Consider the following 57216-nt stretch of genomic DNA (forward strand, 5'->3'; position numbering starts at 1 on the left):
GCCGCTGCTCGACATCGCCGCGGAGCAGCACGCGGCGTGGCCTGTGCGGCTGTTCGCCTCGTGAGCAACCGGGGCTCCGCCCCGGACCCCGGTCCTCAAACGCCGGACGGGCTGAACCGCTGCCCGGAACCGGGCTGGATGTCTCGCCGGACCGGCGGAATCTCCGGCCCGTCCGGCGATTGAGGACAACCGCGCGCAGCGCGGTCCCACCAGCGAAACCTCCGGAGGAAACATGCACCTGGACCACCCCGACGCCTTCCCCCACCGCCACACCTACAGCGCGGCCGACCCCCACCGCCCCGACGGCACCCGCCGTGCCCTGCGTATCGGTCTCGGCGGTCCCGTCGGGTCCGGGAAGACCGCGACCGTGGCCGCGCTGTGCCGGCTGCTGCGCGACGAGCTGTCCATCGCCGTCGTCACCAACGACATCTACACCCGCGAGGACGCCGAATTCCTGCTGCGGCACGCCGTGCTGCCGCCCGAGCGGATCACCGCCGTCGAGACCGGGGCCTGCCCGCACACCGCGATCCGTGACGACATCTCCGCCAACCTCGAAGCCGTCGAGGACCTGGAGGACGCGGTCGGGCCGCTCGACCTCGTCCTCGTGGAGTCCGGCGGCGACAACCTCACCGCCACCTTCTCCAAGGGCCTCGTCGACGCGCAGATCTTCGTCATCGACGTGGCCGGCGGCGACGACATCCCCCGCAAGGGCGGCCCCGGGGTGACCACCGCGGACCTCCTCGTCGTCAACAAGACCGACCTCGCGCCCTACGTCGGCGCCGATCTGGAGGGCATGGCCCGCGACGCCAAGGCCCAACGCGGCGACCTCCCCGTCGTCTTCACCTCCCTCGTCGCCGAGGGCGGCGTACGGCCGGTGTCCGACTGGGTGCGCGAGCGGCTGGCCGGCTGGGCCGCGGTCGCGCCGTGACGTCCGCCGTCGCAGGTCCCGCGGTGGACGCCGGGCTGCGGGCCGCGGCGCACATCGTCGCGGCTCCGGACGGCCGGGGCGGCACGGGACTGCCCGTGCTCGACGGCGCGGGGCCGTTCGCGCTGCGCCGGCTGCGGCCGCAGGGGCCGGAGGCCCATGTGCGGCTCGTGGGCGCCATGAGCGCACCCCTCGGCGGTGATCTGCTCGGCCTCACCGTGGAGGTGGCGGACGGCGCTGCCCTGCGGTTCTCGACCACCGCCGCCACCATCGCCCTGCCCGGGCGCACCGGGGCCCCCGCCGCGTACGACACCCGGATCCACGTCGGTGAGGGCGCCACCCTGCGCTGGCTCCCCGAACAGCTGATCTCCGCCCGGGGCAGCGATCTGCGGAGCACCACCCGTATCGAACTCGCCCCGACGGCCCGGCTGGTGCTGCGCGAGGAACAGGTGCTCGGCCGCGTGGGCGAGGACCCGGGACGGCTGGCCTCCCGGCTGACCGTGCGCCGCGCCGGCCGCCCGCTGTTCGACCAGGAGCTGACGTACGGGCCGGGGGCGCCCGGTTGGGACGGGGGCGCCGTGCTGGGCGGGCACCGGGCCGTCGGGCAACTCCTCGTCGTGGACCCGGCCTTCGAGGAGCACCCCGTGCCGCCCCGCCTCCTCGGTACGACCGCCGCGCTCACCCCGCTCGCCGGACCCGCCGTCGTGGTGAGCGCGGTGGCCCCGGACGCCCTACGGCTACGAAGGCTGCTGGACGCGGGAGTTACGACCGTCTTCGACGGAGATGGCGGGGTACGGGCGTTTTGGTGAGTCGGGGGTCGTCGGCGACACATGTGCCACCCCGGGTTTCGTCATCCTTACAGATTAGTAAAGAACGTCCGTACGACCTGTCCATTGTGGCAATGGAGGCGAAAGGATCCCCCTGCAGCTCCGTGATCATCGTCGCGCGTACGCGGCGCATCAGCAGGGGGAAAACCACGTGAGACCTACAGCAATATTCGGTGCGGCCGGCACCGCGGTGACGGCCGCTCTCGTCGCCGGGCTCCTGGCCGCACCGGCGGCCGACGCCGGCGAGCGCGTGCCGGGCGGCGCGGCCGAGGCGAAGGGCGTGCAGATCGCCGCCGCCAAGGCGGCGAAGAAGGGCATCAAGTGGCAGGACTGTCCTGCCGCCTGGGGCCTGGAGAAGCCGATCCAGTGCGGCTTCGTGACCGTCCCCGTCGACTACACCAAGCCGAACGGCCGCACCATCGAGATCGCGGTGGACCGGGTCCGTTCCACCGGTAAGGCGAGCGAGCGCCAGGGCTCCCTCCTCTACAACCCGGGCGGCCCCGGCGGCTCCGGCATGAAGTTCCCGCGGCGGGTCACGACCAAGAACCCGCTGTGGACGAAGACGTCGAAGGCGTACGACTTCGTCGGCTTCGACCCGCGCGGCGTGGGCCACTCCGCCCCGATCTCCTGCATTGACCCGCAGAAGTTCGTGGCGGCGCCCAAGGCCGACCCGGTGCCCGACAGCGAGGCCGACAAGCGCGTCCAGCGCAAGAAGGCCAAGGAGTACGCCGACGGCTGCCACGAGCGCAGCGGCGCGCTGCTCCCGCACCTCACCACGATGAACACCGCCCGTGACGTGGACGTCGTCCGCGCCGCCCTCGGTGAGAAGAAGCTCAACTTCCTGGGCATCTCCTACGGCACCTACCTCGGCGCCGTCTACGGCACGCTCTTCCCGAGCCACGTCCGCCGCATGGTCGTCGACAGCGTCGTCAACCCCGCGCAGGACAACATCTGGTACGAGGCCAACCTCGAGCAGGACGTCGCCTTCGAGGGCCGCTTCAAGGACTGGGCGAAGTGGGTCGCCAAGCACGACGGCGTCTACCACCTCGGCAACACCCAGGCCAAGGTCCTCAAGCAGTGGGAGAAGCTCCGCGCCTCCGCCAAGAAGAAGCCCATCGGCGGGGTCGTCGGCCCGGCCGAGCTGATCAGCTTCTTCCAGGACGCGGCGTACTACGACTCCGCGTGGGTCCCGGTCGCCGAGACCTGGAGCAAGTACCTCGCCGGTGACGAGAAGGCACTGGTCGAGGCGGCGGGTCCGGACCTGTCCGACACCGTCGGCAACGCCGCCAAGGAGAACGGCAACGCCGTCTACACCGCCGTCGAGTGCGCCGACGCCAAGTGGCCCACCAGCTGGAAGAAGTGGGACCGGGACAACACCCGTATCCACCAGCAGGCCCCGTTCATGACCTGGGCGAACGCCTGGATGAACCTGCCCTGCGCCACCTGGAAGTCCCCGCAGGGCAACCCCCTCGAGGTCGCCACCCACAAGGGTCTGCCCCAGACGCTCATCGTCCAGAGCACCCGTGACGCCGCCACGCCGTACGTGGGCGCGGTCGAGCTGCACAAGCGCTTCAAGGGCTCGCGTCTGATCACCGAGAAGGGCGCCGGCTCGCACGGCGTCGTCGGCCTGGTCAACCCGTGCATCAACGACCGGGTGGACGCCTACCTCGTCGACGGCAAGCTCGACGCCAAGGACGTGACGTGCGCCCCGCACGCCACCCCCGAGCCGCCGAAGGCCGCCGCCGCGAAGTAAGGCGACGACAGCAGCGAGACCGGGCCCCGGTCTCCCCTCAGGACGAGGGGAGACCGGGGCCCGGCTCGTTTCCCGCGCCCGTCAACGCTCCGGCGCGGCGAAGACCCTCGCGAAGGCCGCCCTGGTCGGGGAGTCGGCGGTGCGGTCCAGGACGCCGAAGACGACGTGCTCGAAGCGCCCCGCGAAGCGGCCCTCACCCGTCAGATGGCCGTGGAACGCCGCCGCGACCTGTGCCGGGTCGTTGCGGAAGACCCCGCAGCCCCAGGCGCCGAGCACCAGCCGGCGGTAGCCGTGCGCCGCCGCCACCTCCAGCACCCGCCCGGCCCGGGTGGCCAGCGCGGCCGGGACGCGTGCCGTGCGCTCCGGCTCCCGGCGGGCGATCACTCCCGCGTTGGGGGCGGGGGAGGTCAGGAAGCCCGCGGTGAAGGGGGTCTCCAGGAGCGCGCCCCGGTCGTCGCGGAACACCGGCACACCGGGGGAGTGGATGACGCGGTGGCTGTAGAAGGGGCTCGGATCGGCACGGTGCGCGGCGTAGAACTCCGGCACCTCGCGCAGGCACGTGTAGAGCGCCGACCCGCGGCACAGCGCCTCCTCCTGGGCCTGCGCGCCATTGAGGTAGCCGCCCCCGGGGTTGCGGGCGGAGGCGAAGTTGAGCACCGCGACCGTGCCCTCGGCCGCCACCCGGCGCGCGGCGTCCAGGCTGCCCTCGGCGGTCACCTCGAACACCGTCGCCCCCACCCCCGTCCCCGCCCCGGCGCCCGGCTCCGGCACGGGCACCGGTTCCGGCCCGTACAGCCGGGTTCCCCGTACCGCCCGGCCGATCGCCGCCGCGAGGTCGACGGTCCGGCCGGCCGGGGTGGTGTAGCCACCGGTCGCGACGATCTCCTCGGTCTCCTTGGCGATGCCGCGCAGCCGGGCGCTCATATGCGATTCCTTGTCATGGTTCCCTTGTGATGATCATTACGGAGCGCCGAGAGTACGGGGCGCGTCGTTTCTCGGCCACGCCTTTTCCCGGCGGTCCGGGAGAGGGCCGGGGGCCGGACGCCGTGACGCGCCGCCGACCGGGTGATCACGCGCCGCCACATGGCCTACCGGCCGGTGCGGCCGCTTGCCGTGCGGGGCCCGGGCGGGTGGCCTGGGTGGGGGCACCCCCGCGCCCGCGCCCCAGGAGGCACAGATGTCCGTACGTACCACCGTGGTCGTGGCGACGGCCGCCGCGCTGACCGTCCTCCCCATGGCCCCGGCAGGCGCCGACGAGCCGGGTCAGGGGCGGCTCTTCCTGACCGTCTCCGGCGTCCAGGACACCTGGATCCGCGGCCTCCAGCTGGCCTGCCCGGGTCCGGGCCACCACCCCCATGCGGGCGAGGCCTGCGCGAGCCTGGCGCGGGCGCACGGCGACCCCGGCGCGCTGACCGGCGACCGTCACCTGTGCACGCGCGAGTACGACCCGGTCACCGCCAGCGCCGACGGCACCTGGCACGGCCGCGTCGTCAACTGGCGCAAGACCTTCCCCAACGCCTGCGCCCTGGAGTCCGCGACCGGACGCGTCTTCCAGTTCTGAGGTCGTCCGCTCCTCACGACCCCCGTGCCACCAGTGCCCCCAGGGTCACCAGCATCAGCACCACCCAGGTGAACCACAGCCAGCCGTTGCTGCCGAGGGTCACCGAATAGGCGGTCACCACGACCAGACCGCCCACCGTCAGCCCCGCCATCGTCTTCGTCGATCCGGGCATGCCCCGCACCTCCTCACGGCGGCCCCGACGTCGACCGGAGGCGTAAACGCGCGGACCGCGGCCAGGAGACCATCGTCTCCCGGCCGCGGTCCGTACCGCCATACCGCTGTCGCCGCCGGCTCACTGCCCCCGCGTCCGGAGCGAGGCCAGATACGCGTTGTAGGCCGCCAGCTCCTTGTCACCGTCCCGGTCCGCCGTCCGGTCCGAGCGCCGTGCCTGCCGCTGGTCGGAGCGGTACCACTGGTACACCAACGCGATCAGCACCACGACCGAGGGGATCTCGCTGAACGCCCAGGCGATGCCGCCGCCCGCCTGCTGGTCCGACAGCGGGTCGATGCCCAGCGAGGCCGGCGGGTGCATGTACGTGCCGATCATCGGCTCCGAGGCCATCATCAGCGCGATGCCGAAGAACGCGTGGAACGGCATGCCGGCGAACAGCTCCAGCATCCGCATCACATATCCCGGCCGGTGCGGGCCCGGGTCGACGCCCATGATCGGCCAGAAGAACACCAGACCCACGGCGAGGAAGTGCACCATCATCGCGATGTGCCCGGTCCTGCTCTCCATCAGGAAGTCGAAGAGCGGGGTGAAGTACAGGGCGTACAGGCTCGCGATGAACAGCGGGATCGTGAACGCCGGGTGCGTGATGATCCGCATGTAGCGGCTGTGCAGCAGCGCGACCAGCCACTCGCGCGGCCCCTTGCGCCCGCGCCCCGCCGTCGGCAGCGCCCGCAGGGCCAGCGTCACCGGGGCGCCGAGCAGGATCAGGATCGGCGAGAGCATGCTGATGACCATGTGCTGCACCATGTGCACGCTGAACATGACCATGCCGTACTCGTTGAGCTTGGTGCACATCACCAGCGCGACCGTCAGCACGCCGAGCACGAAGGCGACCGTACGGCCGACCGGCCACGCGTCACCGCGCCGCCGCAGCCGCACCACGGCCCAGCCGTACAGGCCCAGCCCCAGCAAGCAGCTGATCATGAAGAACGGATCGCCGCTGAACTCCAGACCCCGTCCCAGGGTGAACGGCGGCAGATCCATCATCATGCCGTGCCCGCTGTGATCCATCCGCTCTCTCCCATTTCGCACCAATGCGCCGGGACCAGAGTAGAGCCGCCCCCGGCCGGGACTTCGGCCGGGGGCGGCTCCGCGGGAACGCCCCGGGAACGGTCGGGAAAGGCGTGCGGGTCAGCTCACAGCACGCACTCGACCTCGGCGTACCGCTCCTGCGGCACGGTCTTCAGATGCTCGACGGCGGCCGCCAGCGGCACCAGCGTGATGTCCGTACCGCGCAGGGCGGTCATCATCCCGAACGCGCCCCGGTGCACCGCCTCCACCGCGTGCCAGCCGAACCGCGTCGCCAGCACCCGGTCGTACGCCGTGGGCGTACCGCCGCGCTGGACATGGCCGAGGATCACCGGACGGGCCTCCTTGCCCAGGCGCCCCTCCAGCTCGACGGCCAGCTGCCGGGCCACACCGGCGAACCGCTCGTGGCCGTAGACGTCCGTGGCGCCGATGTCGAAGTCCATCGTGCCCTCGCGCGGCTTGGCGCCCTCCGCGACCACCACGATCGCGAACCGCTTGCCCGCGTCGAAGCGCTGCCCGACCACCTTCGTCAGCTCGTCGATGTCGAAGGGGCGCTCCGGCACGACGATGGCGTGCGCGCCCGCGGCCATGCCCGAGTGCAGGGCGATCCACCCGGTGTGGCGTCCCATCACCTCGACGATCAGCACCCGCTGATGCGACTCGGCGGTGGTCTTGAGCCGGTCCAGGGCCTCCGTGGCCACGCCCACGGCCGTGTCGAAGCCGAAGGTCACATCGGTCGACGCGATGTCGTTGTCGATGGTCTTGGGGACGCCCACGATGGGCAGTCCGGCGTCCGAGAGCAGCCGGGCCGCTTTCAGCGTGCCCTCGCCGCCGATCGGGATGACGGCGTCCAGGCCGAGATCGGCCACATGGCCCTTGGCCTGCTCGACGCCGTCGCGCAACTGGGCGGGCTGTACCCGGGAGGAGCCGAGGATCGTGCCGCCGAGGGCCAGGATGCCGCCCACCGCGTCCAGGTCCAGCTTGCGGTAGTCCGCTTCCAGCAGACCGCGCCAGCCGTCGTGGAAGCCGATGACCTCGTCGCCGTGGTCGACGACGGCTCGGTGCACGACGGACCGGATGACGGCGTTGAGTCCGGGGCAGTCGCCGCCGGAGGTGAGTACACCAATGCGCATGACAGGGAACCTTCGCAACAAGGGCCTTGAGGCCGGACCCCGTCGTCCGGCTGGATCCCCGTCACCCTACTAGCGAGGGGTGACGGGGGCCGCGACCATCCATCATGCGGGCGCCGTGCGGGCCCTCGCGGGGCCCGCACGACCGTCGCACCGTTACGCGGGCTGGCTGGCCGCCGCGATCCGCTCGGCACGCAGCGCGTCGTACCACCGGTCGTCGACCGGCGGCAGGGCGTTGACGTCCAGGGCCAGCTTGATCAGCAGGTCCGCGATGTGCGGGTTGCGGGCCATGACCGGGCCGTGCATGTACGTACCGAAGACCGTCTCGTTGTACGCGCCCTCGGTGCCGTCACCCGTGCCGTTGCCCTGGCCGAACTGCACCCGGGCGAAGGGGCGGGCGGTCGGGCCGAGGTGGGTGACGCCCTGGTGGTTCTCGAAACCGGTCAGGGGCGGCAGACCCAGCGGCGCGTCGATGTCGGCCAGCACGTCGCCGACGCACCGCTCGCCCTCGCCGCGGGTGCTGACGACGTCCAGCAGACCCAGGCCCTGCTCACGCTGGCCGAGGTCGTTGATGAACTCGTGGCCCAGGATCTGGTAGCCGGCGCAGACCGAGAAGACGATCGCGCCGTTGGCGACGGCCCGGTTCAGACCGCCGTCGCGGCGCAGCCGCTCGGCCGCCAGCCGCTGCGGCCGGTCCTCACCGCCACCGATCAGATAGATGTCCCCGGACGTCGGGATGGGCTGGTCGGACCGCACGTCCACGCGCTGGACGTCGAGGCGGCGCTGCAGCGCGCGCCGCTCCAGGACCAGGGCGTTGCCCTGGTCGCCGTAGGTGCTGAGCAGGTCGGGGTAGACCCACACCAAACGCAGACTGTTCTGGCTCATGCTCACAATCCTCAGTCTTGAGTGGGGTCAGTTGCCGACGCGGCGGCGGACGTCCTGGAACGCGGTGTAGTTGGCGATCAGCTCGATCCGGCCGGGCGGAGCCGCCGCCACCGCCTCGTCGACGCTCTCGCAGACCCGGAAGTCCAGGCCCGCGACCTCCAGTCGCACCGCGAGGTCCAGCTTGCGGTCACCGATCACGAAGATCGGGTGCCCCGCGAGCCGGGGGTAGTCCACGTCCCACAGCCAGGAGGTGTCCGTGCCGTCGGCACCCCGCGCGTTCACCGACAGGATCACCGGTGCGGGCGGGCCGTCGATCAGCGAGAACGTCTCCAGCCAGCCGGCCGGGTTCTTCGCCAGCAGCAGCCGGATCTCGCGGTTCATGTAGGTGACCACGTCGAACCGGCCCGCGACCGCCTGCACCTGGTACATCCGCTCCAGGGCCACCTGCGGCGGCACCCCGAAGGTGGCCGCCACGGCCGCCGAGGTCGTGGCGTTCGCCTTGTTGGCCCGGCCGGGCAGCTGAAGGTGGATCGGCCACGCGCTGCCGTGCGGGTCGAGGACGTAGTCGCCCGACAGCGCCCAGCTCGGGGTCGGGCGGCGGAAGCCGCACTCGCCGCAGAACCAGTCGTCGCCCGGGCGCTGCATCACGCCGCCGCACGACGGGCACGACCAGGCGTCGTCCTTCCACTCCTGGCCGGCCGCCACCCACACCACGTTCGGTGAGGAGGAGGCGGCCCATACGATCAGCGGGTCGTCGGCGTTGGCGATCACCACGGCCTTCGTGCCGGCCAGCCCCTCGCGCCACTTCTCGGCGAGCATCCGCGTCTCCGCGGCGCGGTCGAGCTGGTCGCGCGAGAGGTTCAGCAGCGCTATGGCCTTGGGCGAGACGTCCCGGGCGACTCCCGCCAGGTACTTCTCGTCCACCTCGATCACGCCGTAGCGCGCGTCCGAGCCGCCGGCCAGGGCGGAGGTGATGCCCGCGGGCATGTTCGCGCCCAGCGCGTTCGACACCACCGGGCCGCTGGCCCGCAGTGCCTCGGCGATCAGCCGGGTCGTGGTCGTCTTGCCGTTGGTCGCCGACACCAGGACCACGTCCAGGTGGGTCGCCAGCCGCGCCAGCAGATCGGGGTCGAGCTTGAGCGCGACCTTTCCACCGATCACTGATCCGCTGCCGCGGCCCGCGGCTCGCGACACCGCCGCAGCAGCCTTGCCCGCCGTCACGGCCAGCTTGGCCCGCGGCGACAGCGGCCCCGTGTTGCCTGCCATCGTCCTAGATCCTCCTTGCATCCGGCGCCGCGCCTGTCCCTGGTCCGCCGGTGGAACGCCCCCTCCGCGCCGAATCGCCAGCCGGGAGGCTTCGGTCGTGGTGCAGCCTATCGAGATCCGGCCGTGGGCCCGAACCCGCCGTCCATGGAACGTAGGCTGGGGGGATGCGAAAAGGTCTCATCCCCGGCAGCTCCGGACACGTACGACCCATGCGGCTGCTTGGCGATCAAGGCCTGCGCACCCCCTGCGAGGAGGTCACGGACTTCGGCGCCGACCTCGCGAAACTCATCGAGGACATGTACGCGACGATGTACGCGGCCCGGGGTGTGGGCCTCGCCGCGAACCAGATCGGCGTCCCCTTGCGCGTCTTCGTCTACGACTGCCCGGACGACGAGGACCGCCGCCACCTCGGCCACCTCGTCAATCCGCGGCTGGTCACGGCCGACGGCGACATCTACCCCGGTCCCGAGGGCTGTCTCTCGCTGCCCGGCCTCGAAACCGGCACCCCGCGCTTCGACCACGCCGTCGTGGAGGGCTTCACCGCGGACGGCTCGCCCACGCGGGTCAGCGGCACCGGCTTCTTCGCCCGCTGCCTGCAGCACGAGTGCGACCACCTCGACGGCGGGCTCTACATCGACCACGTGACCGGGCTGCGCCGCCGCCGCGCGCTGCGGGCCGCGCGGCGCGCGCCGTGGTGGGAGCCGGGGACGGCGGAATCGGCCTGGAACGCGTCGGCGAACACGTCCATCGGTACCGGGTCCGTCCGTCCCGGCCGCCCCGGATCCGTACGCGCCGAGGCGTAGGCCCCCTGGGCCCGGGGGTGTCCGCTCGGGCGTACGACGACCTTGCGGACACACCCCGGGGCTCAGAAGCCGGGGCCGTCCGAGCGGTCGCCCGCCACGGCCAGCCGGCCCCACAGCAGATCCGTGAGGTGCCGCACCAGTTGCGCGCGCGGGAACGGCTGCTCGCGCAGCCACCAGTCGCCGGCGGCGTGCATCATGCCGACGATCCCGTGCCCCCAGGTGCGCGCGAGGTCCTCACCGCCCGGCCCGAGGTCGACCCGCTCGGCGATCACCCGGGCCAACTCCTCGCCCATCCGCCGCAGCAGGGGGGCGGAGTGCCGCCCCACGTCGAAGCCCTGGTCCGAGGACTGTCCCTCGTCGGCCGGGTGCATCAGGAACCGGTACACCTGGGGGCGGGCCTCGATCGCCGCGAGATAGGCGTCGAGCGTCGACTCGACCCGCTCGCGGCGGGCCACCGGCGCGTCCAGCGCCGAGCGCAGCCCGTCCAGCAGCCCGTCCGTGTGCCGTACGGCCAGGGCCCGGTAGAGCCCTCCCTTGTCCCCGAAGTGGCGGTAGAGGATCGGCTTCGTGATCCCCGCCTCGGCCGCGATGGCGTTCATCGACGCCCCCGGACCGTCCCGCAGCACCACCCGGTCCGCAGCCTCCAGCAATTCCCTGCGCCGCTGCTCCGCCGCCCGCTGCTGATCGTCCCGCTGAGTGGTTTCCATATGACGTGCCTCCCCGCCCCCGTGCTTCTGTAACGCCTGCGCAACGTAACACCCGCACCACGCAGCGGATCCGACGGGCAAGGGAGTTGACAAGGCTACTGACGGGTAACAGACTCGCGTTACCGGGAGTAATGATCGCTCTGGAGGGGCCGTGGCGGAGTTCACGATGGAGCTGAACGAGGACCAAGTGGGCGTCCGCGACTGGATCCACGGCTTCGCGGCCGAGGTGATGCGCCCGGCCGCCGCCGAGTGGGACGAGCGCGAGGAGACCCCGTGGCCGGTCATCCGGGAAGCGGCGAAGATCGGCCTGTATTCGCTGGATTTCTACGCACAGCAGTTCCTCGACCCCACGGGCCTCGGCATCCCCGTGACCCTGGAGGAGCTCTTCTGGGGTGACGCGGGACTCGGTCTCGCGATCGCCGGTACGGGGCTCGCCGCGATCGGCGTCTTCACCAACGGCACCGACGAGCAGATCGGCACCTGGGTGCCGCAGATGTACGGCGACGCGAACGACGTGAAGCTCGCCGCCTTCTGCTCCTCCGAGCCCGACGCGGGCTCGGACGTCGCCGCCATGCGCACCCGGGCCGTCTTCGACGAGGCCAAGGACGAATGGGTGCTGACCGGTACCAAGACCTGGGCGACCAACGGCGGCATAGCCGACGTCCACGTCGTCGTCGCGGTGGTCGACCCCGCGCTCGGTTCCCGCGGCCACGCCTCCTTCATCGTCCCGCCGAACACCCCGGGGCTGTCCCAGGGGCAGAAGTTCAAGAAGCACGGCATCCGCGCGTCCCACACCGCCGAGGTCGTCCTCGACGGCGTCCGTGTCCCCGGCCACTGTCTGCTGGGCGGAAAGGAAAAGCTCGACGAGCGCCTGGCCCGGGCCCGCGAGCGCGCCGCGAAGGGCGGCGACCGCGGCCGGAACGCCGCGATGGCCACCTTCGAGGCCTCCCGCCCGGCGGTCGGCGCCCAGGCCGTGGGCATCGCCCGCGCCGCCTACGAGGTCGCCCTCGACTACGCCCGTACCCGCGTCCAGTTCGGCCGCCCGATCATCGACAACCAGGGCGTCGCCTTCCAGCTCGCCGACATGCGCACCCGGATCGACGCGGCCCGCCTCCTGGTCTGGCGCGCCTCCTGGATGGCCGCCACGGGCAAGCCCTTCACCTCGGCGGAGGGTTCGATGTCGAAGCTCTTCGCGGGGGAGACGGCGAAGACTGTCACGGCACAGGCCATGCAGATCCTGGGCGGGAACGGCTATACGCGGGAGTACCCGGTGGAGCGGATGCACCGCGATGCCGCCATTTACACCATTTTCGAAGGGACCAGCGAGATCCAGCGGCTGGTGATCGCCCGGGCCGTCTCCGGGGTGCCGATCCGGTGAGCGAGGGCCCCAAGGGCCGGGAAACAAAAGACGTTGCGCCCTCGGCGTCCGTCGTTACAGTGGTACCCGTCCAGGTGCGACAGGTGATCGTTACTTCTCCTTCCCAGAGAGAGACCCGGGTTCGAATCCCGGCCGGTGTGTTCGGACACCGGTAGCTCAGCGGCCCAGAGCGCTTCGTCACGATCGCCGCCTTGATCTCTGGACACTTCGACTCGATACGCACCTCCCGGTGCGCAGGGTCCGGTTCCTTCTTGTGGTGAAAGCGCCGGCCCCGTCCTTGAACTCGGGAGGCACGGCAGCGGGGCCCGGCGGGATACCGCCGGGCCCCGCTGCCTCAGGCCTCCCCTCCGCCGTGGGGGGATTTTTCATGGCACGCTTCAACACCCGCACCACCCGCCCCGCCGCGACGTCGCCGATCGTCAGCGAACAAAGCCCCTCCACACGCACCTACGAAGGGGCCGCGGGGTACGCCCGCTCGGCGAAGAGCGAGCTCTTCCTCCTCGCCGTCGGCAACCTCGTCGGCACCGACACCTTCTACGAGAAGGCCGACGAGCGGGACGACCGCTACGCCCGGCTCGTCCGCGAGCTGGCCATGGCGGACCCCGAGTGGACCGTGGACTTCCTGCGCTGGCTGCGGGGGCCGGGCAACATGCGCACCGCCGCCCTCGTCGGCGCCGCCGAGTTCACCGCCGAGCGGATCAGCCGGCAGGCCCCGGGGTATTCGCGGCAGGCGGTCGACGCGGTGCTCCAGCGGGCGGACGAGCCGGGCGAGTTGCTCGGCTACTGGACGAGCCGGTACGGGCGGAACCTGCCCAAGCCCGTCAAGCGCGGCACGGCCGACGCCGTCCGGCGCCTGTACACCGAGCGTGCCCTGCTCAAGTACGACACGGACTCCAAGGGGTACCGCTTCGGCGACGTCCTCAACCTCGTGCACCCCGCGCCCGCCGCCGACAAGCCCTGGCAGGGCGAGCTGTTCCGGCACGCCCTCGACCGCCGCAAGGGCCGCGACGAGGCGATCCCCGAGTCGCTGACGACGCTGCGCAAGCGCTCCGAGCTGATGGCCGTGCCGGTGGCGAGCCGGCGGGAGCTGCTGTCGGCCGCGGGGGAGGGGAACCCCCTCGAAGGCGCGGGCATGACGTGGGAGGCCCTCGCGGGCTGGCTGCAGGGGCCGATGGACGCCGCCGCGTGGGAGTCCGTCATCCCCTCCATGGGGCTCATGGCCCTCGTCCGCAACCTCCGTAACTTCGACGAGGCCGGGGTCGGCGACGAGGTCGCGGAGCGGATCGTGGCGCGGCTGCGCGACCCGGAGCAGATCGCGCGGTCCCGGATGCTGCCCTTCCGGTTCTGGGCGGCGTACAAGCACACGGAGTCCCTGCGCTGGGCCCACGGCCTGGAGCGGGCCCTCGACGCCTCGCTCGCCAACCTGCCCGCCCTGTCCGGCCGGACGCTGATCCTCGTCGACCGGTCGCCGTCGATGTTCCCCGGCGCCTGGTACTCCACGCCGAACCGGTCCGACATCACGCTCGCCGAGCAGGCCGCCGTCTTCGGGGCCGGGCTCGCGCTGCGGGCCGAGAAGCCGACGCTGGTCGAGTTCGGGATGCGCAGCGCGGAGGTGCGGGTGCCGAAGGGCGGCAGCATGCTCCGGCTCGTCGGGGAGTTCGGCCGGATCGACGGTACGGACATCCCGACGGCCGTGAAGAAGCACTACGACCGGCACGACCGGGTGGTCGTGGTGACGGACGAGCAGACCCGCCCCGGCTGGCTGCCGTCGAACTGCGCGAACCACGGCGGGCTGCCCGAGACCCTGATCGACGATCTGATCCCCGGTCATGTGCCGGTCTACATGTGGAACATGGCGGGCTACCGCCCCGGGGCCATGCCGTCGGGCAGCGGCAACCGGCATGCGCTCGGCGGTCTCACCGACGCCGCGTTCCGGATGATCCCGCTGCTGGAGGCCGGGCGGCACGCGCGCTGGCCGTGGGAGGACGGGGTGCGGGGCGCCTGAAGGGCGTCCGCATCGCGTCCGGATCCCGCTCCCCGGGCAGGCGCCGCGGGAAGAACCGCGGGCTCCTCGGTGCTGTCGCAGGAGGCGCGCGCGGAGCCGCGCGCGCCTTCGACACCGCCGAAGGGGCAGACGATGGCCGATCAGGCGCACGGCGCGGGCAGCGGCAAGGGGCACACGATCGAGGTCAGAGCGGGCGCCGCACACGTCCGCGTGGTGCGGGACGGGCAGGTGCTGGCGGAGAGCCGACGGCCCGTCCTGCTCTTCGAGACCGGGCTGCCGGTGCGCTACTACCTCCCCGAGGAGGACGTCCGCACCGAGCTGCTGACGGCCTCGGACACCCATACGTACTGCCCGTTCAAGGGCACGGCGTCGTACTGGTCGCTGCCCGGCGGGGGGAAGGACGCCGTGTGGGCGTATCCGGACCCCAAGCCGAAGGTCGCTGAGATCAAGGGGATGTTCTGCTTCTACGACGTCGAGATCGTGCGGAACTGAACGGGACCGGTCGGCGTGAGTACCTCCGGACGTCAAAATCTCATCAAGACCGGTCCGAAGCGCGCAGGGGCTGCCGGGGCGGAATGCGGCAGGCTACAGGAGTCGCATGGAGGCCGGATGTCATGTCCGGGGGCGACGTGCATTTTCGGTTCAATCGGCCCTGTGTCGTGCGGCTGTTCGACGGCAGCCGGACGTGCGGGCACGCCCTGTAGGCAGCCGGGGACAGACCGTCCAACGTTGGCCATTGATAGTCGCCATTCTGGCTGAAATGTGGTGGGTGACCATGACCCGTCCTGTTACCGTCGATTCCGATCTTGATCGTGCAAGTCGGTTCATCAGAGCTGTTCTTCTGTCACATCGGATCACCAGAGGTCGAGTGTGGCTTCACGAAAGAGAGAACGCGTGGCGGTCAGCAGCGGCATAGGTCACGGCGCCACCCGGCTCCTGGTCGGCCGATCCACCGAGCTGAACGACTTGGAACGGCACGCCGCGAAAGCACGCGGCGGCGCCGCACGGGCGGTCCTCGTCCGCGGCCCCGCCGGGATCGGCCGGACCAGCCTGCTGTCCTCCCTCACCGAACGGCTGCGCTCCAACGGCATGGCCGTCCGCTCCTTCACCGGCCGCGAGACCGCCGTACGGCCCGAGCCGTACCGGGCCGCGCACGAACTGTTCGGGGCGGCACCCACCCCGGCACCCGCCCGCACCGCGCCCCGCACCCGGGGCACGGCGCCCGCCGCGGCCGCCGCCTGCCTCGCCTACGCCGCCCAGCGACGGCTCTACGGACACGCCGTGGCCCTGCTGGCCACAGGCCCCCTCGCGCTCGTCCTGGACGACGCGCAGTGGTGCGACGAGGCCTCCTTGAAGTGCGTGGACTTCGTGCTCCGCCGGTCGGCCGACCGACCGCTGCTCGTCCTGTTCGCCCAGCGCACCGAATGCGGCGGGCCCGGCGCGCCGATGCTCGGCGAGATCCTCGCCCAGGACCGCTGCGACCTGCTGGAACTGGGCCCGTTGGGAGAGGACGAGACCGCCCGCCTGGTCACCCGCGCCCTGGCGGGCCCGCCCGACGAGCGCTTCGTGCGACGCTGCGCGGAACTCTCCGGGGGCAACCCGCACCTCCTCCACCGGCTGCTCGCCGGGCTGCGCGAGGCCGGTGTCCGCCCCGACACCGCCGGCCTGCACCAACTCGAGGTGGTGGGCCAGCGCGTCGTCGCCGCCGCGGTCCCGGCCTACCTGGCCGGCCAGCCCCGCCACCTACGGCAGGTGGCCCGGGCCCTGGCCATCCTCGGCCGTGACGACGCCGAACCCCTCAGCGCCCTCTCCGGGGTGTCCCTCAAGCGCCTGGCGTCCGCGCTCGACGCCCTGCGGCGCAACGACGTCATCGCACCCGGCACGACCGGTGCCATGTGCGACGCGGTGCGCTCGGCGGTGCTCGACGGCCTCGCGGCCCCGAAGCTGGAGTGGCTGCGCGCCCGCGCGGCCCGGGTGCTCAACGACGCCGGGCGCCCCGCCTGGGAGGTCGCCGACCAACTGGTCCTGCTCAAGGAACTGACCGAGCCGTGGATGCTCGCCGTGCTCCGCGACGCCGCCGCCGAGGCACCGGCGCGCACCACCTCCCAGGCATCGGTGCGCTACCTCCAGCGGGCCCTGGCCGCCGAACTCACCGAGGGCCAGCGCAAGGACGTACGGATCGAACTGGCCAGGGCCTCGGCGCAGGTGGCACCCGCCATGGCGCTGTGGCACCTGCGCCAGGCCCTCGGTGACACGACCACCGCCCGGGACCGCGCGCCCATCGCCGTGGAATACGGGATGACGGCCCTCGGCAGCCGCAGCGCTCCCGAGGCGATCCGCATGCTGGGCCGCACCCTCGACGCGCTGACCGCCGAACTGGGCGACGACCCCACCCCGGCCGACCGGGAGCTGCTCACCTCGGTGACCTCCGCCCTGCTGGTCACCGCCGTGAACGAGAAGGGCGAGATGGCCGCGGTCCGCGAGCGGACCGGCACCCGGCCCACCGCACCGGAGGGGGACAGCCCGGCCGAGCGGCAACTGCTCTCCGCCCTCAGCGGCTTCGCCGCGCTCGACGGCCGGCCCGCCCACGAGGCGGCGGCGCTGGCCCGGCGCTCACTGCGGGTCGAGGAATCCGTACCCGGCGGCTGGTGGGTGCTCGGCTCCTCCCTGGTCCTCGCCCTCGCCGACGAGGTCGACGAGGCCCTGGCGGGCCTGGACCGCTCGCTGACCGGCAGCCGCGCACGCTACGAACCGTGGATGCACCTCGGCGCCCTCGCCGGACGGTCCCTCGTCCGGCACGGGGTGGGCGACGTGGCCGCGGCCGCCGCGGACGCCCGGGCCGCCGTCGAATTCGCGGAACAGGGCGAGCGGGCCCCCGGCGCCCCCCTCGCGTACATCGCCCTCGGTACCGTACTGCTCTCCCAGGGCCGCACCGAGCGGGCCGAGGCCGCGTTCGACCGCGCCGCCCGGCCCGGCCTGGAGCGGCACATCTGGGAGTGGCACCACTACCTCTACGCCAAGGGCCGCGCCCGACGGGAGCGGGGCGACCTCGACGGCGCGCTGGAGGCATGGCTGCGCTGCGGACGGAGCCTGGAGGAGGCCGGGGTGACCAACCCCGTCCTCGCGCCCTGGTGGCTGCCCGCCACCCACACGCTCGTCGGCCAGGGCCGCACCCGCGAAGCCGCCGACCTCGTCGCCCGGACCGAACCGTGGGTGCGGCGCTGGGGCACCCCCCGCGCGCAGGGGCTCGGCCTGCTGGCCGCGGGGATCGTCGCCGAGGGTCGGGCCCGGCTGGACCTGCTCGCCGAGGCCGTGGACGTCCTCGCCGGCTCCCCGGCCCGGCTGGAGCACGCCAAGGCCGCGTACCAGCTCGGCTGCGAACTGCTGCGTCACGACGACGCCCGGGGCGCGCGCCGCCACCTGCGGAAGGCGATCGAACTCGCCACCCGCTGCGGCTATCCGATGCTCAGTGAGCGGGCGCGCAGGCTGCTCGTCACCGCGGGCGGCCGGATGCCGCAGCTCGCGTCCAGCCCCGTCGACTCCCTCACCGACAGCGAACGCAAGATCGCCGTGCTGGCCAAGGGCGGCGTCAGCAACAGGGAGATCGCCGAGGCGCTGTTCGTCACCCCCCGCACGGTGGAGATGCACCTGACCAACGTCTACCGGAAGCTCGACGTGCGCGGCCGCGCCGATCTGCCCGCGCAACTCGCCGCGTACGGCCCGCCGCCGGGGCGGCGCCCGCGGCGGCCGGGCCGGTAGGAGGTCGGCGGTGGTGAGACAGATGTCGTACTCGCGGGACGAGAAGCCGGAGCGCCGGCCGCCCGCGGCCGGCTCCGCCGAAGCGTCGGCGCGGCTCGTCGAGGGGGAACCCGTCGAGGGGGAACTCGTCGAGCGGGAACTCGGCGAGTGGGAACTCGTCGAGCGGGAGGAGGAGCAGAAGCTCCTGACCGGTCTGCTGAGGGGCCTGCGCTCCGGGCGGTCGGCGGCGGTCGAGGTCCGCGGCGCCCCGGGCAGCGGCCGCAGCGCCCTGCTGTGCCGGGCCGCGGAACTGGCCGACCGGACCGGGGTCAAGGTGGCCACGGCCCAGGCGTCGTGGGAGGAGTCCGGGCTCCGCTACGGCGTGGTCACGCAACTCCTCGCCGCCCTCGCCCCGGCCACCGGCGCGGGCCACGCACCGCACCGGTCGGGTGACGAGTCGGCGGACCGTGCCTCGGAGCTGTGCCGGGTGTTCCTCACGGCGGCCCGCGAACACCCCCTGCTGCTCGTCGTCGACGACGTCCAGTGGGCGGACCCGTACTCGCGCCGCTGGCTCCAGGCGCTGGCCCGCAGGCTCGACTCCGCACCCCTGATGCTGCTCACCGCGCGCAGCGACGCGCTGCCCGGCGGTCCGTACGACCGCATCGAGCTGTGCCCGCTGGCCGACGCGCCCGCCGTCACCGGACACACCCTCCCCCTCGCCCCCCTGTCGGCGGCGGGGGTGGGCGCGATGCTCGAGGGCAGCTTCACCGAGCCCGCCGACCCGGCCTTCGTCCGAGCGGCGTCCCGGGCGGTGGAGGGCAACCCCGCCGTCCTGCGCGCGGTGATCGGCCGGTTCGCGGGCCACGGCTGGGCACCGGCGGCGGACCGGCTGCCCCAGCTGACCGAGGCCGCGGCCGAGGCGGCCAGGGACCGGGCGGTCCGCACGTTCAGCGTCCTGCCCGAGGAACTCCTCGGCGTCCTGCGCGTCGTCGCGGTGGCCGGCCGGCACTGCACACCCGAGATGATCACCGCCCTGGCGGAGCTGCGGACCCTCGGCGCGGCCCGCGCCCTGGAGCTGCTCTCCGGCACCGGTCTGCTGACGGCCGGGGACCGTCCCTCCTTCGGCGAACCGAAGGCGGCCGAGGCGGCGCTGGCCGGGATCGGCGCGGAGCGCCGCGAGGAGCTGTACGCGCGCGTGGCCGAATGGGCCCACCGCACCGCCGTGCCCGACGGCGGACTGGCCCGGATGCTGCTCGGCGCGCGCGTCATCGGCCACCCCTGGGCGGTGGAGGTCCTGCGCCGGGAAGCGGCCCGGCGGCGCGCCGCCGGACACCCCGAGGAAGCGGTACGGCTGCTGCGACGCGCCCTGCGCGAACCCGTCCGCCCACCGCTGCGGGTGCGCATCCTGATCGAACTGAGCACGGTGGTGCTGCCCACCTCGCCCGAGGCCGCCGACCGCCACCTGCGCCAGGCGCTGCTCGTCGCCCCGGCCGACGGCACCGTCGGCCCCTCGTGGGTCCGCGCCGCCGAACTGCTCGTGGCCCGCGGCGATGTCGCCGCCGCCCAACCGCTGATCGCCCAGGCCGCCGCCCGCAGCGAGAGCCGCCCGGCGGACCGCGCTGCGCTGCGCGCGCTGTACTGGCTCGCCGAACACAGCCAGCAGGGCGCGACGCACGAGCTGGACCAGCCCCGCATGACGGCGTTGTCCACCTCGCCCACCGAACCCGCCGAGGCGGGCGTCGTCGCCTGGCGCGGCGCCCTCGGCGGCCACGACATCACCCGCGCCCGCGCCTTGGCCCGCACCGCCCTCGCCCCGCCGGCGCGGGACACCACGCCCCTGACCGCCCAGCTGGCGGCCTGTCACACGCTCGTCCTCGCCGACGACTTCGCCGAGGCGCGCACCGCCCTGGACGCCGTCCTGGTGCGCGCCGAGGAGTCGGACGCCCGCGGGGTGACCGGTCTCGCCCTGCTCGTCGATGCCATGGCGGAACTGCGACAGGGGCGCCCCGACCGCGCCGCGACCGCCCTCGACCGGGCCCGGGAGACCGTCCCCCAGCACTGCTGGCACCCCCTCATGGCCCCCGGCCCCGCCGCCTTGCGCGCCCTCGTCCAACTGGAGCGCGGGGACCTCGAAGGGGCCGAGCGGTCCGTCGCGCTGGCCCGCCCCGGCGGCGCCGAGGGCGGCCTCGCCTGGGCCCACCTGCTGTACGCCCGGGGCAGGCTGCGGCTGGCCCGCGGGCACCGCGGCAAGGCGCTCGCGGACTTCCTGGAGTGCGGCCGCCTGCTGCTCGCCCGTCAGGTGACCAACCCCGCCCTGCTGCCCTGGCGGTCGGCCGCCGCCCAGGCCCGCGGCCCGCGCCCCGACGACGCCCAGGCCATCGCCCTGCTCGCCGAGGAGCGCAGGCTCGCCCTGGCCTGGGGCGCGCCGAGCGCGGTGACCACGGCCCTGCACACCATGGGCGCGCGGGCCGCGGACCCGGCCCGCCCCGGTCGGAGCCCCGGCCGGCCGTGGCCCGAGCCCGCCGCCCCCGCGCCCCGGACACCGGTCACCTGGCAGTACCGGCAGGCGCTCCTCGCCCTGGGGACGACGCCGCTGAACGGATCGGACACCATCGACGCCCTGCTCCTCGGCGACGCACCGGCGACCGAACGGACCGGTCGGACCGGGCCGATCAGGCAGACCGGGCAGGGCGAACAGGGCGAGCGGACCGGACAGGGCGGACGGTCCGCGCCGGCCCGCCCCCGGCGGGCAGCGGCCGGGACTTCCCCCACTTCCGACGGCACACCGCCCCCGGCGTCCCTCGGACTGACCGGCGCCGAACTGCGCGTCGCCGCCCTGGCCGCGGGCGGCCTGGCGAACCGTGCCATCGCGGCCGAACTCTCGGTGACCCTGCGCACCGTCGAACTGCACTTGACCAAGGCTTACCGCAAGTTGGGCATCGCAGGGCGCGCGGAGCTGGCCGCCGCCCTCGGGCGCGCACCGAGGGAGACACCATGACACCCCTGCTCGACCGCCGGCGCGAACTGGACCTGATCACGGCGGCGATGGCGGCGGCCGAAGGGGGCAGCGGCTCGCTGCTCGTCGTCACCGGTGGCCTCGGCGTCGGCAAGAGCGCCCTGCTCCGCGCCCTGCCCGCCCTCGCGGAGGCGCGCGGCACCAGCGTCCTGCGCGCGAGCGGAGCCCTGCTCGAGGCGGACTTCGTGTTCGGGGTGGTCTCCCAACTGCTGGAGCCCCTGCTGCCCGAGACCTGCGGGGAGCCGCCCGCCGACGCGACGGGGACGGCCGGCGACGCCGAGCCGCACCGCGAGCTCCTGGCGCTGGTGGACCACCACAGCGCGCGCGGGCCGCTGCTGATGCTGGTGGACGACCTCCAGTGGGCCGATCCGCCCTCGCTGCGCTGGCTCGCTCACCTGGCCAAAAGACTGCCGCGGCTGCCCGTCACCGTGGTCGTCACCGTCCGCGACGGCGACACCCGGGCCGAGGGGCCGCGCGTCCACGAGGTCACCGACCGCGCGGCGCACACGCTGCGCCCGGGCCCGCTCTCCGCGCGCGGCACGGCCGAACTCATAGCCGCCCGCTTCGGCCGCCCCGGCGATCCCGCCTTCGTCACCACCTGCCACAAGGCCACCGGCGGCAACCCCCTGTTCCTCACCGCGACCCTGGCGGGCCTCGCCGATACGGACGAGCCCCTCGCCGCTCTGGCCGGAGCCGTACACGGCCTGCGGCTGCCGGCCCTGCGCGAGCGGCTCGTCGTCGCCCTGCGCTCCCAGCCCGGACCCGTGCGGGACATGGCCAAGGCGATGGCGGTCCTCGACGACCCGGCCGACCCCGTGCTCATCGGCAGGCTCGCGGGCCTGGACGAGACCGGCCGCGACGCGGCCGTACGGGGCCTGGCCCGCCTCGGGCTGCTGGCCGCGGGCCCCGTGCCCCGCTTCGCCCACCCGGCCGTGCGCGACGCCGTCGAGGAACTGATGACCCCCGCGGAGCAGGAGGACATCCACATCTACGCCGCCCTGCTCCTGCACAACGGCGGCCACCCCGCCGAACAGGCCGCGGCGCAACTCCTCGCCGCCACCTCCTGCCAGGACGGCTGGGCGGTCGAGGTGCTCCGGGCCGCGGCCAACGCGGCCCTGCGCCGCGGCGCGCCCGAGGACGCCGCCCGCTATCTCCGGCGGGCCCTGCTCGGCAGCTCACCCACCGGAGCGGACCGGGCCACGCTGCTCGTCGACCTGGCCACCATCGAGCGGGCCTTCGACCCGCTGGCCGCGATGCGGCACATCTCGCAGGCCCTGCTGCTGCTCCCGTCGGCCGCGCAGCGCGCCATGGCGGCCACCCGCATCCCGCCCTCGATGCTGGGCTCCTGCCCGCCGCCGTGCATCGAACTCGTCGCCCGCACGGCCGAGGACCTGGGCGATCCCGAGCGCCTCGGCGGTGCCGAGCGCGACCTCGCGCTGCGGCTCGAGGCGCGGCTGCGGCACGTGGCGGTGAGCGGCCCGGGCCAACTGCCCGGCTGCGCCGACCGCTTGCGCGCCATGGGGCCGAACCCGTCCCTGCGGACCGCGGCCGAGCGGGAGCTGGTCACCGTGCTCCTGCACGGCGCCACCATGGCGCAGGGCATGCGGGCGGGCGACGTGGCCCGGCTGGCCAACCGGGTCCTCCAGTACGAACCCGCCTCGCCGAACCACGCCTACACCGCCCTGCCGCTGCTGACCCACAGCCTGATCGCCGCGGACTCCTTCGAGACGCTCGGCCCCTGGCTGGAGACCGCGCGGGAGCAGGCCCGCCGGGAGAACGCCACCGTCCCCCAGACGGTGATCGGCATCGAGCTCACCCACGTCGCCCTCGCCCAGGGCCGCCTGGACGAGGCACGGGCGCGTGCCAACGAGGTGCTCGCCCTGGGCGGCGCCGAGTGGGCCACCCTCCAGTCGATGACCGCCGTCGTCGTGACCGCCATCGAGAGCCGCGACCCCGAGCTGACCCAACGTCTGCTGGCCTACCGCCGCGAGGGCGCCGACCACGGCTACCGGCCGTCCTCCTTGCAGCTCGTCCGCGGCGTCACCGCGGCGATGCGCGGTGACGTGCCGAGCGCCCTGGAGTACTTCCTGGACTGGGGGCGCTCCGCCGAGCGCGCCGACTGGCGCAACCCCGCCGTCTTCCCCTGGCGCGCCTGGGCGGCCGGGCTGCACCACCGGATGGGCAACACGGCACAGGCCCACGACCTCATCGAGGAGGAGTACGCACGCGCCCTGGCCTGGGGCACCCGGGTGGCGATCGGCCGCGCCCTGCGGGTCCGGGGAGCCATCGCCGAGGGGGAGCGCGGCATCGCGCTGCTACGGGAGTCCGCCGAGACCCTGGAGGGCGGCATCAACGCCCTGGAGCGGGCCAGGACCGCCCTCCTGCTCGGCCGGCGGCTGGGGGCCGACGGGCAGACCGAGGCCGAGGCCCATCTGCGCCGGGCCCATGAGGAGGCGAACGGCTGCGGCGCCACCTGGCTCGCCGAGCGGGCGGCACGTGAACTGGGCAACCTCTCCCGCAGCAGGAGTTCGGCGGCCGTCGCGCACCTGACCAAGGCCGAACGCCGCGTCGCGGCGCTCGCCGCGGCCGGGGCGGCGAACAAGGACATCGCCGAGCGGCTCGAAGTGAGTTCACGGGCGGTGGAGAAGCACCTCACGCACGCCTACCGCAAGCTCAACGTGACGGGCAGGGCCCAACTCGCCGACTTGGCACACCTGTTGTCCGACGGCACGGCCGAGCCGTCGGTCCCCCGGGCGGCCCTGGCCGTCCCCCGGGGGACGGCCGCGCCGAACCATACCGAACTCACCCGAACCAAAGAGTCCGGAACCGAACCGAAGCATGGCTCGAACCCTCGGTAACCCGTACCTCCCGGAGCGCCCACCACAGGGTTAGCGCCCCGAGGAATGAATTCGTTGACAGGCTTCACACCGCGTCCATACCGTCCTTTTTCAGTAACCCTTCGGCCCGTGTGGACCGTGCCGCGCCGAGGGATGCGAAACGGCTCGCGGGCAGTGAAGAGCGTCATCGAAAGGGCGGACATGACCGAACTCGCGTCGGTGCCTTTCCCTCCCGTCCGAGAGAACGTCTTCGGCCCTCCGGAGAGCCCCCGAGGATCACGCGGGGACGCACCGATCACCCGGCTGACCTTCGAGGACGGCCGGCCCGGATGGCTCGTCACCGGCCATTCCGCCGCACGGGCGGTGCTCGCCGACCCGCGGTTCACCGCCCAGGGGGAACGGAATCACCCGCCGGTGCCCCGTGCGCCCACACTCGGGGAATCCCCGGCCGCACCGACCGGAATGTTTAACCGGCAAGGGAATTCGTACGGCAGACCCGAAGAACAGCATTACCGCAAGCTGATCCTCGGCCAGTTGACCGATGACCGAATGCGCCGACTCACCGGATGGATCGAGAAGAGCGCCGACGAGCTGCTCGACGCGATGGAGCGCCACGGCGCCCCCGCTGATCTCCTCGAGCACTTCGCGCTGCCGCTGCCCTCCCTGGTGATCTGCGAGCTGCTCGGTGTGCCCGACGCGGACCGCGAGGAATTCCAGCGCGAGAGCGCCGTGTGGAGCGGCCTCGGGGAGACCACCGAGGCCGTGCTGGGCGCCTTCGCGAGCCTCAGCGCGTATCTGCACCGACTGGTGCCGCTGAGGCGCGCACACCCCGGCGACGACCTGCTGAGCGGCCTGATCGCCGCCGACGACGCACTGACCGACGAGGAACTGGCCTCGATCGCCTTCCTGCTGCTGGTGGCCGGTCACGAGACAGTGGCCCACCAACTGGCCCTCGGCGTGCTCGTCCTGCTGGAGAACCCCGGACAACTGGCAGCGCTGCGCGCCGATCCGTCCCTCATGGACGGCGCGGTCGAGGAGCTGCTGCGTCATCTGAGCGTCGTCCACCACGGGCCCACCCGCGCGGCCCTGGAGGACGTCGAGATCGACGGGCGGCTCGTACGGGCGGGCGAGATCGTCATGGTCTCGCTGGCCGCCGCCAACCACGACCCCGAGCGGTTCGCCGACCCCGCCCCGCTCGGCCTCACCCGGGACGCCACCGGCCATCTGGCCTTCGGGCACGGCGCCCACCGGTGCCTCGGCCGGCAACTGGCCCGCATCGAGCTGCGCGTCGCCCTCGGCGCCCTGCTGCGGCGCTTCCCGGACCTGCGGCCGGCCGTGCCGCCGCGGCAGATCCCGCTCCGCCACGACGCGCCGGTCCGCGGAGTCCGCCGGGCCCCGGTCACCTGGTAACCGGCGGAGCCCACCAGGCCCGTGGACCGACACGGTCCACACCCGGGACCCCCGCCCGCGAGGGACCCGGACACCGCAGTAACACCCCCTGTAAATTCCCGCATAGATCCAGCACAATGCAGTGCCGGAAAGGTCAGGTAAACCAGCGTGGTAGAAAACCAGCACCTGTCGCGTCGTCGGCTGTTCGGCATGGCGGCCCTCAGCGCCGCCGCCCTCGCCGGCGCGACCACGATCTCCTCGGCCTCCCGCGCGGCGGCCGCCGAGAAGTCGGTGGCCGGCGGTACGTTCGTGCCGGCCGTGGTGATCGGCACCGGCTACGGCGCGGCCGTCTCCGCCCTGCGCCTCGGTGAGGCGGGCGTCCCGACGCTGATGCTCGAAATGGGCCAGCTGTGGAACCAGCCCGGCCCGGACGGGAACGTCTACAGCGGGATGCTCAAGCCCGACAAGCGCTCCAGCTGGTTCAAGACCCGCACCGAGGCGCCGCTGGGCTCCTTCCTCTGGCTCGACCTCGCCAACCGGGACATCGAGCCCTACGCCGGTGTCCTGGACCGGGTCAACTTCGACCAGATGTCCGTGTACGTCGGGCGCGGGGTGGGCGGCGGCTCGCTGGTCAACGGCGGTATGGCGGTGACCCCCAGGCGCTCGTACTTCGAGGAGGTGCTGCCCCGGGTCGACGCCGCCGAGATGTACGACCGGTACTTCCCGCGCGCCAACAAGACGCTCCGGGTGGGCAACATCGACAAGAGCTGGTTCGAACAGACCGACTGGTACAAGTTCGCCCGGGTCTCGCGCGAGCAGGCGTCGAAGGCGGGCCTCGGCACCACCTTCGTGCCCAACGTCTACGACTGGGACTACATGCGGCGCGAGGCGGACGGCTCCGTGCCCAAGTCCGCGCTGGCCGCCGAGGTCATCTACGGCAACAACCACGGCAAGGTCTCGCTGGACAAGAGCTACCTGGCGAGCGCCCTGGGCACCGGCAAGGTCACCATCGAGACCCTGCACGAGGTCAAGACGATCCGGCAGCAGAAGGACGGCACGTATCTGCTGACCGTCGAGCAGAAGAACGTCGACGGCAAGGTGCTCGCCAGCAAGGAGATCACCTGCAAGCACCTGTTCCTCGGAGCCGGCAGCCTCGGTTCCACGGAACTGCTGCTGCGTGCCCGGGAGACCGGCACACTGCCCAACCTCAACTCCGAGATCGGCACGGGCTGGGGCCCGAACGGCAACATCATGACCGCCCGTGCCAACCACATGTGGAACCCCACCGGGACCAAGCAGTCCTCGATCCCCGCGCTGGGCATCGACGACTGGGACAACCCCGACGCCCCGGTCTTCGCCGAGATCGCGCCCATGCCGGCAGGCCTGGAGACCTGGGTCAGCCTCTACCTCGCCATCACCAAGAATCCCGAGCGCGGCACCTTCGTCTACGACAAGGCCACGGACCGGGCGAAGCTGCGGTGGACCCGGGAACAGAACGCGCCCGCGGTGAACGCCGCGAAGTCGCTCTTCGACCGGATCAACAAGGCCAACACCACCATCTACCGGTACGACCTCTTCGGCAAGCAGCTCAAGGCCTTCGCCGACGACTTCTGCTACCACCCGCTCGGCGGCTGCGTCCTGGGCAAGGCCACCGACGACTACGGCCGCGTCGCCGGTTACAAGAACCTCTACGTCACCGACGGTGCCCTGATCCCCGGCTCCATCGGCGTCAACCCGTTCGTGACCATCACGGCGCTGGCCGAGCGGAACATCGAGCGCGTCATCAAGCAGGACATCACCGCCTCCTGAAGCGGCGTGTGAGATGGGGGGCGTGACCCGACGGTCACGCCCCCCACTCGTACGAGCGCCCGGGGGCCGGGGCCCTACGAGGACTGGAGGTCGCTCAGCGGCTTGCCGTCGTGGGAGATCCAGTCCGCGAAGTCCGTCGCCCCCGAGCCGCTGCCGCGGGTGCTGCTGAGCAGGCCGTCCGAGCCCAGGACGACGGCGACCGTCCGCCCCTGGGCGTCCTGGGTGATCCCGGCGGTGCCCCGGTGCGGGACGCCGGCCTCCTGCCAGGGGCCGGGGCGGCCCGAGCCCGTGGAGACCCGGACGAGGCCCTTGTCGTCGCGGGCGGCCAGCACGGCCGTGTTCCCGGCCTGCGCCAGGGCCACCCGGCCGTACCCGCCGATCGGCGCGCACTCGGCCGACTGCCGCCAATTGCCGTTCTCCGCCGGCCGGTCGGCGATCACCACGCGCGCCGTGCCCGGCCGGCGCGTGGCCATCCGCATGCCACCGCCGGGCAGCGGGACCAGGGTCAGCGGGCCGGTGGTGGCGGGGAGCCGCGTCGGCTCGGACAGGTTCAGCGGGCCGTCGGCGTCCTCGGACACCCAGTGGTGGACGGTCTTGATGTCGGCGGCGACGACGTGGAGGCGGCCCTTCTCGTCGAGCGCGGCGTCGAGGCCGTCCTCCAGCTTCAGCATCCGGCTCGGATCCGCCGGCAGGGGCGCCCAGTCCGACCAGCCCGCCGCGGCGCTGGTGCGGAAGGCCACACCGCCCGCCCAGTCCTTGACGAAGACGTGGACCTTGCCGTCCTTGGCCACGACCGCGACCGGGTAGCCCATCTCCATCGACCGCTGCGGGTCGTCCGCCTCCGGCGAGCCGAGGGACTCCCAGGGCCCGAACGCCGGGGTGCCGCCACCGGTGACCTTGCCGGTCTGGAGCGAGGTGACGAGCTCGCGGTGGTGGTCCTTGCCGGGGGTGGGCAGCACGGTGCGGATGGAGAACAGCCGCAGGGTGCCGTCGGGAAGCCGCACGGCCTGCACCTGGCCCTCCAGCATCGAGCCGCGGACCGGGGCGGGGCCGACCGGGGTGGGCGTGGACCAGATGCCGCTGCCGGGCGTCCGCTCGGTCCAGCACTGCACGGCGCCGTCCAGCACCGCGAACGCCGCGAGCCGGCCGTCGGGGAGCGGCTGTACCCAGCGCTGGGTACCCGTCGCCCGGTGCCGGAGGTGGTTGGACCAGGGGGAGTTCTTGGAACGGGCGCCGACCTTGCGGTCGCCGCAGCCCGCCCGGTCACCGCAGTCCTTGCCGTCCACCCAGCCGTAGATGTCGAGCAGCTCGATCTTGTGCGCGATGGTGGCCGCGTCGAGGTTGGCGGGCAGCTTCAGATTGCCGACCTCGTAGCCGACGTAGCTCTCCACGGCGGTGGGGCGGGCGTGCTTGCGGCCCCAGTACTCGGCGAGCGCCGCCTGTGCGAAGTGGGCGGAGGAGGTGTGGTCCTGGTGGTCGTAGTACGTCCCTATGCCCTGGAGCGCCGGCGGGGTGTTGGGGTAGTGCGGGTCCTGCGGCATGTGGGTGGGGTTCGGGTCGAGGGTCCGCACGACGGTCGGCTGGTAGCGCTCCATGACGGCGGCGAGCGAGTCGATCAGCTGCTGACGGCCGTAGCGGAAGGTGCGCCGGACCGGGCTCCCGGTGGGCTTGAGGGTCGTCAGCTTCGGGGTCGCTCCGAGCCACAGTCCGCGCAGACTGTCCTTGCGCGGCCCTCGCATGGTGCGGGCCTCTATGAGCTCCATGAAGATCAGCTGAACCTGGGGGGCCGCCCGCAGCGTCTGCAGCTCGACCTCGAAGCCGGGCAGGAGCGTCAGCGTCTCCACGTCCCAGGGGCTGAGCCAGTTGCCGGTGGCCATCCGGGCGGTCGCCTCGCGGAAGCCGTTGAAACGGGCCCGGACGAAGTCGCCGCGGCGCTCGGGCAGCTTCATGTAATTGGGGCTGTGCGTCAGGGCGTTGCGCCCGTCGGACTCCCCACCGGTCAGACAGACCGTCACGGCCGGGGCGCCGCTGCGTATGGCCTGCTCCAGCTCCGGGTTCATGAAGTAGAGGGAGTCGTCGGGGTGCGCGATGACGTGCACGAACGACTCGGTCGCCCGGGCCTTGGCCTGTCGCGCCGGGAACTTCCCCTGCTTGGGGACCTGCTTCGCCTCGGGTGCCAGCCACTGCCAGGCACCCACCGCGCCCGTACCGACGACGAGTGAACCGCCGGCGATCTGGAGCATGCGTCGACGCGGTATGTGCCCCGGCACAGGGGTCTCCTATCTCCTGCGCCAAGTGCGCGCGGTAGTACAACGAAAGGGATGAAGGGAACTAATCACCCATTGATCATTAGTTCGATCCTACGACCCCCAACGCGCTGTTTCCCCGCTGTTATGTAACAGCCGTGCGACGGCCGGACATAGATTCCGAGGCGATTGCGCAACACAGGGCGGGGGGTACGCGGGCGATCACTGTGGGTCGCTTCGGGGCCGCACGCCGAGAGGTGGAGGCCCACCGGAGGCTCTGCTCGCGGATCGGCCGCACCGGCTCTGAGCTGGGTGATCCGGGGGAGGGGTGGGGCGGCCGGACGCGACCGGGACCACTCACGCGAACACGCAGAGTGACGCTTCGCTCGGGGCGGCAAAGACCCGGCGACCGCGCTCAGGACTCGGCGTCGAGCCGCCCCGCGTCATGGGCGAGCAGCGCGATCTGCACCCGGTTGTTGAGGTCGAGCTTGGTCAGGATCCGTGAGACATGGGCCTTGACGGTCGCCACGCTCATGAAGAGGGCGGCGGCGATCTCCGCGTTCGACCGGCCGTGTCCCACCGCGATCGCCACCTGCCGCTCGCGGTCGTTCAGCCGTGCCAGCCGCTCCCGCGCCAGGGCGCCGCGATCCGGCTGCCCCCGGTCCGTCACCCGCTCGATGAGCTGCCGGGTCACCGTGGGGGAGAGCACCGGGGCACCGGACGCCACCCGGCGCACCGCCTCGACGATCTCGGCGGGCGGCGTGTCCTTGAGCACGAAGCCCGCGGCCCCCGCTCGCAACGCCCGCAGCACCTGCTCGTCGGCGTGGAACGTGGTCAGGACGATGACCTCCGGCGGATCCTCCCGGCGGCGCAGCGCCTCCGTGGCCGCCAAGCCGTCCACCGACGGCATCCGGATGTCCATCAACACCACGTCGGGGGAGTGCCGGTCGACCAGCGCGGCGACCTCCGAGCCGTCGGCCGCCTCGCCGACGATCTCGAGATCGGGCAGGCCGCCGAGCATGAACGACAGCCCGGCCCGCACGAGCGGGTCGTCGTCGACGAGGAGGACACGGATCGGCGGTCTCTGCGGGGCGTTCATGTCCGCCACGGTAGCCAGCCGTGCAGCCGGAAGCCGCCGTCGGGGGTGGGCCCGTGGGCGAGTCGGCCACCGGCGAGGGTCGCGCGCTCGGACAGCCCGATCAGGCCCTGGCCGGAACCGGGCACGACCCCGCTCTCCTCCTCGCCCGCCGGATTGACCACCTCGATCGTCAGCCCCTGCCGCGGGTCACCGGCGGTCCGTACGGTCACCTCGGCACCGGGGGCGTGCTTCCGGGCGTTGGTCAGCGCCTCCTGGACGATCCGGTAGGCCGTACGGCCCGTGGCGGGCGGCACGGTCCGCGGATCGACGACCCGGCCGTCGAACGTCACCAGCATGCCGGCCTGCCGTGACTCCTCCACCAGATCGTCCAACTCCGCGAGGGTGGGCTGCGGTCGGCTCGCCTCGTCGCCGTCGCCACCACCGGGGGCGCGCAGCACACCGATCACCTCCCGCAGATCCTGGAGCGCCTGATGCGCGCTGTCGCGTATCACCCCGGCGGCCCTGGCCACTTCGGCCGGCGGCGCGTCCGGGCGGAACTCCAACGCCCCGGCGTGGACGCACAGCAGCGACAGCCGGTGCGCCAGCACGTCGTGCATCTCCCGGGCGATGTCCTCCCGGGCCAGGCGCTGCGCCCGCTCGGCACGGAGCCCGGCCTCGGCCTCGGCGCGCCGGGCACGCTCGCGCAGCGACAGCACCAACTGGCGGCGGGACCGCAGGAACATGCCCCAGCCGATCACCGTCAGCGCCAACACCACCCCGGCCACGGCCGACACGATGAAGGTCAGATCGGGGTCGGGCCGGACGGCGGCCGAGACCGGGGCCGTGACCAGGGCCAGCCCACCCACCGCGGCGACCACCCTGAACGGCCGGTGCACCGCGACCGTGAACACCGCCACCAGCATCGCGCCCGCCGCGCACGGCGCCACGACGGACAGCACCACGAGAACGACCGCAAGACCCACCGGCCACCGGCGGCGCAGCCACAGCGCCGTGCAGGCCGCGGCCCCGATGAGCTGATCGGCGAGGAGGAGGGGGCCGGAGACGTGCGGATCGTGCCGCAGGGATTCCACGACCAGCAGCCCGACCACGCCGGCGACGGCGAGGCAGCAGATGTCGACGACCCAGTCGCGCACGGTGCGCCGCGATCCGTCACCGGAGGCGCGGGGGTCGGCGACGGCGGACGGGAGCAGCCACGGATACGCCGAATCCGCACCCGCCATGTCCCCCGCTTCGCTGTCGCCCATGTCGGTCAATCTACCGACCGGTGCCGGGTGGCGGGAGCGTCGGACGGTGAGCGGCGACCAAAGTCGCATGGGGTCGATACTTTCGGACCGATGGCATCGCCCGCGGGCCAACTCGGCGCGAGGAGGCGCAGACCATCGGGCGATGACGGGGGCGGGGGCGAGGGGCGATGATCGGACACATGAAGAAGATCCTCGAAGTGCTCGGTTTCATCCTCCTCGTCCAGGGCGCCATGGCGGTCCTGCACGAGGTCACCGACTGGTTCGGCAACTGGGGCGTGGTGCGTCACATCGGCTTCCTCGACGGCTACGAGCTGTACGCCGGCATCGTGCTCGCGGTGTTGGGCATAGCCATATTGGTCGCCTCGGACCGGGGGAAGCGGCAGACAGGCGGCTGACGCCCGGGAGTTGACCTCGCGGCGCGCCGGGTCTTCAATGTCGTCAGCGTCGCGTGTCGCCGAGCAAGAGTGCCGGGGCATGGAGGCGTGGGGACATTGGATTTCCATGGCGGTTCAGCTCAACCACACCATCGTTGCGGCCCATGACAAGTGGGCATCGGCACAGTTCCTGACCGAGATCCTCGGTCTCACGCCACCCCGGTCGGCCGGGGTGTTCGTAGCGGTCCAGCTCGACAACGACGTCACGCTCGACTTCGCGGAGCCGGGCGCCGACCACATCCGCTGCCAGCACCTCGCGTTCCTGGTGAGCGAGGACGACTTCGACGCGGCCTTCGCCCGTATCCGCGAGCGCGAGCTCATGTACTGGGCGGACCCGCGTCAGCGGTTCCCCGGTGAGATCAACACCCATGACGGCGGCCGGGGCGTGTACTTCCTCGATCCCAACGGCCATGCGCTGGAGCTGATCACACGCCCCTACGGCAGCGGCGAGAGCGCCTGAGCCCCTCGGCGCGCCGAGTCCGGCCGTCGCGGGCGACGGCCGGCCGACCGGGCTCAGCCCACGGTCAGTACCGCCTTGCCCGACAGCCGGCCGTGCGCCATGTCTTCCAGCACCGCCGCTGTCTCACCCCAGTGGCCGCGGTGGCTGATCTCCACCCGCAGTCGGCCTTCCGAGGCGAGGTCCAACAGATCCGCCACCTCGCGTGCGTCCGTTTCTTCTGCGTCCGTGGGATGGGTGAAGTGACGCAGGGTCAGTGACGGGCCGCCGTCGAAGAGGCCGAAGAAGAAGTCATTGGTGAGCGGCTCGCCTCCGGCCTGGCCGAACCACAGGATCCGTCCGCCGGTGCGCAGCGTGCGGGCGGCCGTCGAGCCGAGTGTGCCGCCGACGGATTCCAGCACGACGTCGAAGCCACCGGTCGGCAGGCTGTTCCCGTCGTGAACCACCGTGGTGCCCAATGCGGCCAAGTGCCGCCACGGCTCCCGCTCCGCCGCGACCGCGGTGACCTCGGCGCCGCCGGCCACGGCGAGTTGGGCGAGGAGCCCGCCGACCCCGCCGTCGGCCCCGGTGACCAGCAGCCGACGGCCGGTCAGCGGCCCCGCCTCGGCCAGTAGCCGGCGGGCCGCGAGTCCCGCCAGTGGCAGGGCCGCGGCGCTCGCGGAGTCGACGCCGGCCGGGACGGGCGCCAGCCGCGTGGTCGGTACGGCGACGAGTTGCGCCGCGGCCCCGCCGGACGGCAGATGGAGGACGACGCGCACCCCGGCGGTGGGTCCGCTGCCGTCGGCCGCCGGTCGTTCGACGTGACCCACGGCGTCGATGCCCGGCCGGTAGCGCGTGCCGGGAGCGCTCAAGCAGAGGAAGTCGGGCCGACTGAGGGAGAAGTTGCGCACGCGGACGAGAGCCTCGTGGGCCGCGGGGCGTGGTGCGTCGACATCGCTGATCTCGGCGAGACGGCCGGGTCGCCCGGTGGGCGTGAGTGCGCGCATGACGGCTCCTGTGCGGTTCGCTCGGGTCGCTCTTCCACTGAAACGGCAGTACGGCTACCGGATTTCGACCGTAGCAGCGAAAACGGTGGTGCAACTACCGTTTTGCGGGAGGGGGTGGCGGGACCCGTCCGGTTCGTCCGTCCTGAACGCCGATATCGCGCCAGCTCAAACTGAGCTCTGTCCTTCCTCGCGGCCATGGATAAGTTGGGACGCGGCGCGACAACTCGGCAACCATTCGATCGAGGAGTTTGCATGCCCGTCTCCACCGCACCCGGTACGAAGTGGGGCAACTGGACGAACCTGGAGGGCGGCATCTTCGCCGAGCCCTCCGCCGCCCTCAACTCCGACAATCGTGTCCAGGCGTTCGTCCAGGGCGGCGCCAACGCGCTCTGGACCATCTGGGAAACCCGCGACCGCGGTTGGAGCCCCTGGAAGAAGATCGAGGGCTCACGCATCGAGGGCGTACCCCATGCCCTCCGTGGCAGGGACGGAAAGATCCGCGTCTTCTACCGCACCCCGGACAATCACCTCGAGGTCGTCACCCAGACCGCCGTCAACGCCCACTTCGGTGCGCCCCAGCGGATCGTGACCAACATCGGCGGCGACCCGGCGGCGGCGCTCAACGGCGACGGACGCATCCAGGTCTTCTTCCGGGGCACCGACGGCGCCCTGTGGTACACCCGCAACCAAGGCCTGGCCTACGAGGCCTACACCGCGCCCACGTCCCTCGGCGGCGGCATCTACGCGACCCCGTCCCCGGTCCTCGACGGCTCCGGCCGGATCGTCGTCGCCGTCAAGGGCGGCAACGACACGCTCTACACCATCCAGCAGAAGGCGTCGAACGCCGCCGACGCGTGGGACGCCTTCCAGCAGCAGACCACCGGAGTCACCACCCGGCCCTCCGCGGTCCTCGACGCCGCCTCCCGCGTCCAGATCTTCTACCGCGGCTCGGACGGCTCCGCCTGGCGCGTCGGGCAGAGCGACGACTACGACGCCTGGCAGGCCTCCGCGTCGCTCAAGGGGCAGATCATCGAGCGCCCCACCGCCTGCCTCGGCCAGGACGGCCGGGTCAACGTCCTGGTCAAGGGGACCGATAAAAAGCTGTGGGTCACGGTCCAGGCGGCCGAGAACGCCGCCGTCTACGAAGCCTTCCAGACCCTGGAGGGCGTCATCGGCGACATCCACGTCAGTCCCGTGATCATGAACCGGGTGGGGCTGCTGTACGTGTTCACCCAGGGCTCCGGCACCGCACGCAACCTCTGGCTGCAGCGGCAGAACTGGGCGTAGCGACACCGGGATCGAAGGCCGCGCGCACTCCGGACACCCGCTGCCCGTGGTGCGCGCGGCGGCGTCCGCCCCGGCCGGTCGCCTCTGCCCCACCCCCTACTGAGGTATCACCCCCGGTTTGGCCCCGGGGTGTGACGCAGTGTCACCCACTCTCTTCCTACCTTTCCCTCCTCCGCAGCACCGGAAGAGGGAGAGTCAATCCATGCGCCGTTTCAAGCGCACACTGGCCGCCGTCGCGCTCGCCACGACGGTCGTCGCGGGCACGGCGGGCTGGGCCACCGGCAGCGAGCAGACCGCTGTCACCGGCCCGCCGACCGGTGCCGCCGCCTGGCGCGCGGACGACTTCCTGCACCGCCCGCTGCCCGACCCCGCGACCGCCGCCCCCGCCGACGTCGCCCGTTTCTTCGCCTCCCTGACCGAGGCGCGGCGCGCCGAACTGGCCGCCCGTCACCCGCTGGTCGTCGGAAACCTCGACGGCGCGCCCGTGGCGCTGCGGTACGCGGCCAACGCCCGGGCGATCGCGGCCGAGCGCGCCGAGGAGCGCGCCCGGGCCGCCGACCCCGCACTCCCGGAGTACGAGCGGCTGCGCGCCGGGGAACTGGCCGACCGCTACGCGCGGCTCCTCGCCCCGGGCCGGCAGATCCTCGCCTTCGACCCGCGCGGCCGCGGCCAGCTCGCCGAGGTCTACGGCGACTGGACGGCGGCGAAGCGCACGGCGGTCGTCGTGCCGGGCTCGGACATCGACCTCGCCTCCTTCGACCGCACGCACGACCGGTACGGCGCCCCGGCCGGAATGGCCGCCGCGCTGCGGGCCGAGATGACCCGCCAGGCGCCCGGCACCCCCACCGCCGTGATCGCCTGGGCCGGGTACACCACCCCCGTCGGCGTCGGACTCGACGCCGCCACCGGCCGTCTCGCGAAGGCGGGCGCGCCGCGCCTGGAACGTCTCCTCGGCGGGCTCGCGGCCCTCGGCTCCGCCGCGCCCGCGGTGTTCTGCCACAGCTACGGCTCGGTCGTCTGCGGCCTGGCCGCCCCCGACCTCGACCGCGCCGACGCGGCCGACCTCGTCGTCCTCGGCAGCCCCGGCGTCCGCGCCGACTCCGCCGCCGCCTTGCACACGGGGGCCCGGGTCTGGGCGGTCCGCCGCGACAGCGGGGACTGGATCGGCAACATCCCCAACGTCCGGTTGCTGGGCCTCGGCCACGGGACCGACCCCACCTCGGCGGAGTTCGGCGCCCGGGTCGTCTCCTCCGCCGGTGCCCACGGCCACTCGGGTTACTTCGCGCCGGGCACGCAGTCGCTGCGGAACTTCGCGAAGATCGCCCTGGGCGCGTACGACACTGTCCGCTGACCCTCGACGGAGGGCGGAGCGGCGGCGAGGACCGCGGCGGGCAGACCGGGGAAGCGGACGTCGAGGTCCGTTCCTTCGCGCGCTACCGCGTCGTGTAGCCGCCGTTGGCGAAGAGGGTCTGGCCGGTGATCCACCAGCCGTCGGTGGCCAGGAAGGTCACGATCGGTGCGATGTCCTCGATCTTGGTGAGCTGGTTGCCCATGGCCTGGGACTTGTGGAACCCGACGCGCTCGGGCGTCTCCTGGCCGTAGAAGAAGGGGGTGTCCATCGGGCCGGGGGCGATGTTGTTCACGGAGATGCCGCGCGGGGCGAACTCCTTGGCCGCTGCCCGGGTGAAGTGCTCGACCGGGGCCTTGCAGCCCGCGTAGGTGGAATAGCCGTCGGTGAAGGCTGCCAGCAGCGAGGTGACGATGGTGATCACCTTGCCGTTGTCGTTGAGGTGCTTCCCCGCCTCGCGGATGAAGAAGTACGCGGCCTTGGCGTTCACGTCCGCCATCCGGTCGTACTCGGCCTCGGTCGTCTCCAGGATCGGCTTGCGCAGCACCATCCCGGAGGTGTTGACCGCCACGTCGATCCCGCCGAACCGCTCCTTGGCGGTGGTGAACAGATCCTCCACGACATCGACCTTGGTCAGGTCGCCCTGGATCGTCTCCGCCTGACCGCCGGCCGCCTCCACCGCTTTCGCGGTCGCCACCGCGTCATCCTTGGTGCCGTCGGAGTGGTAGTGCACGACCACGTTCGCGCCCAGGTCGGCGACGGTGCGGCTGATGAGGCCGCCCAGGTTCTTCGCCCCGGCGCCGACCAGGACGACCTTGCCCTTGAGGGACTGGTTGCTGCCGCTCATGTCACTGCCTTTCTCGCGTGTCGCTCGAGGTCCGCGCGGGTGCGGGTCACGCCGACCAGCCTTGCCCAGAAGGGGGCCCTCCGCAGCTCGAGGCATGTCGACCGAGATCGCGAAGAGTTCTTCGCGAAGGAATGTTTGCGAAGAACTCTTCGCGGTCTAGGGTGGTCCGCATGGCAGAACGAGAGCGGCCGGACGGCCCGCACCCCGAGACGCATGTGGTCCTGGACGCCAAGGGCCTGCGCGCCATGGCCCACCCGGTACGGGTGCAGTTGGTCGGACTGCTGCGGACGCACGGTCCGTCGACGGCCACCCGCCTCGCCGAACGGCTGGGCCTGGGCTCGGGAGTGACCAGCTACCACCTGCGACAGCTCGGTACCGCCGGATTCGTCGAGGAGGACACCGACCGCGGCAACGCACGGGAACGCTGGTGGCGGGCGGTGCACCAGGGCACCTGGCTGACCGACAAGGGCCTCGCCGACCGCGAACCCGAGGCCACGATGGCCTACATGCGCTCGGTGGCCGACTCCCACGCACAACGCGCCCGGCTGGCCCTGGACGCAGTGGAGACCATGCCGCGCCCCTGGCGGGACAACCTCGACCTGAGCGACTGGTCCCTGCGGCTCACCCCCGAGGAGGCCGCGAGTCTGGGGGAGGAGCTACGAGCCGTCGTCAACCGCTACCGCCGGGACAGGCCCGACGGGGGATCCGGTGCGCCGGTAGGCGCCGAACGCGTCGTGCTGATCACGCACCTCCTGCCGGAGCCGGACGCCGTCGCCGAACCGGAGGGGGAGACGCCGTGACGAAGGCAGCCCCGCCGGCGGGCGGCATAGCCGGTCGGCGCAGCCTCCGGCCGTTGGCCGCGGTGCTCGCCGCCACAGCCGTATCGCTCACCGGCACCCGGGTATCGGCCATCGCCCTGCCGTGGTTCGTGCTCGTCACCACCGGCAGCGCCACCCAGACCGGCCTCGTCGCCTTCTGCGAAATGACCCCGTACGTGGTCGTCAAGGCGCTCACCGGGCCGCTCGTCGACCGCGTCGGCCCCCGCGCCGTCTCCTGGACCACCGACTCCCTCAGCGCGATCGCCGCAGGCCTCGTCCCCCTGCTGTACGCCCTGGACCTGCTCCCCTTCTGGCTGCTGCTGGCCCTGGTCGCGGTCATCGGGGCGGTACGCGGCCCCGGCGACCTGGCCAAGGAGATCATGGTCCCGGAGGCGGCCGAACGCAGCGCGGTCCCCCTGGAGCGGGCCACCGGGATCTCCGGCGTGACCGAGCGGCTCGCCTCCACCGTCGGCCCGGCGGCGGGCGGCGCGCTGGTGGCTCTGCTCGGCCCACAAGCGGGCCTCGTCGTCAACGCCGCCTGCTTCGCCCTGGGTTCGGTGATCATCGGGCTGGCCCTGCCCCGCGGCATGGGACACGCCACCGAAGTCCCCGCCACGCCGGAAGGCGGGCAGGAGCCGGGCTACTGGCGGCGGTTCGGCGAGGGCTTCACGTTCCTGCGCGGTGAACCCCTGCTGCTCACCATCATCGTCACGGTCGGCATCACCAACCTGCTCGACGCGGCCTTCATGACCGTGCTCGTACCGGTCTGGGCCAGGGAGTCCGGCGGCGGCCCCGCCGCGATCGGACTGATCAGCAGTGTCGCCGGCGTCACCGCGGTCCTCGGCAGCCTCGTCGCGGCCGCCGTGGCCCATCGGCTCCGCCGCAGACTGGTGTTCTTCGCCGGCTTCCTGATCGTCGGCGCACCACGGTTCCTGGTCCTCGCCTCCGGCGCGCCGATGTGGGCGGTGCTGACGGTCTTCGCCGTCGGCGGCTTCGGCGGCGGATTCCTCAACCCCATCCTCGGAGCGATCTCCTTCGAACGCGTACCGCGCCAACTGCTGGGCCGGGTCCGGGCGCTGGGCGACTCGCTGGCCTGGGCGGGCATCCCCCTCGGCGGCCTGCTCGCCGGGGCGGCGGTGGCCTCGTTCGGCCTCGTACCCGTGCTCGTGGCGGGCGGCGCGGCGTACTTCCTCACCACCAACCTGGCCGGGCTGCGCCCCGAATGGCGGGAGATGGACCGGCTCCGCGGCCTCGGCCGCGCACCGGACGGGGCGGCCGGCGCGGCCGGCCCATCGTCATCGCCCCATGCCGCCGGGCCGGTTCGACCGGATCCAGGAGTGGGGGAGCGCGAAAAGGAGATGCCGCACCCGGGGCCCTGACGTAATGTGCGCTCCTGGACTGTGACTCTTACCTCGTTACCTCGGGAGGGCTTGATGATTCCGGAACTGGTCAGGACCTGGGTCGCCGGCTGGGCCGTGTCACGCGACACGCCCCCACCGGCCGAACGGCCGTGGGGGCTCTACCTCGAGGTGGGCCACCCCGACCAAGTGGGACGCCACGTACTGCCCGATGCGGATGGGTTCTCGGTACGCGAGGCCGCGGCCTCGGTGACCGTGCCGCACACCTGGCTCAAAGTGCCCATGGAGCCCGAGGACGTCGGGCACTGGCTGCCCGAGGGCTGGGTGGTGGACAGGGACGAGGCGGGATATCTGATGGCCGTGGACCTGCAGTCCACGGACCCGGTGGCCCCCGAGGGCTACTCCGCGTCCGTGGAGACCCGCGACAGCGTCGTCCACGTCGGGGTGTACGACGCCGCGGGCGCGTCCGTGGCCAAGGGGCAGATGGCCGTTCTCGGCCGGGCGGCGGTCGTCGACCGGGTCGGGACCGACGACGCTCACCGCCGCCGCGGCCTGGGCGCCTTCGTGATGCGCACCCTCGCCGACCACGCCGTCGCGCAGGGCGCGGTCCTCGGTGTGCTGGGCGCGACCCCCGAGGGGCGGTCGCTGTACGAGATGCTGGGCTGGAAGGTGCACGCCCCGCTGGCGGCCTGCATCTACAAGCCTTAGAAAGGCACAGCCCCGTACGGGTCCGGCGGAGCTACGGCACCGACCGGACCAGCGCGGTCAGCAACGCCTCGACGTGCGGCCGGGGCCGGCTGCGATGCCGGGCGGCGGTGGCCACGCCGATGTAGCGCGCGGGTCGCGGCGGGTCGATGGGGATGACGGCGACACCGGTGACCGACGGGTCCAGGGCGATCCGCGGGATGAGGGAGACGCCGACACCGGCGGCCACCAGGGTCTGTGCGAAGAAGAAGTCGGTCGTGGCGGCCGAGACGCGCAACTCGGATCCGGCGAGTTCGGCATAGCGGTGCATGAAGGCCTGCGCTCTCATGCACCCCATCACCCAGCGCTCCTGCACGAGTTCGGCCAGGTCCAGGCTCGCCCGGTCGGCGAGACGGTGCCCCGCCGGCAGCACGGCCGACATCGGGTCGTCCATCAGGGGCACCCAGTCCAGCCCGGACCGGTCACCGGGCCGGACCGGCAGCGGTCCGTCGAAGTGATAGGCGAGCGCGATGTCGGCCCGCCCCTCGCGCACCAGCGGCAGGCTGTGCTCCGGCTCCTTCTGCAGCACGGTCAGCTCCACCTCGGGGTGCTCGGCGACGAACCGGGTCAGCACCGGCGGCAGCAGCCGGTGGCCTCCGCTGGTGAACGTGGCCACGGTCAGCTTCGTACGTCCCGTCGCCAGCCGGTCGATCTGCTCGCGGGCGTGTGACAACTCGGCCGAGATCACCTCGGCGGCCTCGACGAGGAGCCGCCCCGGCTCGGTCAGGGAAACACCCCGTGTACTGCGCTCTACGACTTGGGCGCCGAGTGTCCGTTCCAGCGCGGCGATCTGCTGGGAGACGGCGGACGGCGTGAGCAGCAGGGTGGCCGCGGCCTTGTTGAAACTGCCGCTCCGGGCGACCTCGCGGAGCGTACGGAGCCGCTGGACATCGATCATCAGTCGTCCTTCATACGGGTTAAGCAAGTCACCACTTCTGCTGATGATCGCATTCCGGCAGGCTCGTGCACACAGCGAGGCGAGCACTCCGGGAAGAGGACACATGAAGCGCGTGGGCGTCATCGGCGGCAGCCGCTACTTCGGCAGGCACGTGGTACTGCGGCTCCGTGACGCGGGGGTCCGGGTGACGGTCGTCAACCGTGGCTCGTCGCCCCCGCCACCCGGCGTCGACCACGTGATCGCCGACCGCGACGACGAGGCCGCTCTCGGCGCGGCGCTGGGGAACCGCACCTTCGACGCGGTCATCGACCAGGTCTGCAACACACCCCGGCAGGCAGCCGTCGCCCGGCGCGTCTTCCACGACCGCACCCCGCGCTACGTCATGACCTCGACCATCGAGGTCTACGACCCGGCCTCCTCCGGCCTCGTCCACCCGACACCGCCGGGCGGTGGATTCCCCGAGGAGACGATCGACACCACCCACCGGCTCGTCCACCCCGAACTGCCGTGGCACGAGGAGGCGTTCCGGAACCGGCACTACGGCGAGGGCAAGCGCCAGGCGGAAGCGGAGTTCGCGCGGGACCCGGCGTTCCCCTTCGTCGCCGTCCGGTCCGCACACGTCCTGGGCGGGGGCGACGCCGACTTCACCGGCCGGTTGCGCCACTACGTCGAGCGCGTCCGTACGGGCCGGCCCGTCGACATCCACCGCGTGAACCACCCGTCCTCGTTCATCGGCGAGCACGAGATCGCGGACTTCCTGATCTGGGCGGCGGGCGCGGACTTCCTCGGCCCCGTCAACGCCCGCTCGCATGGTGAACTCGACGTGACCGACCTCTGCACGCACATCGCCGACCAGGGCACCCGCCCACCGGCCTACCGCACGGTCGAGCCGGGGTCCGAGGCGTCGCCGTTCGCCTTCGACCGCTACTACGGCATGGACAACTCCCGCGCCGAAAGGCTCGGTTTCCGCTTCTCGGACACAGCCGACTGGCTGCCGGGCGCCATCGGCGAGCAGATCGCCGCGCTGAAGCGCTGAAGCGGCTGCCCCGCTGTCGCGCTGAAGCGGCTGCCCCGCACCCCAACCCCACACCCCACCACCTCAGTACAGAGAGGTTCCCGCCATGCGCGCACGCCGCCTAGGTGATGTCCACGTCAGCGCGATCGGCCTCGGCGCCATGCCGCTGTCCGTCGAAGGCAGGCCCGACGAGGACGCGGCCGTCGCCACGATCCACGCGGCCCTCGACGCCGGAGTCACCCTCATCGACACCGCCGACTCCTACCACTGGCACGCGGACGAAACCGGCCACAACGAGTCGCTCGTCGCCCGCGCCCTGACCCGCTACGGCGGCGACACCGCATCGGTCCTGGTCGCCACCAAGGGCGGGCGCGGCAGACCCGGCGACGGTTCGTGGACCGTGACGGGCACGCCCGAACACCTCAAGAACGCCTGCGACGCCTCACGCCGACGCCTCGGCGTCGACACACTCGGCCTCTATCAGCTCCACAAGCCCGACCCGCAGGTTCCGTGGGCCGAGTCGGTCGGTGCCCTCGCCGAACTCCTCGACGCGGGCAAGATCCGCGCGGCCGGCATCTCCAACGTCGACGCCGACCAGATCCGCGAGGCCCACGCCGTACTCGGCGGCCGCCTGGCATCCGTACAGAACCGCTTCTCCCCGGAGGTCCGCGACAGCGCCCCCGAGCTACGGCTGTGCGAGGAACTCGGGGTGGCGTTCCTGCCGTGGAGCCCGCTCGGAGGCATCTCCAGAAGCGTCCTGGAGGGCCCCGCGGCGGACGATCGACGTAGGGCGCACGGGGTGTACGAGCCGTTCCACGAGATCGCGCGTGATCACGGTGTGAGCCCGCAACGGGTCTGTCTCGCCTGGCTGTTGGCCCTGTCCCCGGCCGTCATCCCCATCCCGGGGGCGCGCCGTACGGCGTCGATCCGCGACTCCGCGGCCGCTGCCGACCTCGTCCTCAGCGCCGAGGAGATCGCCCGGCTGACGTCGGCGACGCCGTTCGACGAACGTCGGGTCACTCGCTGACATCACCCCACCCACGCGGTGATGTCGGTAACTGATCTCAGTGGGGCGGGCGCTGTGGGGTGCTGGCCACTCCCGTCTCCCGGCCGCTGAGCGCGGCGTCCAGAGTCTCCTGGGCCGTGCGCATCGCCTCGGCGTACTTCGGCTCGGACATCCGTTGCCAGGCAAGGTCCGGTGCGACGTGCTCGACGTGGCTCATCACCCACCAAATGTTGCCGAACGGGTCCCGCACCCTGCCGCCGCGATCCCCCCAGGCACTGTCGGCGACCTCGGTGATCACCTGCGCCCCGTGCGCAACAGCAGCGGTCATGGCGGCGTCCGCGTCCGCGACGTAGACCCGCAACAGCGAGGGCATCACCGGCCAGTCGGGCCGCCGGTCGAAGGCCAGCACGACCGTGTCACCGACCCGGATCTCACCATGGCCGATGGTGCCGTCCTCGACCGGCACCCGCGCAATCTCCTCGCCACCGAACGCGGCGGTGATGAAGTCGAGCAGCGCGCCGGTGTCGTCGGTGACCACCCACGGTGCGACGCTGGTGTAACCCTCGGGTGCAGTGTGACTCATCGGTCTCGTCCCTCCGGTGATTCTTCGCGGTGGGACAACACTAGGGCGCGACTAGGACAGGCGTGGTCCTAGATGAAGACACGCAACGGCGCTCTGCTGTCGCGGACCTGCCGAGCCGGCTTCCGTGCCCCATCCTGGCTCCTTGTGGTGCGCCAGTCGCACGCATTCCTCGCCCAAGGCGGAGGCGAAGCCCGGGGGCAGGGCCTGCGCCGTCCACGGCTCGAAGGAGCTCGTCACGGTGCCCGAGGCCACTGACTCGACCAGGTGCCCGTACTCGTCCGGATGCTCGCCCGGCAGGCCGAGAGCGACAGCCGCCCAGGGCAGCAGACTCTCCAAGTTCAGGTACTGCCACCACTCGGCGTCGTCCCAGCCGCGCCGCCGGTTGACCTCCACCTCCTGATGCCAGGCACCGAGACACAGCCGGGTCACCGTCTCACGCACACGATCCACCGGCGCCATACCTTGCTGCCTGACCCCTGCTGTCGAGGTGTGGACGTCACGGATGTCGTTGACCGTCCAGAGACACTCGTTGGAGACGACGTGGAAGAGCGCATCACGTAGTGAGGGCCGGACCGGCATTTCGACACCGAACCGGTCGGGACGGGGAAGAGCAGGCCGGTGAAAACCCTCGGCACCGGCACTCCGGGCAGGCGTGCCCCAGAGCCCGTGCGGGCCGCCGAAGGGCCGGCCGGGGTGGTTCTCGTGCCCATGACGGCTGAGTACCGGGCCCAGCAGGGCGTCACGCCAGGCGAGCGCGCACGCTCGCTCAATGGCCCTGAGCACCATGAGCTGGTCGTCCGGGACCAGCGAGTCGAGTTGCTCGTCGGTGGTGTCCCCGTGCCAGGTCAGCCATGCGTGGAAGACGGCGTCCCGGTACTCACGGTGCAGCTCGTCAGCGGGCCGAAGGGCATGAGGCAGCAGAGCCTGGTACGTCTCGTCCCACCGCGCCCGTATCCCCATGGGCTTCATCCTGACACGGGGACACGGCGCCCCTGACTCGTCCTGGTCGCCCAGGCCACCCGCCGATCGTCATCGCAGCCCCGCCGATGTGGGCGCGCCCGCCGGTGGCAGTCGAAAGTAGGCCCGCAGGTCCTGGCCAGTGGTGAAGGAGCAGAACGGCTCGCGCGAGTACGACGGCGTCATGCGGGCTCGGGCGAGATCGCAGAAGGCGAATGGCTCAGCAATCTCGGTTGAGATCGGCCCAGTTATCAGAGACATTACGTCGTTGGGTTGGAGGCGTGACGACCCGAGTCGACTTCTCCTTGGGCCCCGCCTGCCCCTTCGCCTGGATCACCGCACAGTGACTGAACAGGAGCCATCCGTGGCCAACACTCGGCAGACCACCCCCGACGCTCGTGTCGAGGATCGAAGCAGGCAGGACCATCCGGATCACCCCGTGGCCTTCGACGACGCGGCGATACTCCAGGCCCGCAACTCCGCCGCGTTCTGGGCCGCAACCGGAAACTCCCGCGGCCACGAGGTGATCCGCCGACGCAGCTTCCTCGCCGTGCTCGGCGGCAAGCGCGCCGGGACACGCATCTTGCTGCAGGAACCCGACCTCGACGCGCACGAGCTCGCCGAGCTGACCGAGCTGGCCGGCCGATCGACCGGACCGGTGGATGTTGAGGATCCGTTCAGTTCCACCGACCTGAGTCACCTGGGCATGCGCAACTGGCAGATGCCGATCATGGTGCGCCCGCCTGGCCCTGTACCCGCCCCCGCGATGGAGGTGAGCCGAGTCCAGCAGACGCACGAGCTGCAGACTGCGGAGCAGATCGTGATCGAGGGCTTCGAGCTGACCAGATTCACCCCCTACCGTCCCGGCGAGATGTTCCCCACGACACTGACCGAGCAGCCAGGCGTGGACGTCTTTCTCGCCGTCCTCGACGGCGAGACGGTCGGAGCCGGTGTCACCGTCGTCCACGACGGGGCCGGCAGCCACTACTGGGTCGGCACGCCGTCGGCGCACCGCTCCCGCGGCGCCGGGCGGGCCGTCATGCTCGGCTCGCTCGCGCCCATGGCGAACCTTCCGGTGACACTCACCGCCTCACGGCTCGGACGGCCGCTGTACGAGTCGCTGGGCTTCACCGCCGTCACCTCGTCGACGTGGTGGTCCTCACAATGACCACCACCGAGGCGTGACTTGGCGCCCCGGCCGGCCCGGACACCACTTGCAAGGACGGCCCGTGGCCCCCGTCCCAGCGGGCGGGGCGCCGACCGGGTGCCGGGGCGGAGTCCGGTCCACCCGCAGGGTGAGAACCTGCTGCTGAAGCCGACGCGTCACAGAGTTCGATTAAGGTACAACGCCCAACACTACGTACATGACTTCGGGGAATCCTCTTGACCACCCTGCCGCCCCTGGGCGACTCGCTCCAGCCCGACCACCGTCTCCGCCGAATCTGGATGTTCGTGGGGGTTGCCGTCGTGGTCTGCGTCGCAGCGTTCCTCATCAATGGCCAGTTCACCACGGAGGATGACCACACCAAGGTGGCAGCGGGCGACTGCTTCGAGAACACCGGGAGCGACAAGGAACCGAGGATCAAGAAGCGGGACTGCGGCGATCCGCAGGCCGAGTACAAGGCGTTGAAGAAGTTGGACGGCGCCGTCACCGGCCTGGCGTGCTCGGACGTCGAGGGCGCCACCGGAGCACTCACGCAGATCAGCTACGACAAGAAGTCCTTCGTCGTGTGCTACACATCCAACCGCCGTTGACGGCGGTCCCCGGAACAGTGACGGTCTGCTCGTCCGGAGCGGTGAAGATGTCTTCGGCCAGGCGCTGATCGCAGGCTTTTCCCGGCCGGGGTGGGGTCAGGGCTCCCCTGGGCGCGTCCGGCACCGTTCACACGTCGCGGTGCCGCACGACGACCACTGCGAGTGCGACTGCGATCAGCGGCCAGAGTGCGTACACGGCCCAGGAGCCGGAGACCGTGGCGTCGCGGATGAGACTACTGCCGGGGATCTCCTCCCAGCTCTGGACCAGGCGCTTCCAGGCGCTGACCACCATCATGTGGTTGATGTCCGCGGACCACTGCCGGGACTGCGAGAAGAGCGTCGGCAGCATCAGCAGGGTGAAGAGAGTGGCGACCATGCTGGCCGCGGTGTGCCGGATCAGCGCACCGAGGCCCAGGCCGACCAGTGCGCAGACCGGGGCCACCAGCGTGGATGCCACCATGGCCCGGGCCACGCCGGGGTGGGTGATGGAGACCCCGGCGTGCCGTTCGCTCAGGATGGCCTGGGAGACCAGGAACGCACCGGTGGAAATGATCGCACCGACGACCGTCCAGACCGCTGCGACGACGACCGCCTTGGCCAGCACGACCGAGTGGCGGGCGGGAACGGCCACGGAGGTGGTGCGGATCAGCCCGCTGCTGTACTCGCTGACGACCGTGACCGCCCCGATGCTGCCGGCGACGAGCATCAGCGTCATGTAACCGGCCGCCGGACAGGCGTCGAAGCACAGGAACTCGCGGACCCGCGGTGCGTCCGAGCCGGACTTCGCGAGGTTGTCGAGGTCCGCCAGTGACGCCACTGCCGACGACCCGACGACGAACAGTGCGATGAAGACGAGCGTCCAGCGGGTGGAGCGCAGCGAACGCATCTTGATCCACTCGGAGGCGAGCAGGTCACGGAAGCGGGCCGGCGGCTCGGCGACGGGCGCGGCCGAGGCGGCCTGAGGGACGGAGGTGAGTGTGGTCATCGGGGCTGTCCTGCCAGGTATTCGACGCTGTCGGCGGTGAGTTCCATGAACGCCTCCTCCAGTGAGGCGGTCCGGGTGGTGAGCTCGTTCAGCAGGATCCGGTTCTCGAAGGCGAGTGCTGCGATCCGGTCCGCCGGCAGCCCGGTCACGGCGAGCTTCTCGGCGCCCGCCGAGCCTTCCGGCTCGACCGCCGCGCCTGCGGCGGTCAGCACCGCTGCCAGCTCGGCGGCCTGCTGTGTTCCCACCACGACGCTGAGGCGGGTGCCGCGGGCCGCGAAGTCCTGTACCGACTCGGCGGCGATGAGCCGGCCCCGGCCGATGACGACGAGTCGGTCGGCGGTGTTCTCCATCTCCGACATCAGGTGGCTGGAGAGGAAGACCGTGCGCCCCTCGGCGGCCAGGCGCCGGAAGAGGCGGCGCATCCAGAGCACGCCTTCCGGGTCCATGCCGTTGACCGGCTCGTCGAACATCAGCACGGGCGGGTCGCCGAGGAGAGCGGTGGCGATCCCGAGCCGCTGTTTCATGCCGAGCGAGAACCCGCCGATGCGGCGGGTCGCCGCATCGGCCAGCCCCACCTCCTGAAGCACCTCGTCCACCCGGCGCAGCGGGATGCCGTTGCTTCGGGCCAGGGCGGACAGGTGGGCCACGGCGCTGCGTCCGCCGTGGACCTGGTTGGCGTCGAGGAGGGCGCCGACGTGCCGCAGTCCGCGCGGATGACTGCGGAAAGGGACGCCGCTGACGGTGGCGCCGCCGCCGGTGGGTGCGTCCAGGCCGAGGATCATCCGCAGGGTGGTGGTCTTGCCGGCTCCGTTGGGGCCGAGGAATCCGGTGACCTGGCCCGGCCGCACGGTGAAGGACAGATGGTCGACGGCGGTCTTGCTGCCGTAGCGCTTGGTGAGTTCGTTGACTTCGATCACAGGGACAACCCTGCCGAGAGGGTCCCCGTCCGGGCATGGGGCCGTGGGTGGCAATCGCGCGGCCGGGTCAGCCCGTGGGCGTACGTCCCCGGGCTGATGGCGTGCGGGCAGCGGCTGGTTAGTCTCGCGGCATGGACGCCACACCGACCACCTCCTCGCCTACGCGTGTTTCGCATCGCACCCTCCCTCTCGGAAGGGCACGCCGCCGATGACGAGGACCAAGGTCATGGCCTGGGCGGGGGGTGCCGTGTACCTCCTCATGGTGGGTCTGCTGGTGGGGGGCGCGCCGCGGGCTTCGGGCACGGTCCACGGTGTCGGTTCACTGCTGGCCGCGAGCCTGCTCGTCGGCATGGTGCGACGGACGCCGCTGCCGGCTCTGGCCATGGCGCTCCTCGGATCCACTGCTGCGGTGGTAGGCCCTCCAAGCTCCGCTCATGAGAATCTGGCGGCGTCGTACCAGGGCGAGTTCCTGTCGTATCTGGCGGTGGACCTCGTCCTGGGTTTCATCGTCGCCACCTGCGCCCGGCGCGCTTCGCTCGTGGCCGTGGCCGTGTCCGTCACCGTGCAGCTCCTGGTGATCGGCGGCTTCGCCCACGGGGACAACCTGACCGTCAACGTCGTGATCGGTCTCCTGGCGACGGCCGCATCCTGCACGGTCGGTCTGCTGAGCCGCGAGCGCCGCGAGCACGCGGTGGCACTGCGTTCGCAGGAGGTGGCCGAGGCCGTGACCGCCGAACGGCTGCGGATCGCACGGGAGCTGCACGACATGGTCGCGCACAGCATCGGCATCATCGCCATCCAGGCCGGTGTGGGGAGCCGGGTCATCCGGACCCAGCCGGCGGAGGCCCGCGAGGCGCTGCGCGCGATCGAAGCCACCAGCAGAGAGACCCTGTCGGGTCTTCGGCGCACGCTGGTGGCGCTCCGTCAGGCCGACCCGGCCGCGGCGGCCTCGGGGCAGGCACCGCTCGCGCCCTCGCCGGGCCTGGCGGACATCGAACGGCTGGTAGCGGCGACGGCGGACGCGGGGGTACGCGTCGAGGTGCGCCGTAGTGGGGAGCAGCGTCCTTTGCCGGCCGACATCGACCTGTCGGCCTACCGTATCGTGCAGGAGGCGCTGACCAACGTGGTCCGCCACGCGGGTACCGGGCGTTGCCGGGTGACCCTCGGATACGGGGACGAGGAGCTGTCCGTGGAGGTCGTCGACGACGGGCGCGGCGCGCGCGGCGCCACCGAGAACGGCTCGGCCCACGGCTTCGGCATCATCGGGATGCGGGAGCGGGCAGGCCTGCTGCACGGCCACCTCAGCGCCGGGCCGCGTCCCGGGGGCGGCTTCCGGGTGGCGGCGCGGCTGCCACTGCCCGAACCCGTCACAGTTGCGGTGGAGGCCCGATGACCGACCGTCCCGTACGTGTCCTGCTCGCCGACGACCAGCCGCTGGTGCGATCCGGCCTGCGCGTGATCATGGCCGATCACCCCGACCTCGAGGTCGTCGGTGAGGCCGCCACCGGCGCCGAGGCGGTCCAACTGGTCAGGGACGTCAGCCCCGACGTCGTGGTGATGGACATCCGGATGCCCGGCATGGACGGGATCGAGGCCACTCGCCGGATCACCGCCGGTCCGGCAACGGCCCGCGTCCTCGTCCTGACCACCTTCGACGAGGACGACCACGTCTACGGCGCGCTCCGGGCCGGCGCGAGCGGCTTCGCGGTCAAGGACATGGCGCTGGACGACATCCTCGCGGCGATCCGCGTGGTCGCCGCCGGTGACGCACTGATCGCGCCGGGTGTGACGCGCCGTCTGATCGCCGACTTCGTCGGGCACCCCACGGCTGCCCCGAAGCGCGCCCCCCGGCCGGTCGAGGGCATCACCGAGCGGGAACGGGAAGTCCTGACCCTGGTCGGAAGCGGCCGGTCGAACACCGAGATCGCGGAGGACCTCTTCATCTCGGTGGCCACCGCCAAGTCGCACGTGTCACGTCTGCTCACCAAACTGGGTGCCCGGGACCGGGTCCAGCTCGTGATCACCGCCTACGAGACGGGGCTCGTCACCCTGCCTCGCTGAGGGCGCCCCGAGTCCCTGGGTGGGGAAGCCGGGAACGTCGTGTCGCCCCCCGCAGCAGCTCCTTCACGGGCGCCGGAGCCCTGCTCACTCGTCCTCGTCGCTGGCGCACGCCGTCGAGTCCGGGTCGTTCGACGCGCTCCTCGACTCCGGCAGCCTGCTCGCCGAGCCGCCGCTGCCGAGCGGCAGGCCCGACCACTGATCACATCGGAACGACTCGTCTAGCGTGTGGCGAGCCGCTCCAGCAGGGCGGCGCTCCGCGCCAGCAACGCCCGCTCCTCATCCGTGAGTTCGGCCTCGATGGCCTGCGCGAGCCAACCGGCCCTGCGGCCGCGCTCCGCTTCGAGCGCGGCCCGGCCCGCGTCCGACAGCTCGACCAGCGACTTGCGGCCGTCCGTGGGGTGCGCCCGGCGCGTGATCAGGTCCTGTTCCATGAGCAGCCCCACCGACCGGGCCATCGACTGGGGGCGTACGCGCTGATCGGCGGCGAGGTCGCTGGTGGTCATGGCGCCGTTGCGGTCGAGTGCACCGAGCACGGCGGCCTGGCCCAGCGGGATGCTGTCCTCGTGTTTGACGCGTCGGGTGAGCTTGCCCATCGCGGTGCGCAGTTCGGCGGCGATGGCGGCGGCTTCCGAGGTGGGCATAAGGCACTTTACCCCGTTGGTCAGCAAAGCTGTGCGCCTGACCTGCACAGCAATGCTGTACAGCAAAACTGAGCAGCATTGCTGTAGAGTTTCGGGTGTCGGGCTCAGCGCCAGCGTTGTCGCAGCCGGGGCCACGGCACACGACAACGGGAAGGACCTCCCATGTCCGCAAAGGCAGTCGAACCCGCCAAAAACACTGACGCCGCCATCGAGACCGTCACCGCCCGCCGGATCATCGACAGCCGGGGCAACCCCACGGTCGAGGTCGACGTCGTCCTGACGGACGGGTCCCTGGGGCGCGCGGCTGTCCCCTCCGGCGCCTCCACCGGCGCCCGGGAGGCCGTGGAACTGCGCGACGGAGACTCCGCACGCTGGCACGGCAAGGGCGTCGACCGCGCGGTGTCCCACGTCAACGGGGAGATCGCGACGTCCGTGCGCGGCCGGGACGCGGCGGACCAGGCGGGTCTCGACGCCGCGCTGGTCGCCCTCGACGGCACCGCCACGAAGTCCCGTCTCGGCGCCAACGCGATCCTCGGCGTCTCCCTCGCCGCCGCCAAGGCCGCCGCGGCGGCCCACCGCCAGCCCCTCTACCGCTACCTCGGCGGCGCCGACGCCCACCTCCTGCCGCTGCCGATGATGAACATCGTCAACGGCGGCGCCCACGCCGACAATCCGCTGGATTTCCAGGAGTTCATGATCGCGCCCGTGGGTGCGGACACCTTCGCCGAAGCCGTCCGCATGGGCAGCGAGGTCTTCCACACCCTGCGCCGCGATCTGCTGGCCGCCGGGCACTCCACGGGCGTCGGCGACGAGGGTGGCTTCGCGCCCGCGCTGCGTACCGCTGAGGAGGCGCTCGACTTCGTGATGACCGCCATCGAGCGCACCGGCTACCGTCCCGGCACGGACATCGGCCTGATCATGGACCCGGCGTCGTCGGAGTTCTTCCGCGACGGGGTGTACGACTACGCGGGCGAGGGGGTGCGCCGCACCCCCTCCGAGAACGCCGACTACCTGGCCAAGCTCATCGACGCCTACCCGGTCGTCTCCATCGAGGACCCGATGGCGGAGAACGACCTGGACGGCTGGCGTGAGCTGACCGCCCGCGTCGGCGACCGCTGTCAGCTCACCGGCGACGACGTGTTCTGCACCAATGAGACGCTGCTGCGCGAGGGCATCCGCACCGGCGTCGGCAACTCGGTCCTGGTCAAGGTCAATCAGATCGGGACCCTGACCGAGGCGCTGGCCGCGGTGGCCACGGCCCACCAGGCGGGCTGGACGGCTGTCATGTCGCACCGCTCGGGCGAGACGGAGGACACCACCATCGCGGATCTGGCGGTGGCGACCGGCTGCGGTCAGATCAAGACCGGCTCGCTCTCCCGCTCCGACCGCACGGCGAAGTACAACCAACTGATCCGGATCGAAGAGGAGTTGGGCGAATCGGCGCGCTTCGCGGGCCGCGACGCACTGCGTCGGGCGTGAACAGCGGGCAGAGGTAGAGGCCATGCGGGCCCCCGATCACGATCGGGGGCCCACTGGCATCCTCATGACAGCCGACAAGAGGGGTGATGCGGGTCACAGCGTGTCGATGTCACAACTTGCCGGGCTGTCTCGTCAAGAGTGTGTAACCGCTGGACAACGACAACGGAGCGCATGATGGAAGCACGTCTGAACCCCTTTACCAGCCCGGTCCTGGGCAAGGTTTTCAAGCACATCATCGCTGCGGGCAAGGTGCTTGAGGAGTCGACTCTGCCTGCCTCGACGCAGGAGCTGGTGAAGCTCCGTGCCAGCCAGATCAATGGCTGCGGCTTCTGCACCGACATGCACTTCAAGGACGCCGTGCACGCGGGAGAGTCCGCGGAGCGCCTGAATCTGGTGGCGGCTTGGCGGGAGGCCACGGTGTTCACCGAGGCCGAGCGTGCGGCGCTGGAGCTGGCGGAGGAGGCCACGCGTATCGCCGATGCGGCCGGTGGCGTCCCGGACGCGGTCTGGGCGAACGCCGCCAAGCACTACGACGAGGACCAGCTCGCCGCCCTGGTGGGTGTCATCACCGTCATCAACGCCTTCAACCGCGGGAACGTCATGCTCCAGATGCCCGCCGGCGACTACCAGCCCGGCCAGTTCGGATAACCAGGAGGGCTGCCCGAGGCGACCGGGTCCGCTCCGGACCCGGTCGGCAGGCAGCAGGCGGCTGCCCCTGGGGGGCTCCTCACTGGTCCCGGCTCACCGGGCCTGGCGGTGCCGCCACACGTCGTGCAGCGGCCAGTAGTACGGCGACGTCCGGTCGACGGTGCCGTCGAGGGCGTCCAGCAGTGCGTCGCCGCGGTGGTCGTCGCGAAGAGCCAGCTGCATCGCGGCGGTGACCCGTACGGCCTCCTCGGAGTCGGAGAGGCAGGCGGCCAGGGCGTCGCAGGGGGCGGGATCGTCGGCCTGGGCCCGGAGGAGGGCCCGGCAGGCGGCTTCCCGGACCTGGGCGTCCGTGTCCCCGGTGCAGGCGAGGACGGCGGCCAGGGCGTCGGTGTTCGCCTGCTGGACCTGCCGGTGCAGGCCGCCGACCGCCCAGGACCGGACCTGAGCGTCGGGGTGACGGGTGAGGGCGGGCAGCGGCTTCTCGGCGCGGGGGTCCATCGCGTCGGCCAGCCCGGCGGCGAGGGGCCGCATCACGCGGGGGTCCTCCTCCTGCTCCACCCAGGGGAGGAAGAGGTCGACGAGCGGGGTGTCGAAGGGGGATTCCTCGTCCTCGCCGCTTTCGTCGTAGAGGTTGATGCAGCGCAGCACGTCCGCGCCGAAGTAGCGTGCCAGCGGATCGGGGTGGTGCCGAAGAGCGGCTGCGGCGTCCCAGACGGGCGGCAGCGCCGGGCCCTTGCGTCCGGCGGCCGCGACGACGGCCGCCCCCCACACCGGATGGCCGACCTCGGGCTCCGCCATGGCGCGGTCCAGCAGTTCGGCGAAGGGCGTGGCGATTTCGCAGCACGATTCCAGGTGGGTGAGGATCGCGGTGTGGCCGTCGCGGACGGTCTGCCCGCCGATCACCAGCTCGCGGCAGATCTCGCCGTTGCCGTCGCGCACGGTCCGCCGGTGGACCCCCGCTCCGGTGCCGGTCGTGTGCCAGTGGCGGGCCATTGCGAGGGCGTCGCGACCCTCGCGGTCCGTGACCCGGGGGTCGGCCCCGGCGAAGTGCAGGGCGGTGGCGATGTCGTGGGCGCCGCGGTCGACGGCGCGCAGCAGGGGCGTGCGGCCGTCGGCATCGATGCCGTCCAGGTCCAGCGCGTCGAGATCGGCCAGCTTCAGCAGGGCATCGAGGACCCGGTGGTCGAGGGCACCCGCGGCCAGGCGCAGGGCGGCTGCGACGTGCGGGCCGCGCGCGTGAGCGGTGCCGTACTCCTCCTGGAGCAGGGCGGCCACTGCCCTGGTGTCGCCGTTGCGGACGGCCGTAAGGAGCGGGTGTTCGGAGGAGATCATGCGCACAGGGAGTGAAAAAGCCTTTCGGGGATGGGGGATGGGGTCCGACTAGTTCCTGCGGCAGCAGGTCACATGCGGCGGCGGCGAGGTCGCCGTCATGGACCAGGCCGTGCAAGGTCGTCGATCCTGCCGCTGAACTCCTGTTGCCATGGTCCGTCCCACGCCTCATCGCGCAGCACAGTGACCCTGCACCCAGGGTCCATCGCGCCGGTCGGCCAGTCCTGTCGTCGCGGAAGCGTGGGGGCGGGATTGATCACTTCGCTGTCTCGCGCGTTCGTCGGGCCAGGCACGGAGTCAGAGCTCATCAGCCCATTATCCCGTCTCCCTTCACCGGACCCCACTGGTTGAACGACAAGCTGAGACCGGGTCTGAGATCGCGGTGGGGACGGCGCAGGCATGCCCAAAACCCGGTTGACCTGTGGTGAAGGATGAGACCGTGATTTCCGAGGAACGCGCCGTCGAGCTCGTCGAGTCCTTCCTGGCCAGAGAGCGGCTGACGTGGCCGTGGAGGGGGCCGGTCCCCGAGCTGGCCGTCTACCACGTGGAGGAACACGCGGTGGGCTGGCTCGCCTTCTGGGACACGGCGGAGAGCGCCCGCACCGGTGACGTGCGCGACAGCCTCCATGGCGGCGGCCATTACCTGGTGGACCGGCACGACGGCAGCATCCACCACGTCCCCGCCGCCGGGTGGTCGGACGAGGGCTGGGAAGAGCACTACCTTCTGCAGACCAAGGGCATCGGACCGCCTGATCCACTGGCCTCCGCTGTTCGTGAGCTCGTGCACTCCGCCGGGGCCGTGGCCGCGATGAGCCACCTGCGCAAGCAGGCCCCGCGACTGAGCCTGCAGGAAGCGAAAACCTACGTCGCGACTGTTCGGGACGGCGCCGAACCACCGGAAGAGCTGGCGAGCCTCACCCGGAAAGAGAAGAAATGGCCGCCTCTGCCCATCGAAACGCTGGCCGGTCCGGTCCAGTAGAGGTCCGGCCCCGAGCCATCACGCGCACCCCTCGTTGATCTACCGCCCGCTCGCGGACGCGCCGCCCGTTCCCGAGTCCTCGCCCGCCGCGAAGGGCCCAGGAAACATCCGGCCACACCCGACCTGATGGTGCTCGTACGCGACGTCTTCGCGGCGGGATGACCAGGGCCCGCGAGCTCACGTACGGACGAAACGCTGGCCCGTGGTGGGCGTGTGGCGCGCGATGGACTCTTGACGCGGACCTTCCGACAGTGAACGGATCGTCTCTGCGATTGTTCGTACCCGGATCGCTCCGTAAGGAGTCCACGATGCGATTACCGTTACCGCCGCCGCGCGCCAAGGCCCGCCCCGGACCGCGCGGATCACGGCTGACGGCGGCCCTCACCTCCGCCCTGCTGGCGGCCGGACTGCTGGTCGGCGCCGCCCCCGGGCCGGGCGGCTCCACAGCAAGGGCGGCCGACCGGCCGGCGAGGCCGGCTGCCTCGGCGTCCGACGGCAGCCTGCCCTTCGCCACCTACAACATGCAGGGCTCCGACCACGGGCTGCGCTGGGGCGGCGAGGTGGGCCCACTGACGATGCACCACGAGGTGGTGGCCCTCCAGGAGGCCGGCAACGGGCCACCCGCCGAACCGCACCAGTACCACGGCACCGGGATGTCGCTCCCCATCCCCGGTCCGTTCCCGGCGGGCCTGCCGACCCATGTGAGCTACACCCAGTGGGAGCACCGCCACCACCGCCGTCACGTGTACTTCCTCCAGACCGACCCGCAGCGCGACAGCACCACGGGACGTGACCGCTGGGTAGGCGGCCGGGTCAACCTGGCAGTGGTCACCCGCACACGCGCGGACGAGGTCCGCATCATCGAGAACCCGCTGTACAACCCGAACGAGCCCCGCGACGAGTACCGCTACCGCCGCGCACTCGGCGTGCGGATCGGCAACACCGTCTACTACAACGTCCACGCGCGCGGCGCGGACGTCTCCCACCTGCTCGCGGGGATCCGTGCCGCCGCCCGGCCCGGCGAGAACTGGGTCATGGTCGGCGACTTCAACCTCGACATCCGCAACCGCACCGACCAGCAGGCCCGGGACCAGAGTCTGCACCTGCGGTCCGACGAGCAACTGGCGCGGCCTCACCGCCCCACCCACCAACGGGGCGGCGAACTCGACTACGCGATCACGCGCGGCACGCCCCGGTTCAACGCGGACATCCCCGCGGGGCGCGGCTCGGACCACTACCCCGTCCAGTTCGAACCGGCGCCCACCCCCGTGCCGGCCGCGCCCGACGGCCCGGTGCACAACTTCTCCTCCGCCTTCGAGAACGCCGCGACCGGAATGGTCCTGGAGGCTCCGGAGAACGCCGGAGGCCGGGTGACCACCGGCCGGCAGCGGTACAACCTCCGTCAGCGGTTCCGTATGGACACCGTGCAGGGGCACTGGTACCGCTTCGCCCGCAGCAACAGCCCCACAGGCGCGTCCGGCGCCCGCGCCGCCCTCGCCGCCGGCGGGGAGTGCCCCGGCGTCAACCCGTTCCTACCGCTGTCCGTCATCATGCTGCCGTGCGAGGCGGCCGAGGCCCAGTGGCGCCCCGACGACCCGGGCGCGCCCGGCGGCCCGCTGCGCTGGCGCAACTCCCGCCACCCGGAGCTGTGCCTGACCGGCGGGAACGACAAGCAGGCGGTCGGGGCGCTCCCGTGCAGTGACAGCCCCGCCCAGCAGTGGTGGGACAACTCCCGCGCGGTGGACGAACGCGCGTGGGGGGACGAGGACGGGTGGGTCCAGCTACGCGCGTACAACGGCCTCTTC

General features: G+C 72.1%; 50 protein-coding genes (2 of these 50 only partly in view). 31 read left to right on the top strand and 19 right to left on the bottom strand.

All coding sequences use genetic code 11. The features are described 5' to 3' along the window. The 4 genes from FHS38_RS24785 to FHS38_RS24800 all read left to right on the top strand — a co-directional run. Positions 1–64 carry the final stretch of an urease accessory protein UreF gene (locus FHS38_RS24785; RefSeq protein WP_184736985.1) on the top strand. 671 nt of this gene lie to the left of the window's left edge, so the window shows 64 of its 735 coding nt (coding positions 672–735); the start codon falls outside the window, past its left edge; it ends in the stop codon at positions 62–64. A 168-nt stretch (positions 65–232) separates the two neighbouring features. Then, a complete protein-coding gene (gene ureG / locus FHS38_RS24790; RefSeq protein ID WP_184736987.1) occupies positions 233–928 on the top strand; it encodes an urease accessory protein UreG in 696 nt (231 codons plus the stop codon). Continuing rightward, positions 925–1734: an urease accessory protein UreD gene (locus tag FHS38_RS24795; RefSeq protein ID WP_184736990.1), complete on the top strand. Its 810-nt coding sequence runs from the start codon at positions 925–927 to the stop codon at positions 1732–1734. Before ureG ends, FHS38_RS24795 begins: the two co-directional genes overlap by 4 nt. 169 nt (positions 1735–1903) lie before the next feature. Next, positions 1904–3505, top strand: a complete 1602-nt coding sequence (locus tag FHS38_RS24800) for an alpha/beta hydrolase (RefSeq protein WP_184736992.1) — start codon at positions 1904–1906, stop codon at positions 3503–3505. An 81-nt stretch (positions 3506–3586) separates the two neighbouring features. Here FHS38_RS24800 and FHS38_RS24805 read toward each other — a convergent pair whose 3' ends face one another. Beyond that, on the bottom strand, positions 3587–4429 hold the full coding sequence (locus FHS38_RS24805) for a TIGR02452 family protein (RefSeq protein WP_184736994.1): 843 nt from the start codon (positions 4427–4429) through the stop codon (positions 3587–3589). 253 nt (positions 4430–4682) lie between these two features. Between FHS38_RS24805 and FHS38_RS24810 the strand changes: the two genes are divergently transcribed. Further along, the gene (locus tag FHS38_RS24810) at positions 4683–5066 is read left to right on the top strand and encodes an SSI family serine proteinase inhibitor (protein ID WP_184736996.1); all 384 of its coding nucleotides are present in this window, start codon (positions 4683–4685) and stop codon (positions 5064–5066) included. Between the two features lie 13 nt (positions 5067–5079). Here the strand turns inward: FHS38_RS24810 and FHS38_RS24815 are convergent, their stop codons facing one another. From FHS38_RS24815 to FHS38_RS24835, 5 genes are all read right to left on the bottom strand, one after another. Beyond that, positions 5080–5238 (bottom strand): hypothetical protein, encoded by a 159-nt coding sequence (locus FHS38_RS24815; RefSeq protein ID WP_184736998.1) that lies wholly within the window; start codon positions 5236–5238, stop codon positions 5080–5082. Positions 5239–5358: 120 nt separating this feature from the next. Then, entirely contained in the window at positions 5359–6309 is a 951-nt protein-coding gene (locus FHS38_RS24820) for a cytochrome c oxidase assembly protein (protein WP_184737000.1), read from the bottom strand. Between the two features lie 125 nt (positions 6310–6434). Further along, positions 6435–7460: a 6-phosphofructokinase gene (locus FHS38_RS24825; RefSeq protein WP_184737002.1), complete on the bottom strand. Its 1026-nt coding sequence runs from the start codon at positions 7458–7460 to the stop codon at positions 6435–6437. Positions 7461–7613: 153 nt separating this feature from the next. Then, positions 7614–8342 (bottom strand): type 1 glutamine amidotransferase, encoded by a 729-nt coding sequence (locus FHS38_RS24830; RefSeq protein ID WP_184737004.1) that lies wholly within the window; start codon positions 8340–8342, stop codon positions 7614–7616. 27 nt (positions 8343–8369) lie between these two features. Then, positions 8370–9608, bottom strand: a complete 1239-nt coding sequence (locus tag FHS38_RS24835; protein ID WP_130876545.1) for a MurT ligase domain-containing protein — start codon at positions 9606–9608, stop codon at positions 8370–8372. 164 nt (positions 9609–9772) lie between these two features. Here FHS38_RS24835 and def point away from each other — a divergent pair, with 164 nt between their 5' ends. Further along, entirely contained in the window at positions 9773–10411 is a 639-nt protein-coding gene (gene def, locus FHS38_RS24840) for a peptide deformylase (RefSeq protein ID WP_184737006.1), read from the top strand. Positions 10412–10473: 62 nt separating this feature from the next. Here def and FHS38_RS24845 read toward each other — a convergent pair whose 3' ends face one another. Beyond that, positions 10474–11118, bottom strand: a complete 645-nt coding sequence (locus FHS38_RS24845; protein ID WP_184737008.1) for a TetR/AcrR family transcriptional regulator — start codon at positions 11116–11118, stop codon at positions 10474–10476. A 151-nt stretch (positions 11119–11269) separates the two neighbouring features. On the opposite strand from FHS38_RS24845, the gene FHS38_RS24850 reads away from it, so the two are divergent. The 8 genes from FHS38_RS24850 to FHS38_RS24885 all read left to right on the top strand — a co-directional run bounded on the left by FHS38_RS24850 (position 11270) and on the right by FHS38_RS24885 (position 27290). After that, positions 11270–12496 carry an acyl-CoA dehydrogenase family protein gene (locus FHS38_RS24850; RefSeq protein ID WP_184737010.1) on the top strand — a complete coding sequence of 409 codons (1227 nt, stop codon included), beginning with the start codon at positions 11270–11272 and terminating at the stop codon, positions 12494–12496. A 367-nt stretch (positions 12497–12863) separates the two neighbouring features. Continuing rightward, positions 12864–14501 (top strand): TROVE domain-containing protein, encoded by a 1638-nt coding sequence (locus FHS38_RS24855; protein WP_184737012.1) that lies wholly within the window; start codon positions 12864–12866, stop codon positions 14499–14501. 132 nt (positions 14502–14633) lie between these two features. Next, positions 14634–14993, top strand: coding sequence for a DUF427 domain-containing protein (locus FHS38_RS24860; RefSeq protein ID WP_184737014.1), 360 nt, complete (start codon positions 14634–14636; stop codon positions 14991–14993). Positions 14994–15395: 402 nt separating this feature from the next. Next, on the top strand, positions 15396–18260 hold the full coding sequence (locus FHS38_RS24865; RefSeq protein WP_184737016.1) for a helix-turn-helix transcriptional regulator: 2865 nt from the start codon (positions 15396–15398) through the stop codon (positions 18258–18260). Positions 18261–18270: 10 nt separating this feature from the next. Further along, entirely contained in the window at positions 18271–21237 is a 2967-nt protein-coding gene (locus tag FHS38_RS24870; protein WP_184737018.1) for a helix-turn-helix transcriptional regulator, read from the top strand. After that, positions 21234–24113 carry a helix-turn-helix transcriptional regulator gene (locus FHS38_RS24875; protein ID WP_184737020.1) on the top strand — a complete coding sequence of 960 codons (2880 nt, stop codon included), beginning with the start codon at positions 21234–21236 and terminating at the stop codon, positions 24111–24113. Before FHS38_RS24870 ends, FHS38_RS24875 begins: the two co-directional genes overlap by 4 nt. A gap of 513 nt (positions 24114–24626) precedes the next feature. Beyond that, positions 24627–25502: a cytochrome P450 gene (locus FHS38_RS24880; RefSeq protein WP_229822047.1), complete on the top strand. Its 876-nt coding sequence runs from the start codon at positions 24627–24629 to the stop codon at positions 25500–25502. 189 nt (positions 25503–25691) lie between these two features. Further along, positions 25692–27290, top strand: coding sequence for a GMC oxidoreductase (locus FHS38_RS24885; RefSeq protein WP_184737173.1), 1599 nt, complete (start codon positions 25692–25694; stop codon positions 27288–27290). A gap of 74 nt (positions 27291–27364) precedes the next feature. Here FHS38_RS24885 and FHS38_RS24890 read toward each other — a convergent pair whose 3' ends face one another. The 3 genes from FHS38_RS24890 to FHS38_RS24900 all read right to left on the bottom strand — a co-directional run bounded on the left by FHS38_RS24890 (position 27365) and on the right by FHS38_RS24900 (position 31879). Beyond that, positions 27365–29533: a PIG-L family deacetylase gene (locus FHS38_RS24890; protein WP_184737024.1), complete on the bottom strand. Its 2169-nt coding sequence runs from the start codon at positions 29531–29533 to the stop codon at positions 27365–27367. 418 nt (positions 29534–29951) lie between these two features. After that, a complete protein-coding gene (locus tag FHS38_RS24895) occupies positions 29952–30635 on the bottom strand; it encodes a response regulator transcription factor (RefSeq protein WP_184737026.1) in 684 nt (227 codons plus the stop codon). After that, a complete protein-coding gene (locus tag FHS38_RS24900; protein ID WP_229822044.1) occupies positions 30632–31879 on the bottom strand; it encodes a sensor histidine kinase in 1248 nt (415 codons plus the stop codon). Before FHS38_RS24900 ends, FHS38_RS24895 begins: the two co-directional genes overlap by 4 nt. Before the next feature lie 179 nt (positions 31880–32058). On the opposite strand from FHS38_RS24900, the gene FHS38_RS24905 reads away from it, so the two are divergent. Together FHS38_RS24905 and FHS38_RS24910 are read left to right on the top strand one after the other, a co-directional pair. Then, positions 32059–32274, top strand: coding sequence for a hypothetical protein (locus FHS38_RS24905; protein ID WP_184737028.1), 216 nt, complete (start codon positions 32059–32061; stop codon positions 32272–32274). A 106-nt stretch (positions 32275–32380) separates the two neighbouring features. Beyond that, complete coding sequence (locus tag FHS38_RS24910) at positions 32381–32773, top strand: VOC family protein (RefSeq protein ID WP_184737030.1); 393 nt, start codon at positions 32381–32383, stop codon at positions 32771–32773. Between the two features lie 53 nt (positions 32774–32826). On the opposite strand, the gene FHS38_RS24915 is transcribed toward FHS38_RS24910, so the two are convergent. Further along, positions 32827–33756, bottom strand: coding sequence for a zinc-binding dehydrogenase (locus FHS38_RS24915; RefSeq protein ID WP_184737032.1), 930 nt, complete (start codon positions 33754–33756; stop codon positions 32827–32829). 252 nt (positions 33757–34008) lie between these two features. Between FHS38_RS24915 and FHS38_RS24920 the strand changes: the two genes are divergently transcribed. Together FHS38_RS24920 and FHS38_RS24925 are read left to right on the top strand one after the other, a co-directional pair. Continuing rightward, positions 34009–35043, top strand: a complete 1035-nt coding sequence (locus tag FHS38_RS24920) for a DUF8189 domain-containing protein (protein ID WP_184737034.1) — start codon at positions 34009–34011, stop codon at positions 35041–35043. A 202-nt stretch (positions 35044–35245) separates the two neighbouring features. Then, entirely contained in the window at positions 35246–36394 is a 1149-nt protein-coding gene (locus tag FHS38_RS24925; RefSeq protein WP_184737036.1) for an alpha/beta hydrolase, read from the top strand. A gap of 82 nt (positions 36395–36476) precedes the next feature. Here the strand turns inward: FHS38_RS24925 and FHS38_RS24930 are convergent, their stop codons facing one another. After that, positions 36477–37238 (bottom strand): SDR family oxidoreductase, encoded by a 762-nt coding sequence (locus FHS38_RS24930; protein ID WP_184737038.1) that lies wholly within the window; start codon positions 37236–37238, stop codon positions 36477–36479. A 170-nt stretch (positions 37239–37408) separates the two neighbouring features. On the opposite strand from FHS38_RS24930, the gene FHS38_RS24935 reads away from it, so the two are divergent. Genes FHS38_RS24935 through FHS38_RS24945 form a run of 3 tightly spaced genes read left to right on the top strand, consistent with a single transcriptional unit; the run spans position 37409 to position 40122 of the window. Then, a complete protein-coding gene (locus tag FHS38_RS24935; protein ID WP_184737040.1) occupies positions 37409–38038 on the top strand; it encodes a winged helix-turn-helix domain-containing protein in 630 nt (209 codons plus the stop codon). Further along, positions 38035–39435: an MFS transporter gene (locus tag FHS38_RS24940; protein ID WP_184737042.1), complete on the top strand. Its 1401-nt coding sequence runs from the start codon at positions 38035–38037 to the stop codon at positions 39433–39435. The genes FHS38_RS24935 and FHS38_RS24940 overlap by 4 nt, the downstream gene beginning before the upstream one ends. Positions 39436–39489: 54 nt before the next feature. Beyond that, positions 39490–40122: a GNAT family N-acetyltransferase gene (locus FHS38_RS24945; RefSeq protein ID WP_184737044.1), complete on the top strand. Its 633-nt coding sequence runs from the start codon at positions 39490–39492 to the stop codon at positions 40120–40122. Positions 40123–40153: 31 nt separating this feature from the next. Here FHS38_RS24945 and FHS38_RS24950 read toward each other — a convergent pair whose 3' ends face one another. Continuing rightward, the gene (locus tag FHS38_RS24950) at positions 40154–41056 is read right to left on the bottom strand and encodes a LysR family transcriptional regulator (protein ID WP_184737046.1); all 903 of its coding nucleotides are present in this window, start codon (positions 41054–41056) and stop codon (positions 40154–40156) included. Positions 41057–41159: 103 nt separating this feature from the next. On the opposite strand from FHS38_RS24950, the gene FHS38_RS24955 reads away from it, so the two are divergent. Both FHS38_RS24955 and FHS38_RS24960 read left to right on the top strand, forming a co-directional pair. Next, entirely contained in the window at positions 41160–42092 is a 933-nt protein-coding gene (locus FHS38_RS24955; RefSeq protein ID WP_184737048.1) for an NAD-dependent epimerase/dehydratase family protein, read from the top strand. An 85-nt stretch (positions 42093–42177) separates the two neighbouring features. Further along, on the top strand, positions 42178–43098 hold the full coding sequence (locus tag FHS38_RS24960; protein WP_184737049.1) for an aldo/keto reductase: 921 nt from the start codon (positions 42178–42180) through the stop codon (positions 43096–43098). A gap of 37 nt (positions 43099–43135) precedes the next feature. On the opposite strand, the gene FHS38_RS24965 is transcribed toward FHS38_RS24960, so the two are convergent. Together FHS38_RS24965 and FHS38_RS24970 are read right to left on the bottom strand one after the other, a co-directional pair. Beyond that, positions 43136–43660, bottom strand: coding sequence for a VOC family protein (locus FHS38_RS24965; RefSeq protein ID WP_184737051.1), 525 nt, complete (start codon positions 43658–43660; stop codon positions 43136–43138). Between the two features lie 51 nt (positions 43661–43711). Next, positions 43712–44620: a hypothetical protein gene (locus tag FHS38_RS24970; protein WP_184737053.1), complete on the bottom strand. Its 909-nt coding sequence runs from the start codon at positions 44618–44620 to the stop codon at positions 43712–43714. A 361-nt stretch (positions 44621–44981) separates the two neighbouring features. Here FHS38_RS24970 and FHS38_RS24975 point away from each other — a divergent pair, with 361 nt between their 5' ends. Further along, on the top strand, positions 44982–45785 hold the full coding sequence (locus FHS38_RS24975; protein ID WP_221495328.1) for a GNAT family N-acetyltransferase: 804 nt from the start codon (positions 44982–44984) through the stop codon (positions 45783–45785). Between the two features lie 215 nt (positions 45786–46000). Further along, positions 46001–46372, top strand: a complete 372-nt coding sequence (locus tag FHS38_RS24980; protein WP_184737055.1) for an LppU/SCO3897 family protein — start codon at positions 46001–46003, stop codon at positions 46370–46372. 127 nt (positions 46373–46499) lie between these two features. On the opposite strand, the gene FHS38_RS24985 is transcribed toward FHS38_RS24980, so the two are convergent. Beyond that, complete coding sequence (locus tag FHS38_RS24985; RefSeq protein WP_184737057.1) at positions 46500–47357, bottom strand: ABC transporter permease; 858 nt, start codon at positions 47355–47357, stop codon at positions 46500–46502. Next, positions 47354–48274, bottom strand: coding sequence for an ABC transporter ATP-binding protein (locus tag FHS38_RS24990; protein WP_184737059.1), 921 nt, complete (start codon positions 48272–48274; stop codon positions 47354–47356). Before FHS38_RS24990 ends, FHS38_RS24985 begins: the two co-directional genes overlap by 4 nt. Before the next feature lie 208 nt (positions 48275–48482). On the opposite strand from FHS38_RS24990, the gene FHS38_RS24995 reads away from it, so the two are divergent. Beyond that, on the top strand, positions 48483–49667 hold the full coding sequence (locus tag FHS38_RS24995; protein WP_184737061.1) for a sensor histidine kinase: 1185 nt from the start codon (positions 48483–48485) through the stop codon (positions 49665–49667). After that, positions 49664–50335, top strand: coding sequence for a response regulator (locus FHS38_RS25000; RefSeq protein WP_184737063.1), 672 nt, complete (start codon positions 49664–49666; stop codon positions 50333–50335). Before FHS38_RS24995 ends, FHS38_RS25000 begins: the two co-directional genes overlap by 4 nt. Positions 50336–50553: 218 nt before the next feature. On the opposite strand, the gene FHS38_RS25005 is transcribed toward FHS38_RS25000, so the two are convergent. After that, a complete protein-coding gene (locus FHS38_RS25005) occupies positions 50554–50976 on the bottom strand; it encodes a MarR family winged helix-turn-helix transcriptional regulator (protein WP_184737065.1) in 423 nt (140 codons plus the stop codon). 162 nt (positions 50977–51138) lie between these two features. Between FHS38_RS25005 and eno the strand changes: the two genes are divergently transcribed. Together eno and FHS38_RS25015 are read left to right on the top strand one after the other, a co-directional pair. Next, positions 51139–52455 (top strand): phosphopyruvate hydratase, encoded by a 1317-nt coding sequence (eno, locus tag FHS38_RS25010; protein WP_184737067.1) that lies wholly within the window; start codon positions 51139–51141, stop codon positions 52453–52455. A gap of 174 nt (positions 52456–52629) precedes the next feature. Beyond that, on the top strand, positions 52630–53103 hold the full coding sequence (locus tag FHS38_RS25015; RefSeq protein ID WP_184737068.1) for a carboxymuconolactone decarboxylase family protein: 474 nt from the start codon (positions 52630–52632) through the stop codon (positions 53101–53103). Positions 53104–53196: 93 nt separating this feature from the next. On the opposite strand, the gene FHS38_RS25020 is transcribed toward FHS38_RS25015, so the two are convergent. Next, complete coding sequence (locus tag FHS38_RS25020; protein WP_184737071.1) at positions 53197–54435, bottom strand: HEAT repeat domain-containing protein; 1239 nt, start codon at positions 54433–54435, stop codon at positions 53197–53199. 436 nt (positions 54436–54871) lie between these two features. Between FHS38_RS25020 and FHS38_RS25025 the strand changes: the two genes are divergently transcribed. Continuing rightward, entirely contained in the window at positions 54872–55411 is a 540-nt protein-coding gene (locus FHS38_RS25025; protein WP_184737073.1) for a YrhB domain-containing protein, read from the top strand. A gap of 308 nt (positions 55412–55719) precedes the next feature. Next, on the top strand, positions 55720–57216 hold the 5' portion of the coding sequence (locus FHS38_RS25030; RefSeq protein ID WP_184737075.1) for an endonuclease/exonuclease/phosphatase family protein. 399 nt of this gene lie beyond the right edge of the window; 1497 of the gene's 1896 nt are visible here — the first part of the coding sequence; the start codon lies at positions 55720–55722; the stop codon falls past the right edge of the window.

The organism is Streptomyces netropsis, assembly GCF_014203545.1.
GTDB classification, from domain to species: domain Bacteria; phylum Actinomycetota; class Actinomycetes; order Streptomycetales; family Streptomycetaceae; genus Streptomyces; species Streptomyces netropsis.

Coding starts and splice junctions, on each gene's coding strand:
- FHS38_RS24955 (WP_184737048.1), top strand. CDS start 41,160: ATGAAGCGCGTGGGCGTCATCGGCGGCAGCCGCTACTTCGGCAGGCAC.
- FHS38_RS24835 (WP_130876545.1), bottom strand. CDS start 9,608: ATGGCAGGCAACACGGGGCCGCTGTCGCCGCGGGCCAAGCTGGCCGTG.
- FHS38_RS24900 (WP_229822044.1), bottom strand. CDS start 31,879: ATGGGCGACAGCGAAGCGGGGGACATGGCGGGTGCGGATTCGGCGTAT.
- FHS38_RS24960 (WP_184737049.1), top strand. CDS start 42,178: ATGCGCGCACGCCGCCTAGGTGATGTCCACGTCAGCGCGATCGGCCTC.
- FHS38_RS24995 (WP_184737061.1), top strand. CDS start 48,483: ATGACGAGGACCAAGGTCATGGCCTGGGCGGGGGGTGCCGTGTACCTC.
- FHS38_RS24925 (WP_184737036.1), top strand. CDS start 35,246: ATGCGCCGTTTCAAGCGCACACTGGCCGCCGTCGCGCTCGCCACGACG.
- FHS38_RS24810 (WP_184736996.1), top strand. CDS start 4,683: ATGTCCGTACGTACCACCGTGGTCGTGGCGACGGCCGCCGCGCTGACC.
- eno (WP_184737067.1), top strand. CDS start 51,139: ATGTCCGCAAAGGCAGTCGAACCCGCCAAAAACACTGACGCCGCCATC.
- FHS38_RS24895 (WP_184737026.1), bottom strand. CDS start 30,635: ATGAACGCCCCGCAGAGACCGCCGATCCGTGTCCTCCTCGTCGACGAC.
- FHS38_RS24950 (WP_184737046.1), bottom strand. CDS start 41,056: ATGATCGATGTCCAGCGGCTCCGTACGCTCCGCGAGGTCGCCCGGAGC.
- FHS38_RS24825 (WP_184737002.1), bottom strand. CDS start 7,460: ATGCGCATTGGTGTACTCACCTCCGGCGGCGACTGCCCCGGACTCAAC.
- FHS38_RS24845 (WP_184737008.1), bottom strand. CDS start 11,118: ATGGAAACCACTCAGCGGGACGATCAGCAGCGGGCGGCGGAGCAGCGG.
- FHS38_RS25015 (WP_184737068.1), top strand. CDS start 52,630: ATGGAAGCACGTCTGAACCCCTTTACCAGCCCGGTCCTGGGCAAGGTT.
- ureG (WP_184736987.1), top strand. CDS start 233: ATGCACCTGGACCACCCCGACGCCTTCCCCCACCGCCACACCTACAGC.
- FHS38_RS24930 (WP_184737038.1), bottom strand. CDS start 37,238: ATGAGCGGCAGCAACCAGTCCCTCAAGGGCAAGGTCGTCCTGGTCGGC.
- FHS38_RS25000 (WP_184737063.1), top strand. CDS start 49,664: ATGACCGACCGTCCCGTACGTGTCCTGCTCGCCGACGACCAGCCGCTG.
- FHS38_RS24910 (WP_184737030.1), top strand. CDS start 32,381: ATGGCGGTTCAGCTCAACCACACCATCGTTGCGGCCCATGACAAGTGG.
- FHS38_RS24885 (WP_184737173.1), top strand. CDS start 25,692: ATGGCGGCCCTCAGCGCCGCCGCCCTCGCCGGCGCGACCACGATCTCC.
- FHS38_RS24890 (WP_184737024.1), bottom strand. CDS start 29,533: ATGCTCCAGATCGCCGGCGGTTCACTCGTCGTCGGTACGGGCGCGGTG.
- FHS38_RS24830 (WP_184737004.1), bottom strand. CDS start 8,342: ATGAGCCAGAACAGTCTGCGTTTGGTGTGGGTCTACCCCGACCTGCTC.
- FHS38_RS24820 (WP_184737000.1), bottom strand. CDS start 6,309: ATGGATCACAGCGGGCACGGCATGATGATGGATCTGCCGCCGTTCACC.
- FHS38_RS24905 (WP_184737028.1), top strand. CDS start 32,059: ATGAAGAAGATCCTCGAAGTGCTCGGTTTCATCCTCCTCGTCCAGGGC.
- FHS38_RS24965 (WP_184737051.1), bottom strand. CDS start 43,660: ATGAGTCACACTGCACCCGAGGGTTACACCAGCGTCGCACCGTGGGTG.
- FHS38_RS24815 (WP_184736998.1), bottom strand. CDS start 5,238: ATGCCCGGATCGACGAAGACGATGGCGGGGCTGACGGTGGGCGGTCTG.
- FHS38_RS24920 (WP_184737034.1), top strand. CDS start 34,009: ATGCCCGTCTCCACCGCACCCGGTACGAAGTGGGGCAACTGGACGAAC.
- FHS38_RS25020 (WP_184737071.1), bottom strand. CDS start 54,435: ATGATCTCCTCCGAACACCCGCTCCTTACGGCCGTCCGCAACGGCGAC.
- FHS38_RS24860 (WP_184737014.1), top strand. CDS start 14,634: ATGGCCGATCAGGCGCACGGCGCGGGCAGCGGCAAGGGGCACACGATC.
- FHS38_RS24970 (WP_184737053.1), bottom strand. CDS start 44,620: ATGGGGATACGGGCGCGGTGGGACGAGACGTACCAGGCTCTGCTGCCT.
- FHS38_RS24805 (WP_184736994.1), bottom strand. CDS start 4,429: ATGAGCGCCCGGCTGCGCGGCATCGCCAAGGAGACCGAGGAGATCGTC.
- def (WP_184737006.1), top strand. CDS start 9,773: ATGCGAAAAGGTCTCATCCCCGGCAGCTCCGGACACGTACGACCCATG.
- FHS38_RS24855 (WP_184737012.1), top strand. CDS start 12,864: ATGGCACGCTTCAACACCCGCACCACCCGCCCCGCCGCGACGTCGCCG.
- FHS38_RS24945 (WP_184737044.1), top strand. CDS start 39,490: ATGATTCCGGAACTGGTCAGGACCTGGGTCGCCGGCTGGGCCGTGTCA.
- FHS38_RS24875 (WP_184737020.1), top strand. CDS start 21,234: ATGACACCCCTGCTCGACCGCCGGCGCGAACTGGACCTGATCACGGCG.
- FHS38_RS24985 (WP_184737057.1), bottom strand. CDS start 47,357: ATGACCACACTCACCTCCGTCCCTCAGGCCGCCTCGGCCGCGCCCGTC.
- FHS38_RS24915 (WP_184737032.1), bottom strand. CDS start 33,756: ATGCGCGCACTCACGCCCACCGGGCGACCCGGCCGTCTCGCCGAGATC.
- FHS38_RS24935 (WP_184737040.1), top strand. CDS start 37,409: ATGGCAGAACGAGAGCGGCCGGACGGCCCGCACCCCGAGACGCATGTG.
- FHS38_RS25005 (WP_184737065.1), bottom strand. CDS start 50,976: ATGCCCACCTCGGAAGCCGCCGCCATCGCCGCCGAACTGCGCACCGCG.